Below are 57,671 nucleotides of genomic sequence, written 5' to 3' on the forward strand. Positions count from 1 at the left end.
GGCAGGTTGCCCACGTGTTACTCACCCGTCCGCCGCTGACCTTTCAAAAGCAAGCTTTTGAAAGGTCCGCTCGACTTGCATGTATTAGGCACGCCGCCAGCGTTCGTCCTGAGCCAGGATCAAACTCTCCAATAAAGAGTCTGAGCTTTTGCTCAAAATTTGCTAGCTTGTCTTACTTAAAATCATTTGTCGTGTTCCGAAGAACCGACGTTATGACGCTGTTGTTTTGTTTAGTTTTCAAAGATCATTTTCCGTCGCTCCGTGGCGACTTAATTACTATACCATGTTGTGTGTTTTTCGTCAACATGTTTTTTTAAGTTTTTGTTGCGAGCATTACAGCGACTTAACAAATCGTGTTTTGCAGCAACGAATAATAATATACCATGTTAACATAAACACGGTCAACTACTTTTTTAATATAATTTTAAATTCCTATTTTAAGAGGGGTTTCTTCTATATAGAAGTTATAAGAGCAACCTCTTACATATACGGTACCACCTGTACATTTCCTCAAACATTCTTAACAGAAAAAATCCCTGCCATATTATAGCAGGGATTTCAAACACTCTTTCTATTAATCTATTCAATCAAGAAAACAAAATACAGGATGAAGATGACAAACAACGCATACATGATCGGGTGAATCTCTTTTGCTCTACCTTTCATAATCATCGTAATTGGGTAGAAGATGAATCCTACTGCAATCCCTGTTGCGATGCTGTATGTCAGTGGCATTGCGATAACTGTCAAGAATGCAGGAACTGCAATCTCAAACTTGTTCCAATCAATTTTTCCAAGTGCCGATACCATTAACACACCGACAATGATTAGCGCTGGTGCTGTTACCGGTTCAGTGATCACGGATAGCAGTGGGAAGAACACTAATGATAATAAGAACAATCCTGCTGTTACGACAGATGCAAATCCTGTTCTACCTCCTGCTGCTACACCGGAAGATGATTCAATGTAGGAAGTAGTAGTGGAAGTTCCAAGTACCGCTCCGGCTACTGTTGCTGCAGAATCTGCGAATAACGCTTTTCCTGCTCGTGGAAGCTTGTTGTCTTTCATGAAACCTGCTTGATTTGCAACAGCAACGAGTGTTCCCGCTGTGTCAAAGAAGTCTACGAATAAGAAAGTAAGGATAACAACTAGCATTTGTATAGTGAAGATATCTCCTAAACTAGCGAATGCCGCACCGAATGTAGAATCGATGCTTGGAACGGCTCCGACAACTGAAGAAGGTGTATCAATCAGGCCGAATAACATACCAACTACTGCTGTAATGACAATTCCGAAGAAGATGCCGCCTTTAATGCCTCTTACCATAAGGATAACTGTGATTACTAGACCGAAGATTGCTAGTAATGTATTACCGTTTGTTAAATCTCCCAGTGCTACAAGTACTACTTCGTCTCCAACGATGACACCGGCATTTTGAAAACCGATGAAAGTAATGAAAAGACCGATACCTGCTCCGACCGCATATTTCAATTCCGCTGGAATAGCATTGATGATTTTTTCACGGATCCCGAATAGTGTTAAAAAGATAAAGATAATACCAGAAACCAATACTCCTGCTAGTGCTGTTTGCCAAGGAATGCCCATGCCAAGTACTACGGAGTAAGCGAAGAATGCGTTAAGACCCATTCCCGGCGCAAGTGCAATTGGGTATTTTGCATAGAGCCCCATGATCAAGCAACCAATTGCTGCGGATAGTGCAGTTGCCGTAAAGATCGCACCTTGGTCCATGCGAAGTGCATCTGGATAATCTCCTACACTTGCCAAGGAAAGCATAAGTGGATTTACCACCAATATATAGGCCATTGCCAGGAATGTCGTTAGACCTGCAATGGATTCTGTTTTGTAGCTTGTACCGTGTTTTTGAAACTCAAAATAATTCTTCATGCATAAATCCTCCTCAAGGTAATTCGTACAAATAAGAAAACGCCCCTGGCATAAACCAGGGACGTGAACAATTAACTGACGAGGATAGGAAAATGAGAGCTTATCTATCTGAAAAAGATAGATGTCCTACACAAGATCCTAATACCTCGTAGTCAAGCCGTTTACGGTAGCCTGGTAGAAACTTTTGGGCCATATTCCCAAATTTATACGAGATTTGAACTATAAATGTATGATAATTTCTGTTTTTATATTACCAAGCTCACAAAGATTCGTCAACATAAAAAACGAACATTCGACAAATAATTTTTACCATTGTTCGTTTTTAACCCAAAACAAAAGCCGACCAGGAGATCCCGGTCGGCTTTTTATTTACTATTCCCACTCAATCGTTGCCGGTGGCTTAGATGTAATGTCATACACGACGCGGTTGATGTGATCCACTTCGTTTACGATACGCGTGGAGATTATTTCTAGTACATCCCAAGGGATACGCGCCCAGTCAGAAGTCATTCCATCGATGGAAGTTACCGCGCGGATACCTATGGTGTAATCATACGTACGTTGATCTCCCATGACCCCTACACTGCGGATGTCAGGAAGTACCGTGAAGTATTGCCAGATATCACGGTCAAGACCCGCCTTTTTGATTTCTTCACGAAGGATATGATCGGATTCGCGAACAATTTCTAGTTTCTCATCTGAGATTTCACCAAGAACACGGATTCCAAGACCCGGGCCTGGGAACGGCTGGCGCCAAACGATTTCGTCCGGAATACCTAGTTCTGTTCCTAATGCACGAACCTCATCTTTGAACAATGTGTTCAACGGCTCGATCAATTGGAACTGCATGTCCTCAGGAAGTCCGCCCACATTGTGGTGGGATTTGATCGTTTGTGCAGTAGCTGTACCGCTCTCGATGATATCTGTGTAAAGCGTTCCTTGTGCAAGATAGTCGATACCTTCTAATTTAGAAGCTTCATCATCAAACACATAGATGAACTCGTTGCCGATGATTTTACGTTTTTGCTCAGGGTCAGAAACACCTTTTAGCTTGTTAAGGAAACGGTCTTTCGCATCTACTTTAATAACATTCATGTTGAAGCCTTCAGAGAATGTTTTCATAACAGCATCTGCTTCATCTTTACGAAGCAAGCCGTGATCAACGAAAATACATGTTAACTGGTCACCAATTGCTTTGTGAATCAACACAGCAACAACCGAAGAGTCTACTCCGCCACTTAGTGCGCAAAGAACTTTCTTGTCGCCAACAACGTCACGGATCTTCTGCATTTCGATTTCAAGGAAGTTTTCGATTGTCCAGCTGTCTGTGCAACCACAAACGTTATAGACAAAGTTTCTTAAAAGGTCATTACCATATACAGAGTGACGTACCTCTGGGTGGAATTGAACACCGTACATTTTCTTTTCTTCATTACTGATTCCAGCGATTGGACATGCAGGGCTTGTCAAATCAACTGCAAAGTCTTCCGGCTCTTTCACAACTAAATCGCCATGGCTCATCCATACGACTTGTTGTTCCGGGATGTCTTGATATACAGAAGATTGGTTGGATACTGTTGCAAGTGCTTTTCCGTATTCACGGTGACTTGCTTTTTCTACTATTCCGCCAAAGTGCATCGTCATCAACTGCATGCCGTAGCAAATTCCTAGAACAGGGATGCCAAGTTCAAAGATTTCTTCGTCACAACGGAAGGAGTTTTCTCCGTAGACACTGTTTGGTCCGCCAGAAAGGATGATTCCCTTTGGATTCATTTTTTTGATTTCTTCTGCTGTAATCGTATGTGGGTGTAGCTCGCTGTAGACACCGAACTCACGGATACGACGTGTAATTAGTTGGTTATATTGACTGCCGAAGTCAAGGACGACGACCATTTCTTGGATACCTTCCACCCGAATTCACCTCATAAGTTTATTATTTTTCGGAGCATATCTTTTCGTTTATTTTGACCTATAAAAGGAAAGATATGCCTTTCGTTTTAAAAAGGCTAATCTCTTGACTCCTGTAGATTTCCGTTCCAGGTGTTCGCTTTCCTAGGGGCGGTGCTTGAGCCTCCTCGGCTTCGCCTGCGGGGTCTCAACCTACCGCTATCTCCCTCAGGACAAGGAAAGCTTCGACAGCGATTCATCGCACGAAGAAAATGCGTTAGCATTTTCGAGGAGTCTCACACCTTGCACTCCAATCTACAGGTGGATAAACTATCACATTTAAAGTCGGAATACCCTTTAAAACACAAAAAAACTAGAATCTTCCCCTCATATATACATAAGAAGGCAGAATTCTAGTTTGCTAGTGGGGGCTTATATGGGTATAATGCGCCCTACCAGTATTAGAACTGCCTTCATAGTCGGGTAGTTGACGGCAACCCGGTAGAGACTCTCGAACCTTATTATCGAGGATATATGAAGCCAATAAATTATAGTTGTATTAATTTGACCTTATTCTATCAGTGTGTTTCTACTAGGTCAAGATGATGTCTTTTTAATTAAATTTTCCCATAATTCCACCGATTTCTCCCATTCTTGCTCTGACGAATCGCCACGGTATAGCACACGTTCGTATCGAGCGGTGAGCGACTGCATATCACCTGTGCTGTAATGATCGTCGATATACTTGGCATAGTCCCGAAGCGTCTGACCATCTTTACGGGTGAGACCGACGGCGTGCAATTGTCTCAACAGCGCTGGATACGCTTTGTTGAACGTTCCTTCATCCCTTTTTCCTTTATAGCGCAAGATATAGAAGTATGGAATCCACTTATTGCGACCGAAAAATAACAAGGCACCAGCAGCAAGTATCGACGACAAGAAAAGTGCTACTGGCTTCCAAGAGATATCCGCAAAATTCCACGTTCCATCATTAGAACCAGTTGCTCCAGCAGTCTCTTCATCTTCCCCAGGATCTAGCTCAGGAATATTACTTTCATCTGTTTCCGGCTGTTCCGGTTGTTCGATGGAATCGTCTTCTTCCGTTGATTCCCCTGTATTTTCTTCTACAGATTGATACACAAAGCTATAAGGATTAGAAAAACCGCTTGTTGGTTCGTATGTTACCCAACCAACTTCTGGATAATAAACTTCCACCCAAGAATGGGCGTTATTGTTTGTTACTTCAAAGAGGCGGGTGTTACTATCAGTCACATCGACAAATTCACCTTGCGTGTATCCCTTTACCCATCTTGCCGGTATATCAACAGCACGCAAAAGGGCAACCATCGAAGTCGAGAAGTTATCGCAATATCCTTGCATCGTTTCAAACAGGAATTGATCCACATAATCCTCATCCCCTGTTGGAACAGCAACTTCTGTTGTTTCATAGACAAAGTCGTTGTTTCGGAAATACCTTTCCACTGCGTTAACCTTATCAAAGCGGGAAGTGAACGACCCGGTTATTTCTTCCGCAAGCCCAACCACCCTGTCTGGCAAAGAGTCAGGCAATTGGGTGTAACGTTCCACAAACTCCTCGTTGCTTTCCTCTCCCGTTCCAGGCTGCGCTCCCTTTAATGCTTCTATATAATACCTTGGAAAATCATAGTTCATTTGGTATTCTTCTAGTTCTATCGTATCTCCATCTTCGTCCAGTGTTCGAATTTTCTCCGTACTCTCATCAAGGCTAAAATTGACACCCTCTTCTTCCACTTGGATTTCATTTAATCCCAGCGGATAATTAATATGAGGATAGGTTTTCTCCATTGTCAACGTAGCGGAATAAGCGTCTGTCGGAACTTCGTCACTCATCCAAGAGACCTGATCATTCTGTCCCCCGTCAAGTTCCGCACCTTCTCCCTCCGTTGAGTCCCAGCCTTTTCCGGTATAAATATCCTTCGTTTCCACACGCCAATAATGGGTGCGCGTCAGCTCTGCCTGGAACACGACACTATCATCAGGGACAAAAGGACCACCAAGGCGGGAGTCATTTTCGCCATACCCTATCTTACGCACACCATTGCCTGTTCCCGGACCATCTCCATTACCTATAGCCTTCAAGAAAGGCACAGGATCCGGCCAAACAGGTGCTGCTTTAGGCGAGAAGTAGCCAGCTGTAGCGGAAAGAAGAATGAAGATAATCAACGGAATCCCCCAGCCGATCAGGAGCTTTCCGCTTCTATATACCCCTTCCCGCTCTTTCAATCTTTCTAAATGGACAAATCCAACAATGGAAAGTCCGACAACAATCAACCGCATAATCGCTTCATTTCCTTGATACGGTGTGAAGGTATCTAGAATAGCAACGTAGGTGATTGTGAATATAACAAATAGCAACATTTGTTTGCGGTACAAGATCCAGTAGATTACTAGATAACTCACAAGCCATAGAAGAACAAATAGCAAGATACTTCTAAACAACCCTGTCATCGCAATCCAATCTTGCGCCCAAATGACATTTACATTATATTTCAAATCATTCCAAAGGTAGGCAAACCAGTCTTTACTCAGAAACCTGCCCTCCATATAGAGGATATGAATAAAATAAAACATAAACCCAAAATGGACGAAAAAGCTAAGTAATGGGAGTATTTGCAGAAAGGAAAGCGAAAAAGAGATAAGAAGGAAAACAACGAACACATACAAATTCGCGGTATCCGTTACATCCTTCAATGGCAGGATCCATTCAAGTAACAAAATAAACCCGAACACATGCATGAGTAAGGCATAACCGTTCCGCTGATATGGATTAGATTTCGCCATCGTTAACTCACCTCACTTATGACGTTACTTTTCGGCTTAGTCGGATAGACGGTCTTAATCAAAATATTTCTCCGCTTTAATAGATCCATATAAGCAAGTTCTTCACTCGTTAAACGTACTCCGTCATCCTTTGTAAGATGCACTTCTAGATGCAGGTGCCTAGAAGAGAGTTTCTCCAGGCTTTCCACCATGCCTCTGCCAAGCTTCCCTGTGATAAAAAGAAATGTAACGGTTGGCTGAAATTTGCCGATTTCCATTTCAATCACTTTGGAAAAGTCCCTTTTACTGTTCGGTTGGATTTTTGCAAGATGATAGTAAATTCCTGCAAACTGCTCTTCCCCGCTCCGCAACGTGTAGACAGATCGGTCTTCTCCAACGGACACTAGACCAACTTGCGACCCATACTTAAGAATAGCTTTGGTCATGGCAGCGCTATAACTTACCGCACTTTCAAATGAGGCGGGTTGGGAACGATCGATAAACAACATAACGTCATGTGATTGCTGCTGTTCAAATTCCTTGGTCATAATATCATTTCGACGGGCAGTTGCCTTCCAATCAATCCAGGAGAATCGGTCCCCAGGTTGATATTCCCTAACCCCAACGGTCATGGACGTATCACGAACCATCTTCATTTTGGAGGATGTGGACCCTTGATCAAACTTATTTTCGTGTTGTCTATATGTCATTTCTGTAAAACTCGGATACACCAAAAAGTGTTGATCCAATTCTACGATTCTCTCTTTTTCAATCAAGCCGAGGAAATCACCCGTCACTAACCGAATGCCTGTCAAAGTATGCTCCCCGCGCGGTACACGATCTAGCGCATATTGAATCGTAATCGTACTTTTAAACCACGGAAAAAGAATCCGTTTCGCCTGTTTGGTCTGCTGGCAAAATAACAGGTCGTTTGGAAGCACTTCTTCTATTAAAAGAAAGGCAAGTGGAACCGGCACCGTTCTCCTTAAAGTGATGGTTCCTACCAACCTATCCCCCGCTCGATATTTTTCCTGATTGATGGTTCTTGAGACGTCAAAATCCTTAAGTGGATATACTAAAATCAAAAAAGCATACAAGGCAAAAGGCAGGAAGCTGATGAATAAAAACCAGCTGACAAACCCGCCTTGGAACATGGCATAAACAAAAGTAGTGGCTACCAACAGCAGAAAAGAAACCAGTTTCCAGACTTTTTTAGCTTTCTGAAAAAATGCCTTCATTATCTTGTCATCGACCTTTGAACCGGAATCGGTGTGCGGTCAATCACCTTTTTCACTACTTGCTCCGCTGTCATTCCCTCAAACTTCGCCTCTGATTTCAAGATAATCCTGTGCGGCAACACGTAAGGAGCCAAATATTGAATATCATCCGGCACCACATAATCCCTGCCATGAATAAAGGCATATGCTTGTGCCGCTTTCATCAATGCCACGGAACCACGTGGACTTGCTCCCAAGTAAACGGATTGATGGGTACGCGTTCGATTAACCAAGTCCACGATGTACTCTTTTACCGTCACATCCACATGCACTTCTTTTACCTGCTTTTGCATTTCTTGAAGCTCTTCCAACGTAATAACCGATTGCAATTCATTGATCGGCTGTTTTTTTTCGGTTGTATGTAAAATATTCACTTCTTCTTGAGGCGTTGGGTAACCCATGTTCATTTTGAATAAAAAGCGGTCAAGCTGCGCCTCTGGCAATGGATACGTCCCCTCATATTCAATCGGGTTCTGAGTGGCCATAACAAAGAACGGACTGCCAAGTGATAGCGTGTTGCCATCCACTGTTACACTGCCCTCTTCCATTCCCTCTAATAATGCGGCCTGTGTTTTCGGTGATGTACGGTTAATTTCATCCGCAAGGACAATATTCCCCATAATCGGGCCCGGTCTGAATTCGAACTTTAATTCTTTTGGGTTGTAAATGGAGCTTCCTGTTACATCTGAAGGCAAAAGATCAGGAGTGAACTGAATCCGTTTGAAATTTGCCCCGACAGACTTGGCAAGGGAACGCACCATCAATGTCTTTCCTACTCCTGGTACATCCTCTAGCAATACATGCCCTCCAGCAAGCAAGGCAACAATACTCAATTCTGCCACATGTTCTTTCCCAATCATAACATTGCCAATATTATCTAATATTCGTTTTACTTGTAATGGTGAAGTTTCCAAAATCCGTACCCCCTAGAATCTATATTTATCTATAAATCGACAGAAAAATGATACCTAACCTACACTATATTCGCTTTTCTGGCAATAAAACCCTTTATTACCTATGCAAATAGTTTCAATTTTCCCTATATATAGAATAACAAAAAAAGGAGAAAGAATGGTACTAATCGCTCTCAGGGAAAAAATAGCAAACAATATCTAATAATAAAGAAGGAATTTCGTATTTTGTGTAGAATTTTCTACATATAAGAGGGTGTGACCAACTTAAACATTTACCCCTATATCAAAAGGGTTAAACTTTTAACCCGTGCATCCCTTAAAATCTTCACAGAGCATAGGGCAAACCTCTTGTTCTTAAAGGGATGAGACAATGGAAGTAAAACTGCAGCAGTCCGAGTTATCGAGCGAAATTGGAAGATTACTAAGAAAGCACTTTGGAAAAGGACCCGAGGCTGTCTTTGTAACTATCGCATCACCATATGTCATCATCTACTTACGCCACTTCCTATCTCCCATAGAAAATATGCTTCTCGAAGACAATCATACGATGACGGTCGAAGAGATACGAGATAAAATGATGCGTAAATTGAACGACAAAATAAAAGAAATGATTCATTCCGTTACAGGATTACCGATAAAAGAGTTCTATTATGACTGGACTTTCCAGAACGGATCTGGCCTCTTGGTCGGAGTCGAGGAAAAAACTGAGAGATTCTTTGAATACAATTATCCTAATCGACGAGAAATTGAAACCATCATCGCCAAAATCAGCGCCGAGGCAGAGAAACATCCGGACATTACATATTCGCATATGTTAAACGACCGTACGTTGATCATAATTAGAGAAGGCATCCTCGTTCGAATTGAGGAGCAACTTATTGAACTTGGATTTGAAGAAGCGCTGACTCTCGCAAAACGGAAACTGGAGAAAAATCTCCTATTCCAAGCGAAACCATCTTTTCAACAACTGTTACAAAAAGAAATCCAAGAAATATTTGTCAACTGGGACTTCACCCTAGACAAAAGCGTCATCGTATTTATATTGGCGCCACAAAAAAATAACGGGCAGTAATGATCTAGGCATGGAACTGGACATAAGCCAAAGAGAAGGCGGTACCCCATCCGCCCTCTCTTTGGCTTTTTTCGTTAATAGCTTACCTCTCCGCTTATGGCAAACTGCTTTACCCTAGGAGGGATGATTGAATGGATATTAAACACCAACTCACCATCAAAGACGACAAAGATATCATCATGGCCAGAAGACTTGGAAGAGAGATAGCCACCAATATGGGTTTTAGCTATATCGATCAAGTCCGCATTACTACCGCCATTTCAGAACTGGCACGAAACGTGATTAAATATGCCGGATCCGGAACTGTATGCATTGAAGTGATACATAAATACGCACCAGGATTAAGTGTAATAGTAGTCGATAACGGACCCGGAATAACCAGCATCGGCAAAGCATTGGAAGACGGCTACTCCACCTCCGATAGCCTCGGAGCAGGACTACCCGGAGTAAAAAGAATGATGGATGAATTTATGATAGACTCCGCGATGGAGAAGGGTACCAGAATTGAAGTGGTCAAATGGTTGAGGGGGTAGCGGGCTGTGGGGACAGGTTCCTCAACCCACCACCCTTCTACTAACCTACAAATCTTACGTATTAATGTAGAAATAAATGGATTGTCGTCGATTTAACATGATTTATTGAATAATTCACAGGGTTTATTGAATACTTCAGCGCATTTATTGAATAATTCAACGCATTTATTGAATACTTCTTGTTTTCCCCCACATTTTTACCCAACTGCCTTCCTTAAAATTCACTTCGAACTCACACCCACTCCAAAAACTCAAGCCTGTTTCCAAAAGGATCACTTACATAAATTCTATTTGCCCCAGGAAGATTGTCGTCCACCGTGTACTCCACCGCCCGCGAGCTCAAGTAGCTTTTATATTCTTCTATTTGATGTACCTCAAATGCCGGATGTGCCTTTTTGGCAGGAACAAAAGGCTCCTCCACCCCTAAATGAAGATGAACAGCCCCTCTAGCAAACCAAACCCCGCCTCTTTTTCTAAGCGTTTCCGGCTTTTCCACTTCTTCCAATACTAAAATCTCACCATAAAATCTTCGTGCTTCATCCTCCAGCCCCTTCGGCATAGCAAGCTGTACATGGTCGATTTTGTTGATAGTAAATGACATAAAAAACCCTCCTTTTGTAAGATGGTAGATTCTACTTCCATCTTACTCATGGAGGGTGATAATAGAAATGACGGTTATTTTATGAATAGCTATAAGCTTTCCTTATATATTCTCTTGTTTCAAACCATCAATGATATTTTCTTTCTTTATTTTTGATATAGAATATAGCATGGCCGAGCTGACGATAACGAAAATGGCAGCTATCACAAACAGGATATCGAGCCACGGCAAGCTAAAACCATATTCAAAGGTTGCGTTTACTGAGCGATATAATAAATACATAACACCTATACTGATCGGCAAACCAATTAGGAGGGAATTGACTCCATAAAAAATGCTTTCGTAGTTGATCATTTTGTTAAAACCTTTTGGGGTCATTCCGACAGACTTTAGCATCGCAAATTCCCTTTTCCGCAAAGAGATACCAGTAGAAATGGTATTAAAGATATTGGCAATGGAAATCAAGGAAATCAAGGCGATGAATCCATAGGTGAATACCGACAGGAACATGATCATTTGTTGGTCACGCTCTCTGCTTTCTACCGCGTTATAAATATACATCGAGGAAGGGACGACTTCCTCCAACGTTTCTTGCATCTCCGTTGGATCACTAGTATTCAAATACAAAGAGGATTGGACTTGGCTTGCCGCCCCCTCATTTAGAATACTATTGAACGTTTCCATGGGGACTATGACATCCAACCCACCAAGACTTGCCGTTCTGGTACCCATTAGAAGTTCGTCTGTAAGTGCGCCGATTTCCACATCCGAAAGAGTAGTGGTTTCGTTTGTATCATAGTCGGTAAATAGCAGCTCTATCCTATCACCTGGCTTTGTTTGGATCGATTCCGTTTCAACAAACTTAGATGCTTCGTAATCTTGATAGGAGATCGTATCGATAATGATAGCCTTCGGGTTATTAGGGTCCTGATAAATCGCAGGGTCTGTGCCGACTTTATCTGCATACTCCTGAAAACTGCTTTCACTTAAGCCATAAAAATTAATGTAAAATGGGTATTTTCCATCTTGGAGTGCCCCACCTTCCTTCTCTATATGTTCGAGTAATAATGGAGGAAACATCTCTTCATCTATTAAGGACGTTAACTGGATGGACTTGTGGAGGCTATGTTTCGTTATGCCTTCTAGTTGTACCAACGATTCCAAAGTGGAAATGTCCCCGCTTCCTTCTGAAACTGCAATATCAAAGTTGATGCCATCCTGCGACATTTCCACCGATCTGCTCAAATTCTGCGTAAAGAATGAAACGGATAGAAAAAGGACGATGCTGATAACGAGTGAGAACAATGTGGCATAGTACCTTTTCTTATTTCTTTTTACATTTTTTAGTCCGATTTCCGCTTCCAAGCCGAATATTTTTCTAACCAACTTGGATGTCTTGACCGCTTTGCCCGTTAGCTTAATATCCTGTGTCTGGCGGATTGCATCAATAGCTGAGACTTTGGATGCTTTACGAGCAGGCATGTAAGTGGAAACAAAAATGGTGGCACTCGAAATCAAGCAGGCAATCAGGACGGAAGCCGGCGTGACCACCACTTTAAGCTCTTCAGTTGCCCCCAATGCACCCGAAATAAAGGTGTTAATGAACATAAAGGTAATCGCTATCCCAACAAGACCGGCTAAGACACCGATCGGGATACTGATCAACCCAACGATCGCCCCTTCAAAGAAGACCGAATTACGTTTTTGCTTCTTGGTTGCCCCAACACTTGAAAGCATACCCAAATGCCTTGCCCGTTCGGAAACGCTGATGGCAAAAGCATTATATATCAGAGATACCGAACCAATCACGATGACAGCAATAATGATTCCCGCTAATGAATACATAGTCGTATGGAGATTATCGTTATCAGTGATACCATAATATCGGAGCAGTTCATCATTGAAACCTACCCCTACTATATCGTTTTGTTGTGCTAGTTGTTCCGCTTGTTTGAAAATGGAACGGTTTAGATCTTTAACCACCACAACGGCGTCAACATTCACCTTTTGATTCAGATTTTCCTGATCGATATAGTTGATCACCGTATATCCGGGTGCCCACGGATCCTCCCATGATGGTCTTTCCATTGTTCCTACCACCGTGAAAGTTTCTGTTGAATGGACCTCTAAGTTTTCAAGAAGTCCCTCTTCATCCCTTTGAACCGAATAGTTCTGCAATAATGGGTCGGGTTCACCTTCCATCATGCGATTCCCGATTGCAACGGTTATTTCAGTGCCGATTTCATAGTTAATGCCGGTGTCTTTCCCAATATGATCAGACACGACTACTTCATTTGCTGCTTTAGGCAGGCGTCCACTGCTTAACTCAATTGGAAATTGTTCAAATCCCTTTTCATTGTATCCTTTAAAAAAGAGATAGGGCTTATCCGTCACCTCATCACCTTCCAACATTGCATAACCCATATCGCTGGAAAGAATCAGGTCTTTCGTATCCCCATCTTCTTCAATTGCTATTATTTGCTCACTGGTGACATTTTTATATTGAACATGCCACTCTCCATTGTCTGCAATAGTTTGCCTTTTCAAAAGGTCTAGAAAGGAGACTCCTAGCGTCGCGACAGCCATCACCATCGCAACCGAGATGATGACACCAATGATGGTCACCATTGTCCTTCTCTTATTTTTCTTCAGATGCCTTAATGTCAGCTTATTGATGATGTTCATGGACGGATCACCTCGTCCTTGGCAACTTTTCCATCATTGATTTCAATGACACGGTCAGCCTGCAGGGCAATCCTTTCATCATGGGTAATGACAATAAGCGTCTGATTAAAGGTTTTATTGAACATCTTCAGAAGCTCCATGATTTCGCCGCTATTTTTGCTATCTAAATTACCCGTCGGCTCATCCGCCAGAATGATCGCAGGATTGCTAATAAGCGCCCTGCCGATGGATACACGCTGCTGCTGTCCGCCGGAAAGTTGATTTGGCAAGTGATTTAGACGATGATCCAATCCAAGTGTGGACGCTATATCACTAAATTGCTTCTGGTCCACTTTGTGTTCATCCAACAATAATGGCAGTGTCATATTTTCTTCTACTGTCAAAATCGGGATCAGATTATAAAACTGGTAGATCAACCCGATCTGCCTGCGTCTAAAAATCGCCAACTGCGTTTCATTCAATTGATAGATATCGGTGTTATCAACAAGCACCTTACCACTTGAAGGTCTATCCACTCCACCAAGTAAATGAAGAAGCGTTGATTTACCGGATCCAGATGGACCGATAATTGCAACAAACTCCCCTTTTTTTACTGAAAATGATACATCATCCAATGCCTTTACCGCTGTATCTCCCTTACCATAAACCTTAGACAGATTTTCTATTTGTAAAATGCTCATCGCATTCGCCTCCATATGTTAAATGTATCCTCAGTATATCTGCCTAAGATGACTATAAGGTGACTTTCATTGTGACAGTTTAGTCACTTAAGGGGACAGATTCATGTCCCACTGGACGAACCTATCCCCTACTTATCAGGTACGAGCCTTGTTATAAAACTTGATATGAAACTCGGTCCCCTTGCCTTGTTCACTTCTGACCTCGATATCCCCCTGTTGGCTGGTGATGATACTGTATGCCATCGCAAGCCCGATTCCAACGCTATCTTCTCCCGCATTTTTCCCTTTATAAAAACGTCTGAAGATATAGGGGAGATCTTCCTTTGGGATGCCATGCCCATTATTCCTTTACCTTTATCTCTGTGTAGGAGGGGGTTTTCTGAAAACGAAATGGATACCTGGCCGCCAACCGAAGTATGTTCCACACAATTTTTTAAAATATTTATCATCGCCTCTGCCGTCCAATGATTATCTCCTGTAAACGTGACAGTGTTGTCCCCTTCCACTAATAAGGTCTGTTCCTTAATGTCCATTGGAATTAACACAGACTGCACAGCCCTTTCAATAAGGCCCTTGACTGAAACATTGTTCTTTTTTAAAACTTGACAGTCCCGGCATCAATTTTGGATAATTTTAAAAGGGAAGACACAAGCCACTCGATTCTTTCTAATTGCACACGAATGTTCTGGGTGAATTCAGCACGCTTTGTTTCATGGAGTTTAATATCGCTGAGCAAATCCGCCATGACCATCATGGAGGTAAGCGGAGTTTTCAATTGATGCGAGATATCTGATATCGCATTCGTTAATTTGACTTTATCCTGTTCCAAATAGGAACGCTGCTCTGAAAGCATCAGAGTGACTTTATAGATATCACTTTTTAAAATACTCAGTTCACCCTCATAGTTGTCACGGACATCCAATTCATAATCTCCATTGCTGATACGGCGTAAGTACCCAGATAGTTTTTCGATTTCCCGGTACCTCCACTTGGTGAAGACCAAACTGCATGTAATAAGCAGCACGGAAGTAACCAAAACAAGTATTGCTGCAGAGGTGGACAAGAAAGCCGTTGCCCCGCTTAATACAGCGCCGATCAAGATCATGATGCTTACATATAGTTGAACTTCTCTGTTACGCCACATCTCATTGACCTGCCTTATAGCCCATACCGCGGACGGTCCGGATGATCACTGGGCTTTGAGGGTTGTCCTCCAGCTTTTCCCGCAAACGTTTGATATACACAGTGAGCGTATTGTCATTGACAAAATCCCCTGCCACATCCCATATTCGGTCAAGCAGCTGAGCTCTCGTCAGCACTTGCCCGATATGGTTGGCGAAAATCATCAACAGTCGGTATTCCAATGCGGTCAGCAGAACCTCTTCCCCATTTTTGAATACTTTTCCTTCCAAAGTGTTGATACGGATATTCTCGATATCTATGTAGCTTTTGACCTGCTCAGGCTGCTTATGGTAGCGCCGTAAGACCGATTTAATCCGGGAAAGCAGCTCACGGACTCTGAATGGCTTCGTAATATAATCATCCGCTCCCATATCAAGCCCCATCACCACATTGACCTCATCATCAAAGGCCGTAAGAAAAATTACCGGTTTGTCCTCACGCTTCTTAACCTGTTCACAAAGGTCATACCCGCTTCCATCAGGTAAAGACAAATCAAATAAACATAAATCTATCTCATTAAGCTTCTCACCGATCGCCGACTCTGCTGATCGAACATCAGGACAAAGAATAGTCTCATACCCCTCCTGCCGAAGAGAATACTCCAAACCAACAGCAATCGTCCTATCGTCCTCCACTATCAACACTCTCATCTTTCAACACCCTAACCAAAAGCCTTTTCTTTTATCATATTTTATCTCTTCCTTCGCGTCAAAAACGTCCTTCACACAAGAACTAAAATTATTCCGGCGGCATGGCAACGGGATACAAATTTAAAGGTGATGCACATTTGCACCACCTTGTTTATAACTTTTCATCCAATCCATCGAGGTTTTTGGGGAGCAGGGCGGTCCTTCGATCTACTTCTCCCTAGCTGGCCCATTAAACATTTTTCTACTATATTATGCAAAAATAGTCGATATTACTCGATACAATTTCAAGACCGCCATCACAACAAAAAAAATCAGCTTATTCGAACGTTTGTTTAAAAATTATTATTCCGTTTAAAGAGTTATTCAACATTAAGTTTTACTGCATAATGAACATTACTTTGATCCCAGATAGCAATGATTTCGCAAAAAAATGAATTGGTTGTAGAAATAACAAAAGAGGATAATGCTTCAAAAGTGAGTTTGCGAAGTAGAATGTCTTTGAAATATTTAACTTAAAATACTAATCATATTCCCGAAATACTCAGAATATTTTCGGGAGATGTCAGCAATATCTTTTAGTTTACCTTAACAAAAGCTTTTAATTTGATTTTCCGTGATCCCTTTGATTAATCTTAGTTCACTAATCAAAAATTCATTTGCGTTGTTCAGCATTCTTTTTTTCGCTTGAATTAAGTGCTTTCTCTTTCTTCATACGCAACAGATCACGCACAACTTCAGCACCTTCTAATATTTTGCCCGTTTTAATTTTTTCCGTGTTCAATTTAAATCTTTGTTTCCACGGCAGTAATCTATCTGATTCTCCATGCTGAAAAATGTGCATGATGTGTTTCAATGCAATGATGTCAGTAACGGGGCGTATACTTGAACTCAATATTTTACCCGTAGGAATCATGATTTGCATATTACTGATTAACATGCTTATCACATAATATTGTTGTTTTTCCCCTGAGATTTCCTTTTCTTCTATGTCTTTAATTATACCTACTCCGTGCATTGGATAAACAACGTTATCGCCAATTTTAAACAAATAATCCACCTCCATATTTTGTATCTCTCTTAACCTTAACACACAAATCATTTTTAACAAAATATTTTATAATATCATAAATTTATTTTTAGCGTCAACTACTTTACCTAAAAAAATAGAAATAGTAGTTGAAATTAAGTGAAATTACCAATAAAAAGGAAAAATTAGAATGAGATCCTTCCATTCCATCTTTAGTTAAATAACAATAATTTGCAATCTCTGCCGCTTCCTGTTATGATTAAGTTAATTATTTTTGTTCGGTGTAAAGGATAGTATGAATATCAATTTTTCAACTTGATCCTACTTTGGCCAAGGATAGTAATACAATGTGTGGCAACGCACTAGGAGGCAACAAAAATGGAACAAGGTACAGTAAAATGGTTTAATGCAGAAAAAGGTTTTGGATTTATCGAACGCGAAAACGGAGACGACGTATTCGTACATTTCTCCGCAATCCAAAGCGAAGGCTTCAAATCTTTAGACGAAGGTCAAAAAGTAACATTTGACGTTGAGCAAGGTGCTCGCGGAGCTCAAGCTTCTAACGTTCAAAAAGCTTCTTAATCTTATATCGTTTATACAAACAGGTCCTATTAATAGGGCCTGTTTTTTTATGTTTTCTGAGTAACACTCAATAAATCATCCATAATAAAAGACACACGAAAAATTCCATGTGCCTTGTTTGTATGTTTCTTAACCTAGTTGTTGTTCTATTCTACTTCCTCTATTTCCACTTCCAAATTATATTCTTTCGCTAATTCCGTGAACAAAGTTTCGTGCTCATCATAAATTTCACCATATTCTTCGTAGAGAAGGTCTCCCTTTTCCAACAAGCTTTCGTCGCCGTCATAATACCCATCTGCATAAGTGGAATAGGCTTCCAACAATTTTTTATGCGCTTCAATCAACTTATCGTGCGATGGTTGCAAATCCTCCATTGTAATGACAATTGCCTCTGTATCTTCTACCACTTTTTCAAGGGTAGGAATAGTTGTCTCGACTAAATATGTATACGCACTCTCAAGATCCTCTTCCATAAACACAAATTCATCTGCCGCAATCTCCGCATCTACAGCAGCTTCAATAACTGGATTGCTATCATCAATATAGGCAATCAGTTCATCCTGTGCATCAACCTGCTCTTTTATCGAACCCACAATTTCGCTACAAGCAGTCAACACACTTCCTAGAGCGAATAAACTTACAACCAGCAGCATTCTTCTTAATATTTTCATATTTTCCATCTCCTTCCTTAAATATATTAGCAGGGATTAAGGGGAAGATATAGACTTTTTTCTACTTTTTAATACTAGAAGAGAAGGGGCAATGGATGAAGACCCTACTGCCTCCTTTTTTGCTGTAGAGACGTCCTCATTACCCCGATGAAGACCCCACTACCTCCTTTTACACCGCAGAGACGTCTTCATAACCCCGATGAAGACCCCACTGCCTCCTTTTTCACCGTAGAGACGTCCTCATTACCCCGATGAAGACATCACCGCCTCTTTTTTCACCGTAGAGACGTCTTCATCCCCACAAAAAAAATCCCTTAAGCGCACCTCACCTTCTACAACTCTACAAAACCAAAAACCTTTCTAACTTCCTGCTCTAATTCACCAATCAACCTAAACCCATCTTTCCTAGGAGCCAATGCCTTCACAATGTTTGCATAGTACCAATGTTGCTTCTCTTTCCCACGATTAAACCGTTCCCAAACCATATCCCCATTCTCTTCAAGATCCGCTCGAATGGAGCGTAAATTGTGCAACTTATCCGCAACGATCACTTGCAACTCTTCCATGGATGCATCTTTTAACCCATTAATGGTGTGCTGTTTTCTTTCTTCCCATGAAAGACTTTTGTCATTTTCAGAAGCTGCCACAACTAAATTTGCTACACGACCACCAAACTCTTTCACCAAGCTATCATACGTGGCTTCCGTATCTTCAAGTGTGTCGTGTATAATTCCCGCAGCAATCACTTCCTCAGAACAGCCCACCCCTTGCAACATCATCCCAACCGCAAAAGGATGTGTGATATAAGGTATCTCTGTCCCTTTTCTTGTTTGATGCTTATGCGCTTCAGCTGCGAAAACAATGGCTTTCTCTACTAAATTCATATGTAACACTCCCCTTTTGTTATTATTTGAATATACCTTTCGAAAATAGTCGATATTTCCCGAACCGATTTTAAGCCCTTTCTTACAATAAAAAAATTCCATTTGATCAAACGTTTGTTTAAAAATTACTATTCAAAATAAAACAAAATCAGATGTCTCTTCTTCTAAGTTTATACTGATTTTTCAAAAAAAGACACATGAAACCCTAAAGATTCCATGTGTCCACCTATTACCCTATAACACTCTTTTTCTCTTCCTCACCATCACCAAACACCCTACTCCCATCACCAGCAATATTAACCCGATGACATAAAAGTCATATAGATTCGTAGCCGTGTTCGGAAGCTTCTCTCCACTCTGTTTCTTCCCTTGGTCATTTTTCTTCCCATCACCACTACCTGGCATTCCAGGATTATTGACTTTAACCGGATCTGCAGGTTTTCCTGGTTGCCCAGGGTTTGGATTCACAGGCCCAGGCGCACCCGGATTACTCGGCCCTCCAGGATTACCACCTGGCGTCCCCGGATTACCCGGTTCCCCAGGTTCTCCCGGCTCGGAAGGATCCGGCTCAACCGGCCCATCTTCCACCTTACCTTTGGTAAACGTCCAAATATCCGAAGTAGTCATCCCCGTGTGCTCATCCTGCACCACAACATACCACCAGTATCGCTCATTTTCCTCAAGACCTTCCCAAACCATCTCCGCCACACTTCCGCTAGAAACAGCCTCTTGCTTGCCAATTTCCACTTCCGTATAAACGTTCACTGCAAAGTAGTCAGTTGCCACTCGCTTTTCTTTTGGCTGAAGGTCAAGGTCCAGCACAAACTCGTCCTTGCCTGGATAGGTTTCGGTATCATAATAGTTGTACTGATCCAAGTACGGTGAATACGTGTTCACGACAATCCGGTTATTGTCCGTATCAAAATGCAGCAGTCGCATGAAGCCTTGTCCGCCTTCTGGTCCTGCCTGATAGTCGGCAAGCATTTGATAGACTTTACGGTCTGCTACGCCATCTCCATCATCGTCCACTTCATCAATTAGTGTTTGCGCCTCATGATAATGGCCGCTCAACACAGCAACAACATTCTCATTTGGCAGTACGACTTCTTCATACAGCTTGTCACCAAGCGGATGACGCACTCCCGTTGCCTGCAAATATTCGTGGAAACTCAAGATTGCGATGCGGTCTGGATGGGCAGCAAGCACCTCATTCACCCAGGCGATTCCTTCGTCTTCCACACCCCAGCCGAGATACACCATGATATAGTCATTTCCGTTCGAGGAAATAAGGTCATAATGTCCGCGGTTATTTTTATAGGTCCCGCCGTAGTAAGGTTTGTCCTCAAAACGGTCTGCGCCAAAGTATTTATAATACTCGGTGTAGTCATTTGTTTTGTGATCCACGTCATGGTTTCCTGCAAGCACGCCATATGGAATTTCACGCTCGTCCAATACACCCATATATTGATCCGCATAATTCCATTGGACCTCCTGGTCAGCCGTATTCACGAGATCTCCCGTGTGGAACACATACTCAATTTTCATTTCCTCTTCCATTTCCGCTATCCATTCGGTTTGCCTTTCATAGATGTACGGGAAGCTTTCCGAATAATATTGCGTATCGGTCATCCAGACAAATGTGTAATCGTACTCTTCAGGTGAGGCTGGAATTTCATCCTGCACCAGTACGTTGATGTTGCCCTCTTTTACAAAATCAGCGACTGCGACTTCCCCTTGCAGCCCAAAGTCTTCCGTTCCAGCAATCTTATAATCAATAATCTCCCACTTGTTGGACGTGTGGTTCCAGGCATACATGGTCACCTTCCTACCTTCAAGGGAGTTCCCTTTCCAAACAAGCTCTACCGTATCCCCTTCCTGAACAGAATCGTCCACTGTCACATCAAAGCGGTGATACGGGAATTCTGTGGAAGAATCCGTGATCAGATATTCTCCGTCCTCTTTAGAAACAAGGGAAATATCCTCTTCCGTAAAAGCTTCCTCGCCCTCTGGAACCATCGTTTGCGGCGGTTCCACTTCATTGGCGTTTTTAAAGCCCTTCATGCGATCACCTTGAGTGACGTCGTACTTATAGCCACCATAAAAAGTAACATCCAAGTTATCGTCAGTCGGATCGGATACCTTTACCTTCAAGGTCGGGTCGCCGTCCACTGGTGTTTCTGCATCATCTGAAGGAGATACCAATTCCGGTTTCAAAGGATTTTCATTCACTACCGTAAAGTGCACCACTTTTACCGCTTCGTTTCCTACCTCATCGATCGCCACGACTTTCAACGTATGTTCGCCGGCCGAAAGCTTAGAAGATGCCGTTTCGTAAGGTGTCGCGATTTCCGTGTCATCAAGGAGCACCCTTGTTTCTTTTACACCGGCAATCTCATCGGTTGCTGTCACATCAATCGTAAAAGCACCCTTGTATTCCTTGCCTTCTTCTAGGGAAGTCGTGATGCTTGGCGCGGTGTTATCCACCATCACCTTTGTTGAGATCTCCTCATCTGCATCAATCGCAGAAATCACATGCTCCCCATCCGATACAGAAGCTGTGTCCCACTTATAAGATTTGGACGGAGCCTGTTCCCCTGCCACCGTAAAAGTGAAATCTTCAAAAATGCGATCTGTTCCGTCATCGCCCATGTCAAACACTTGCGCCGGGTCATTTTTCACCGCATCACGCAGAATGGTTCCATCTGCTAAAACGAGGCGAACATTTCTTAAGTTATAGTCGTCACGATTGTCCTCGGACTCCAGGTCAAATGGAGATGCCTTGTTACCCGCACGAATCGTAATCGTATTGTCGCCAAGCTCCAGTTTGTCTGGATTGATTGGAACCGTGATCGTCTGCCATTCATTGATCCAATCATCAAAAATATGCAGGACCTCATCCCCCATGGTTACCCCGTTCTGGAAGAAGGTATTGATGCCACTCACCTCAAAAGCAAAATAGGAGGTATGCTCGACCGCTTGGAATGTTTCTCCTTCCACTTCCTCACCGTCTATCATAAGCTTCACATCTTCCGGAGCATCGGTGCTGGAAGTCCCCTTCAAAATCTTCTCCCCAGCAAGTATCTCGGCTTCTTTTACATTCAAACGAAGACTGGAGAAATCCAATTCCGTCGTGACATTCACCTTATAAGCCTCTGTTGTCACTTCATTCATGCCATCTGAAATCTCGAAATAATATTCCACATACTCTTTCGCGATAATTTCAGGCGAGTAAACAGTATAGTGGTAAAGCAAATCATTATAATCTTTTGTCAGGATGGCCTGTTTGAAGTCGGTCTGGTCGTTCGTTCGGTAAAATAAACGGACCGTCTTCACTTCCTTGTCATCCTGCGCATCCAAAACGAGTTCAATATTTTCCGTCTGATCAACCTCGGTGACCTTCGTTAAATTTTCATAAGTCGGCGCCACCGTATCTGCTTCGATTTGCACCGTTTCCGCAGGCACCTGTGAAGCATCCACCATACCAGGCGTTGCCGCTTTCACGGCTGCACTTGTCTTGATCATTTGCGTCGAGCCATCTAACGGGTATTGATAGAAGACACCCATATTGGCGGCCGTGTCCTTCACATTCGGAACATCATTGTAGTAAGCGACCGCAAGCTCCTTTTTCGAGTTCGTTGCCACCACAAGTCCACGCATCGCACCATTGGCCATGCCGTCACTGTAAATACGAACGATATTCTGATCCTCCACCAAATTGGAACCATAATTGGCGTTGAAATCCGCCACGGTCTGCTCACGATTTTGTGCATTGATGATCCAGAACACAAGCGTTTCCTTTGATGGAATCACCACATCATCGGGAATCGAAGGCCACACCACATCTGTCGCACTCTCCGCTCCGTAACGATAATAAAGCTTGTAATCTTTAAAACTCAGATCCTGATTCGTATTGTTATAGATTTCAATGAACTCATAGCCGTCCGCCGACCCAACATTCGTCGAATCCGGAACCACTTCCGTCACCAAAAATGGCGGCAGAGATTGATAATCCACTTCAATTTGTTCTACTTCAATCGTGAACTCTTCCGTCTTGGAAACATTCCAACCATCGGAAGCTTCCACATAATAAACGATATCCCCGGCAACATCCGCCCCAAGTATTTCCGCCGTATAGACAGAAGACCCTTCAGACGTTGGGTTCATGGACAACGAAGTAAATGTCTCGTCCCCTTGCTTTTTATAAAATAAAGTCGCAAAAGGTTTTGCCATGTCATCTGTAATCGTTGCTTCGATGCGAATCGGCGAGTACGCAGTACCACTTGTGACAGGCGTATGTTCCACCACAGGCGCAACTGTATCTTCCGGAATTTCCTCCAGCTCCACCGGCTTGGTCGGCACCTGGCTTTCTTTTGCCGTACCAGGTGTCGGCGCAGCCAATCCTTCCAGCTTCAGCATCGCCGTTCCGCTAGTCGGGAATAGATAATCAATGCCTGCTCCGTTGTTGTCATTGTCACTGCCAAGATAGCTTGCGGACACAACCTCTGCTCCGTCTGCATCCTTGATCACGAGAGCACGATTGCCGCCGTTTGCAAAACCAGGGAAGACATCCTTGAACTCCACAACCTGACTTTCTGTGAGCGAGAGCCCAAAGTTTTCATTAAAATCAGCAAGCGTCCTGTTTCCGTTGTTATACCAAAATACGATTTCCTCCTGCGGCTCCAAGATCACAGCAGGCACCTGGAATGGCAGCTCACTTCCCGTGTCCGTATATTTATAGACAAAAGAGTAGTTTGCAAGATTCATAGGCTGATTCGTATTGTTATACACCTCAAAAAACTCGTAGTAATCCGTTCCTCCCCCTTTGGAGTTCGGAGACAGTTCGGTAATAAGGACCGGCACTTCACTGTATGTTTCTGCTGGTACCTCAACCTCAATCGTCGACGGCTCCGTCGCTGCAGTGTTAGTTCCATCTGTTGCTTCGATATAGTAGGTGATTGGTGCATCCACCTTGGAAGCTGGAATTTCGACAGTGTAGGCAGACGTCGTCTCTTGTTGTTGCATGCTTATACTCGTATAATTTACCTCTGATTCTTTTTTATAAAATAATGTTGCAGCAGTGACACCAACATCATCCGTTATCTTGGCTTGCACGGGGATGGCAGTGAACCTTTCTGCTTCTGTAATAGAGGTATGCTCAATAACTGGCGCGATTTCGTCAGGAGCAGGCGCTTCCTCTTCCTCCACAGTCACCGGCTGCTCAGGAACTTGAACCGCTTCAATGGATCCAGGTGTCGGCAATGCTAGAACCGCATGCTTGTCCATTTCCGTTCCGCTCGCAGGAAACTTATACTCAATTCCCGCTCCATCGTTATCATTTTCAGTTCCAAGATAACTGGCAGAAACCAATTCCTTCCCTTGCTTATCGTGGATCACCAACGCTCGGTTACCACCATTCGAAAACCCTGGAAAGACATCTTTAAAAGAAACTACCTGATCTTCCGTTAACGCCAACCCAAAGTTCTCGTTAAAATCGGCTATACTACGGTCTCCGATGTTAAACCAGAACACAAGTGTTTCCTGTGATTTAATGGTTGTTTCCGGAACGGCAAATGATCTTTCACTTCCTGTATCCGTGTATGTATAGATAAAATTTAGATTCGCTGTAGATATCGCCTGGTCTGTATTATTGTAAAGCTCAAAGTACTCATAGTGATCAGTACCAGCTGAGTTTGGAGAAATTTCTGTGATGAGTAAATGTGGGAGCAGGTTGTAATCCGGCTCTTCTGTGATGGTTTCTTCTTCTGGTTGTTGCACTTCAGTAAGTTCTTCTGGTTGTTCCGTTGATTCATCCACTTCTTCCTCTTCAGATGGTGGGGCAAATTCTGGTTGTGGTTCTTCTTCTACTGGCTCTTCCACTTGTGGTTCTTCTTTTACAGGTTCTTCTTTTACAGGTTCTTCCGTTACCTCTTCTTCTTCCACCACTTCCACTTCTGGCGGTTGCGGTTCTATCGTTTCCTCAGCAGGCGACTCTGTATTTTCAACCGGCTCGCTATTTTCTTCCTGGTTTGTTACCTCATGGTCTTCTACAGGTGGAGACTCCGTTTCTGTAACTTCTTCTTCCGCATGCACTAAGCCACGTGGCACAACTGGCTGAAAACTCGTTCCCACAATAGTAACAATCATCAATGACGACAGCAGCTTCCTACCAAACTTTCGCTTCTCTTTCCTCATCACTAACCTCCACCAAACTTTTTTGAACATTTAAAATTTTACCGGTGGAATGTTAAGTGGATATGAAGGTGTTGTAAAATTTGTGGAAATCAGCAAGGTTACATACTCCATTTTCTCTGAATTTTATGTTCATTTGCCAATGGGGTGAGTCATGTGGAAAGGTTTTTTATCATGATTCAATATTTTACAAGAAACCCCTTCTTCCGCACGACTTCTTCTCTTTCAAGTAAAAACATTGTCGTAATTTTGTATCTTTTTTCCTATATCTAAGTTAGGATGGGAGTATTAAGGAAGGCAGGTGATACCGATGACGCATGGACATGGCTTGGTATATGAAACAATGGAAGAAGCGGCAGATGAAATTTTGGCGTTGATTAGTAAATTTGTAGATGTGAACACTTTTTTCATTGCAAAGAATGATAAAATAGATGTCAACATTATACATGCCTTCAATCGTAATGATGTTGTGCTTCCCTCAGGGTTTGAAACGTTATACCGTGATTCCTATTGACAGTTTATTATAAAAAGTGGTCGGGAACCACTTATCATTGAAGATTTGATCTTATCTGACCTAACCAAAGATATGGAAGTTACCAAAAGTCTTGGGGGCGGATCGCTTATCGGTGTTCCCATTTACTATAAGGATGGGGAGAATTACGGTACCTTGTGCGGAATGGATTTGCGTCCCTTCCATTTTACAGAGAATCACAAGGATTTGTTTAAAGCAATGGCCAAGTTGCTTGGAAACGTACTGGATTTACAAAAGAAAAACTTACAAGTTCAAATGCTCTCCGTGCCCCTAGTCCCAATATTTGATGATATGGCTGTCCTTCCGCTTATCGGCGAGGTTGATTCTGAACGTACATCTAGGGTCATCGAACACACTTTGACTGAAGCGGCCAAAGGAGAATTAGAGCACATCATCATCGATTTATCCGGCCTCGCTCGCATCGATTCGAGAAGCGTCGAAAATTTAATGCTTATCTCCAATTCTCTTAAACTGGTTGGAGTCCGCATTACCTATACCGGGATTCGACCAGACCTTGCAAAAAAAGTAAACCTATTACAATATACCTTCAAAGACAATACGTTTAAATCGACACTTAAACAAGCTATCCAGTCGATTAGAAAAGGCTCTTAAACGGTATTTCATAGTCATAAACAACAAGTAAAAGGCTTTATATGCTGATCATGGCATATAAAGCCTTTTCTATCGTTATAAAAATTGAACTATTCTTATATAGCATGCGGAAATAGTCGATGTTTATCGATTCAATTCTAACCGTATAGGGACAATAGTTGAAAATGACTTATGCAAACATTTGTTTAAAAATAGTTATATAAGGAAAATTTTTTTCTTACAGCACTAATTACGATGAAAGTGTATGAACTCTTCTATCTGCATAGAATGAACAGAGCTTGTTTATCCTAAAAGTTAAGGAGGTGTTTATATGGCACAGGATGTATTATGTGAAGTAAGCAGTTGCGTTCACAACATTAATGCCCAAAACAAATGTGGCGCTGCTCAAATTTATGTAGTAAACAACAAAGAACGTAACGCTTCAAACAGCGAAGAAACAGATTGCAAAACATTTGAACCAGCTGGACACTAACTTAATGACAAAGCGGCAATCATGACGGTGATTGTCGCTTTTCTATCTTTATTATTGATAATAATTCTCATTATTATGCATCCTCTACAAGATCTTTCCATATCGATTTATTTTAACTGAAGAGGATAAAAAGCTAGAAAAGCTATATACTGAGGAATAATAGCGTAAATAGCTTAAATTCACCCTTAAAATACGAACATTTATCATTTACATAAACATAAAGTTCGTTTATAATCAAAATTGTGTTTGATTAATATAGTTATTTTCATTCGTATATTCTTAGAGATATGGTCTAAGAGTTTCTACTAGGAGCCGTGAAATCCTAACTACGAATGGGTGGATTCACTCTGCCCATTTATAGTCTGGATTTTTTGTTGCGTAGATATTAAACCGAACATTACTATGAAAATTATTCTTTTAGGAGTGTGTCTCATGGAAAATGTATTTGATTATGAAGATATTCAGTTAGTCCCAAATAAATGTGTGGTTAACAGCCGTTCTGAATGTGATACAACGGTAACACTTGGTGGCCGTCAATTTAAACTTCCTGTAGTGCCAGCCAATATGCAAACAATCATTGATGAAAAGATTGCCCTTTATCTTGCGGAAAATAATTACTTTTACATCATGCACCGCTTTGAGCCACAAAAACGTCAGGCATTCATTGAGAACATGCATGCAAAAGGTCTTTACGCTTCCATCAGTGTTGGGGTGAAAGAAGAAGAATATTCCTTCGTTGAAGAGCTTGCAGCAGCAAATCTTACTCCTGAATACATCACGATCGACATTGCCCATGGGCATTCCAATGCTGTTATCAACATGATTCAGCATATCAAAAAACACTTGCCAGAGAGCTTCGTCATTGCAGGAAACGTTGGTACGCCTGAAGCAGTGCGTGAACTGGAACATGCCGGCGCAGATGCAACAAAAGTCGGAATCGGCCCTGGTAAAGTATGTATCACAAAAATAAAAACAGGCTTTGGAACTGGTGGCTGGCAGTTGGCTGCACTTCGTTTATGTGCAAAGGCAGCAAGCAAACCAATCATCGCTGATGGCGGAATCCGTACACACGGAGATATCGCGAAATCCGTACGTTTCGGTGCAACGATGGTCATGATCGGCTCCCTTTTTGCCGGCCATGAAGAATCACCAGGAGAAACGAGCGAAGTAAACGGAAAGCTAGTGAAAGAGTACTTCGGATCCGCTTCCGAATTCCAAAAAGGCGAAAAGAAAAACGTAGAAGGCAAAAAAATGTTCGTTGAGCATAAAGGTGCCTTACAAGATACATTAACGGAAATGGAGCAAGATCTTCAATCATCCATTTCTTACGCTGGAGGAACGACTTTAGACTCCATCCGTCACGTAGATTATGTGATCGTGAAAAACTCCATTTTTAATGGGGATAAGGTGTACTAAGGTTTAGGGGAACAACAAACAAGGCAGCATACTTAATCCGGTGGGGTTAGGTATGCTGTTTTATTATGTTAATACGGAAAATCATTATCGTAGCAGATATCGTGCTCTATATTGAGAGAAAGAGCCTGCCAAAAAATAAAGCATATTGACAACATTTATTGAAATGTATTAATCTTATAGCACAAGGAGTTAACCGGTTAACCTGGAGGCAAAGATGAAAAAAACAACGATCAAAGATGTAGCTAAATATGCAGAAGTATCGCCTGCAACCGTATCCTATGTATTAAACGGTGTAAAAAAAGTATCGGATGATACAAAGGGGCGAGTACTTGAAGCGGTTGAAGTTTTAAATTACTACCCTGATTTTACCGCCATTAGCTTGTCAAAGAAGAAATCCAATCTGATTGGAATAATGCTCCCGTTAGTGGAAGATTCACCGGCTTCGGTGTTTAAAAACAACTTATATTATAATGAGTTTGTAAGCGGAGTGGAGTCAGTCGCTCGAAACCGTAAGTTTGATACGATGATCGCAGGTGTTGGTAATCCTGAAGAATGTAGAAATTGGGTAAAGAAAAGAAATTTAGATGGATTGATATTCTTGGGAATGTTTTCCCAAAAACTTATACAACGAGTTGAAAGCGCTTAACATTCCAACCGTCCTTATTGATACTTATGAGGAATATACAAATCTATTTGATAATGTGAAAGTAAATGATCAACATGGTGGATATATAGCAACTAAACATTTAATTGATTTAGGACACAAAGACATCGGTTTTGTCGCTACGAATCTTACATCAAGCCCTGTCGACACAAAGCGTTTTGAGGGATATAAAAAAGCATTACGTGAAGCTGGTCTGAGCTTAGATAAAAAGTTAATTTTCGAAACGAAAGATATTACATTTGATAATGGATTAAAGCTAGGAAAGAAGATTGTAAACTATAATCGAAAATTAACAGGAATTGTAACGGTGTCAGATGTGTTAGCAATTGGAATCATTAAAGCACTACAAAAACAAGGTAAACAAGTTCCTGGTGATTATTCAATCGTCGGTTTTGATGATTTAACTATCAGTAACTATACGACGCCTAGTTTAACGACAGTCCGACAAGACATTATTGAAAAAGGAAAAACAGCCGGAAACCTACTCTTAAATTCTATTGAATCAACAGATACCGAACATCAAACTGTTGAAATGCCGGTAGAACTTATCATTAGAGAATCAACTCAGAAGCGCAACTAAAAAAATTCACAAGTGCTATTCATTAATATATAGCACTTTAAATTTTAAAAACTTGGTTAAACGGTTAACCTAATCTACTTAAAGTCGATTAAATTGTAAGCGCTTTTAATCAGAATACTTTTTAATCACTTAACCGATTAACCATCATGGGGGGTGGTGATAACACTTATTCAACTCGAAAATTAACATACTTATCGTATTAATTAAAAGGGGGAGAAAGTTATGATGAAAAATAAATTGGCTATTCTATCTTCAATTTTAGTATTGTTGTTCTTAGTTGCTTGTGGTCCAGACAGAGCACAGAATAGTAATTCAGATACAAGTAAAGCAGGCGCTCCAGAGGAATTATTAGTTTGGACACCAACAGATCAAGCTCCAGCGGTTGAGAAAATTGTAAAAGGATTTACTGATGAAACAGGTATTGCCGTAAAAGTTCTTCCATTTGAGATGGATAAACAAGAAGAAGCATTGTCACTTGATGGTCCTGCTGGAAAAGGTCCTGACTTGTTCTTCCAACCAGGAATCGGAAGCTTGGCAGTGAAAGGGTTAGTTCGACCAATGGAAGTGGATCAAGCAGTTCTTGATACATATTCAGAAGGTTCCGTAGAAGCTTTAAGTTTCGAGGGAGAAGTTTATGGACTTCCTGCAGTCGTAGAATCACTTGCACTTTACTATAATAAAGATCTTATTCCAGAAGCACCAGAAACAATGGCTGAATTTGAAGAAATCGCAGAGTCATTAACCGATATGTCAAATAATAAATTTGGATTCCTATATCCTGCAACAGATTTTTACTTCTCCTTTCCCTTTATGGCTGGGTATGGAGCAGAGATTTTTGGTCAAGAAAACAATGTCTATAATACGAAAGATATAGGCTTAGCAAGCGAAGGAGCTCAACAAGGTGGAGAATTAATTCAAAGTTGGTTTGAAAACGAATACCTTCCACAAGGAATAACCATGGATGTTGTAGGCGGTTTATTTACTCAAGGGGATGTAGGTGCAATCATTAATGGTCCTTGGGCACTTAAAGAGTTACAAGAAGCACTAGGAGATAAATTAGGAACGGCGCCACTGCCAAAGCTTGATAATGGCGAACATCCAATAACGTTTTTAGGAACAAAAGGCTGGATGCTTTCTGAATTCACGGAATACCCAAAAGAGGCAACAGAACTAGCAATTTATTTAACAAATGAAGAATCTTTGAACTATTATTTTGCTTAAACAGGAGAAATGCCAGCAAAATCTTCCATCCTTAGCAGCGAAGAATTTCAAAATGATCCTTTATTAACTGGTTTTGCAATACAACTTGAGCATGCGAATCCGTTCCCTCCAGTCCCTGCCCTTTCTGCAGTTTGGGATCCAATGGCTAATGCATTGACATTTATTTCAGAGGGCGATGATGTCAATGAAACATTAGAAGATGCCAAAGAAGCAATTAGTCAAGAAATAGAAATGAATTACGAGTAAAACAAAATGCCTAGAAGTTATCTTGCATCTAACAGGATAACTTCTAGGCAACTTTTGCATTAAAGCCCTTACTTAAACCATCCCTTCCACTTAAACCAAATAAACAAGCTAACCCCCATGACGGCCATGACTCCAAGCGCAACAAAGTATCCGTATTTCCAGGTCAACTCCGGCATATATTGAAAGTTCATCCCGTAAATCCCCGCGATAAAAGTCAGTGGCGCGAAGATGGAGGTGATAATGGTCAGGACCTTCATCACATTGTTGGCTTGATGGGAGTTCAAGGAAAGGTAATTATCCCGAATGTCCGCCGTCAATTCTCGGTTGGAGGTAACTAGGTCAGAAAGCTTCAGCAGATGGTCATAAATATCCGCGAAGTACTCTTTTCTTTTCATCACCCCATCCAGACGATGCGTATTTAGCATGCGGTACAGCAGATCCCGCATCGGGTTGATCGTATGTCTTAGATCCAATAAGGAATACCTCGTATCGAACAGCTCGTCCATCAACTGATTCATCGATTTGTCTTGCGTGTTTTCCTCAATCTTGTCCAACTGATCCTCCAGCTTATATAGCAACGGAAAATAATCATCCACAATGTCGTCTAGGATTTCATAAAACACATAATACTCATCCCAGTTTTCCACGTCTTTTGGTGGCTTGTCCAGACTCTTCCACACCGTATCCACCTCTCTAGAAGGTGCATGGTGAAAACTCACAATAAAATTCTCCCCTAAAAAGAAATTCACTTCCTCTTTATGAAGCTCGTCTTCCCTTTGTTGAATACTGTGCGTCACGAAAAACGTATGATCCTCATAATGATCAAGCTTCGGCCGCTGCAATCTATGTATGCAATCCTCTATCGCCAATGGGTGGAAGTGAAAAGTACTGTCCAAATGCTTTATTTCCTCTTCCGACGGTTGGTCAAAGTCAACCCAAATCCATTTATAGGCGCTTCTATCGAGGTTATCGATGGTAATGTTTTTGGTAATTTGATGATCCCATGTCATTCCGGCTATTCTTATCATTTGGCTTCCCCTCACAATCGTATAGGGTTTTTATACCCGAATTTGTTGGGTTCTAAAAGTGGGGGGTGAATCATTCTACATGCTCTAATTCCTCTAACCTTTTGTTTGTTGAAAAACTAATCTGATAGATATCATCCTTACTCTCAACCCAATATTCATAAGTAACCTCTGGTTCATTTTCAAAAACAACACTAATATAGTATGGATTTAGATGTTTAAAGCCTTCTTCACGGTGAGGAACAGTGGAAATCGTCCATTCTTCATCTGGATAATGCTCTTCTAAGTAAGGCCTTAGTAATTGCACCTTCTTATCAATTTGCGCATCGATCCAAAAAGGACGAAAGACCAAAAATATGCAGTAGGCTACCAATATAACCAAAGCTAATAACCAACCAGCTTTTCGCCATCTACTTTTAAAAAAGAATGAGATAAATAGGATTGAGACAATTATGAGCCCGACAATCATTGATTCTATTATTTCTGTTGGATGCATTAAAGCTGTCCTCCTTTATTTACGCCTGCCAGAAAGCAGAGGGACGGTTTTGCTTCATTAGTAGATTTAGAAAGTCTAAAACCATTCCTCTGACATCTAAGAGAAAATAAAAAAATCCCTTTTCACTATTTGAAAAGAGATTTTTGATTATAAAAGTGGTACTACCTTTCACATGCATAATTATCTTTATCTCTATCCATTTTAGGTTGATAGGCTGGATGATCAGAAGCTACGCCATTTGGATATTTCGTTCTAAGTTCAGTACAATTTGCAAAGACCTCAACACCTGCACTTGAAGGTGCTTCTGCCTTCGCTTTGGCTGCTGCTTCTGCCTCCGCTTTGGCTGCTGCTTCTGCCTTCGCTTTGGCTGCTGCTTCTGCCTCCGCTTTGGCTGCTGCTTCTGCCTCCGCTTTGGCTGCTGCTTCTGCCTCCACTTTGGCTGCTGCTTCTGCCTCTGCTTTAGCTACCGCTTCCATCTCTGCTTTGGCTGCTGCTTCTGCCTCTGCTTTAGCTGCCGCTTCCGCCTCTGCTTTCGCTGCTGCTTCCGCCTTTGTTTTAGCTGCTGCTTCTGCCTCTACTTTAGCTGCTGCTTCTGCCTCTGCTTTAGCTGCTGCTTCTGCCTCTGCCTCTGCTTTAGCTGCCGCTTCCGCCTCTGCTTTGTCCTCAGAACTCTTTTCCTCAATCTTATCCTCTGCTTGTGAGGTATTCGAACTTTCAGATGAACAAGCTACTAAACTAAAAATCAAAAATAAAAATGATAAAGCTACTAAATACTTTTTCAATTCCATATCCCCCAAAATAATTTTCCTATTATTTTATAACAATATCATATATTGGTATATATTTACTTAATTTAGAAAAATTTTATACAAACTTGAAAAGGGGCCTACGTGAGCTTGGATCTCGTCTGGAGAACATGGGAACCGTCCCGTTGCTTTCCAAAACTGAACTACTTATAAATAAAGCGATCTACCTCATAATAAAAAGGCGCAGCGTTTTTTTATTTGCAATTAACATCATTATAGCTTATAGTTAACCACATGGTTAACTATAATGATGAAAATCTAGATGATATTTTTTACGTACTATCAGATCCAACTAGAAGAGCAATCATACAAGAATTATCAAAAGGAGAAAAAACGACGAAAAAGTTGGCTGAACCATTTGATATGTCCTTACCCGCCATTTCAAAGCACATGAAGGTTCTAGAAACTGCTGGTCTCGTCTCCTACAACAAGGTTGGAAGATATAAGTATTATTCTCTTCAATCAAAAGCAATTGAAGATGCTTCTAATTGGTTAAGTGACCTAAAGTCATTCTGGGAAGCGCAATTTACAAGTTTAGAAAAATTTTTATTAAACGAAAAAGGAGAGAGTAAAGAATGATTACAAAAAATAGTGCACAAGAATTCACGTTACAATTAAGCAACACATATCCAGTAAAGAAGGAAAAGGTTTTTCATGCATGGACAAAGCCTGAGCAATTAGAACAATGGTGGGGTCCAGAAGGCTTTAAAACTACGATTGATGAAATGAATGTTGAAGTAAATGGAAGTTATAAATTTAATATGCATGCTCCTGATGGAAGTGTACATGTCGTAGGAGGACAATATCTTGAGATTACGCCAAATGATCAATTAGTCTTTACATGGAAATGGGATAATCATGAAGCTGATTTCCCAATAACCAAAGTAACTGTGGATTTCTTAGAAACAGAGGAAGGGACTAAAGTTACTATTCATCATACTGGACTACCAAGCGAAGAGTCAGCTCAACATCATACACACGGCTGGACAAGCTTCTTAGAAGTTACATTAGAAACATATTTACAAAAATAAAAAAACGACAAATGGAGGGATTCGTATGAACAATGCTAAAAAGGTTGAATTTGATGGTCATTGTGCTTTTGCTGTAAGTGTAGGAAAAAAAGATGTTCCTAGTAAAAGTAAGTATTTTATTATTGATAATGAGAAGAAATTTCATTTTTCAAATCCTGTAGCTAAATTTTTATGGAAGGTTCTTCCTGGTAGAAAGCAAAAAGCTGAATCAAATTGGTTATCCCGATAAAATGTGAATAGAGATTCGCTGCATCCAATCGTGAAAGACCTACCGACTAAGACAAAAATGGTAAATAGATTAGCCATTACAATGAGAAGCCTCTTTTATATACCCAATTTTGTTAGCAATTTGCACATGAACCAAATGGGGATTGCGTTAGCAAAAATGTTAGCAAGTTAAATTTAACAATTTTAGGAAACACTTCTTGCTAAGGAATTACTTATAATTAACGGGATAAATATTGTATTGGCATTAACATCAACATAGAAACCGACCTTTCTAATAATAAGGTCGGTTTAAACTAAGTCGATTTTTCTCTTTAAGAGATACCATTAACAATTTGATTGAGTCCGTCACTAATAGGTGTAGCTGAGCGCCCAAGTAGTTTTTCGAAGTCATTGCTTTCTACTTCAAGCGTACCTTCTCTAATGCCTGTTTGGATTTCCACAAGAAAAGGAAGAAGAAAATCTGGTACACCTGCACCTTTCATAATGTCTGCATAAGTATTGTCATCAACTTGTTGTAAAGGTACTTCTTTCCCCAATACATTACCAAGAGCTGATACAAACTCTTCCTGAGTTAATAGTTTTCCAGAAAGCTCGTAGATAGTGTTTTCGTGGCCATTACCAGTCAATACCGCAACCGCAGCATCTGCATAATCTTGTTGTAATGCCCATCCTACCTTACCATTTCCTGCTGATGTCACCCAAGGAGCACCTGCTAGAACACCTTGAACACTTGAAATTTCATTTTCCAAGTACCAATTATTTCTTAAAAATGAATAAGGAATACCTGTTTTCATGATAGCTTCTTCTGTTGCTTTATGCGTTGGAGCAAGGAAGTTTTCACTTTCCTTTGCATTCGCTATGCTCGTATAAGCAATGAATTTCACTCCAGCACGCTCAGCAGCAGCTATTGCATTCGCGTGTTGTCGAATTCTTGTTTCATTTTCCCCATCCGCAGAGATAATTAGCAAGCGATCAACGCCAGCAAAAGCCGCATCAAGTGTTTCTGGATAATCAAAATCACCTTTTCGGACATCTACTCCTCGAGCCCGCAATCCTTCAGCTTTCTCTGGATTACGAACACTAACAGCTAATTGGTTTCCTGGTACTTTTTTTAATAAAGTCTCTACAATTTTAGAACCTAATTTTCCTGTTGCTCCTGTAACTAACATTTTCATGTTTTATTCCCCCAATATACTTTTCATTTTAATAGTGTAGTAATAATTGAACTTTCACGGATTTAGGCATTTTCCCATTTTTTAATAACACGGTCTATTGTTCCCCCACCAATACAAATATCACCATCATACAGAACAACAGCTTGTCCGGGGGTAATAGCCCTTTGTCTTTTGTGAAAATAAATCTTTGCTGTTCCATCTTCTTGCGGATACACTGTTACCTCTTGATCCTCTTGACGGTATCTCATTTTGGCGGTACAACTAAATTCTTGCTTAAAAGTTAGATCTCTTTTAATCCAATTCATACCAATAGCCTCTAAACCTTCTGAATAAAGTCCTTCGTTATGAAACCCTTGTCCAACAATCAGAACATTACGCTTTAAGTCTTTACCAATGACAAACCAAGGCTCACCCGATCCGCCAATGCCAAGACCTTGACGTTGACCAATAGTATAATACATAAGACCATCATGGTGACCTTTCATTTCACCATCCACGGTTTGCATTTCACCAGGTTGAGCTGGCAAAAAGCCACTTAAAAACTCCTTGAAATTTCGTTCACCGATAAAACAAATACCCGTACTATCTTTTTTCTTTGCTGTTGCAAGCCCTGCCTCTATCGCAATCTCACGCACTTCCTTTTTGGATAAATGCCCAAGCGGAAACATAGTTTTCGATAATTGCTTTTGAGAGAGAGCATTAAGGAAGTATGATTGGTCTTTATTATGATCAGCACCTCGCAACAATCGGTATTGTCCATCTTTTTCTTCGACTCGTGCATAGTGACCTGTTGCAATATAGTCAGCCCCAATTGACATCGCATGATTTAAAAACGCCTTAAATTTGATCTCTTTATTACACATGACGTCAGGATTAGGTGTCCGACCTGATTTGTACTCCTCTAGGAAGTATGTGAAGACTTTATCCCAATACTGTTTTTCAAAATTTACAGCATAATACGGAATGCCGATTTGATTACTAACCTTAATCACATCTTCGTAATCTTCAGTTGCTGTACAGAAACCACTTTCATCAGTGTCATCCCAATTTTTCATAAAAATACCAATTACATCATATCCTTGCTCTTTAAGAAGCAAAGCTGTAACCGATGAATCAACACCTCCAGACATACCGACTACTACTCTTGTATCTTCTGGTCTTTTCTTCATACCTCTCACCACCTTTCAATCTCTTATTCAATTAAATGTTACTTAAATGCAGGAAACTGAGGTGCTACCTTTTCTCCTAATTCATTAATTACATCCTCTGCCGGACGTTGACCATATTTTAAATTCAAAATAACATGATTAACTCCAATTTCTTGTAAGCGATTCAGAAATTCAATTAAAAATTTGTATCCGCTCCTAAACCCAAGGTGAATAGGAGTAGGACCTTCATCCGGATCTTTTGCTAAATCAATATAAAGTGATTGAGAAAATGGCTGGAAATCATACGTTAAAGAACGCCAATCATTAATGAGTTTAGCTTGTAAATCAATATTTCGCGGGTAACTAATCCAACCGTCACTGTTTTTTGCTATCCACTCTAGTGACTGTCCTGAACGACCTGTCACGAAAACTGGAATATCTGATAAAACTGGTTTTGGCAAGAGGTCACCTTGTTCTAATCCAACTCTTTGTGAGTTGATCAGTGGGAATGACTGTTTCCATGCCTCTTTCATAACAAAAAATGACTCTTGAAATAATTCGGTTCGTTCTTCTTGGTTAACTTTATATGCAGAAAATTCAATAGGTCGGTCTCCAGTTGCAATACCCAAAAGAAGCCTTTGATTGGATATTTGATCTACAGATGCAGCGGCTTTCGCTAGATCAAGTGGATGATGTAGTGTCGTCACAATGCTCCCTGTCCCTAATGCAATCTCTTTTGTTTGAGCTGCTAAGTAACCTAGAAATACCCAAGGATCATATATTTGACCAACATCACCAAAGGACGGGTCATTCAACGGAACATCTCTAACAAATAAAGAAGCGAAATTAGCCTGCTCAGCTATTCGAGCAAGATCTATCTGATGCTTTAAATCCATGACCGGCATACTTCCCTTATATGCTTCTAAAGGAAAGAATAACCCAAGTGAAAGTTTGTTTTCTTGAAATGTGCGTGAATAACCTTTGTGCTTTTCAAATTTATTCATACTTTTTAAACTCTCCCCTTTTATAACTAACCTATCAGTCTTCCTATGTTTAATAAGTGAACTTCCCTGTTAATTATGCAGTTTCTTGCTTCACTGATTTTTGATTTGCGACATGATATTTGCCCCCACTCTGTAAAAAAAACATGAATGGTCGTAATTCGGAATGGCCACATTTAGGACAATGACCAATTTCTTTAGTTATCGTTAGGCATCTGTCGCAAACGTGTCTATGTTTTGCATTTGACATAACCATACATTTATCATACCTTTCTTTATTTTATTGAATGAAACCTCATAAGATTTATCGATGTTAACTGAACTTAAAATAGTTACAGTTTACACAAAAAGAAACCTAAAACATCTAACTAAAATAGCATTTACCATCTGTAACAAAAAAGATTACATTTAAATCAAAAATAAAACAACTTATTAATATTGTTTTATTTTCTTTAAGATGGATGCAATGGAAATACGATCGAGGTATGCTGAAAAATATTGATCGGTTTCCTCAAAGACCTCATCCATCACAAGCTGAATATTAGAAGCAACCACACATTCCTCTTCAGGATCTCCAGAGCACCAATTTGGTTTAATCGTTGCACCTGACACTGAGCGATAGATTTGCCCCAATGTAATTTCATCAGGATCTCTTTGAAGAATGTAGCCTCCTCCTATTCCTTCCTTTGTTCGCACAAATCCATGGTTACGCAAACAACTCATTATTTTACGAATTCTTGCTGGATTTGTGGAAACATTGTCTGCAATCTTTTGACTACTTGCCATATGATCAGGCAAATGCGCTAAAAGAACTAAGCTATGAACCGCTATCGTAAATTCACTATTCACTGGATTTCACTTCCTCTTGGCACCTGTACTGTAATATTAATTAATACAGTTTAAAAAGTCAATGAAATGATTAATTACATTTATACTAATTTTTAGCAGTAATTAAAAAAGAGGTTGACTACCTCGACCGGAGTCAACCATAAATCACCAGTAAGATTCCACCTAAAAGACTTTTATCTTACTAAAGGATTCAACCCAACAGTTTCCATATAATCTTTTCCCCAGTTATACATAGCATCGAGAATCGGCATCAAGCTTCTTCCTTGTTCAGTAAGGGAGTATTCTACTTTTGGAGGAACCACGGGATAGACTACGCGTTTTACAATCAAGTCTTCTTCCAGTTCTCGCAATTGATTGACTAGCATTCTCTGCGTAATCCCTGGCATTAGAGCTTTCAATTCACCAAATCGCTTCGTTCCCTCTTTCCCTAGATGCCATAGTATAAGCATCTTCCATTTACCACCGATAACGGAAAGTGTTAATTCTTTTTCACAATTAAACATCTTTTCCTGCATTCGCGACATTTATCATCACCTCCATATTTATTATAGCCCATAGTATACTTTTTTCACTAAATAAAATATAAGTCTGTACTTGTTATATCCTTCCATACTAATTATATTAGCAGTGAACATATTATTCTCTATTCTGATGTTCAATAGGAAGATGCGTTACGGAAACTAGTGAGAGCTTTCAACACGAGCACTTAAAATATCTTCTGTTGTGATTTCAAGTAGTTTCTCCAGGAACCTAATTGTTCCTATTGTTCCTATTATATTTTCCTCCGTTTTAACGTTTTCCATTTTCTTATCATCTATCAAATCACTAAGAACTTTTCTGAAAGCACTGCTTTTTATTAGCCACTCTCCAATCAGTTCTTTTGTTGCAGATCTTTCAAATTCATTTTTCACAGCAAATAAACTTTCTCTTTTTGTTTCTATTATAGTAATAGCATTTAAATCAGAATTCATCCGTATCTTAAAATATCTCTTTTCACTATTATAATAATTTTCATTCCTCAACCGAAAATACTCTACACCTATAGTGATTTCGTAAAAAGAAGCTGTCTCTGTAACATATTGAACGTCTTTCACTTCAACATTTTCCAATAGATCTAGATAAGTTTCTATTCCATACTGAGTATTTATCATTTTTGCATCCAATACATTCATGAACTACACATCCTTTCCTACCATCATATTTATTGTTTCATTACCATCTCACAAATAACAGATGTAATTCTTTTAGTTTTTTTCAACACCATGTCCACCAAATTCGTTTCTTAATGCAGCTACCACTTTACCTGTAAAGGTATCGTTGTCTAATGAACGGTAACGCATCAAAAGCGACATTGCGATAACAGGAGTTGCTGCTTGTAAATCTAGAGCTGTTTCAACTGTCCATTTCCCTTCACCAGAAGAGTGCATAATCCCTTTAATTTCATCTAGCTTTGCATCTTTTGAAAATGCACGTTCAGTCAACTCCATGAGCCATGAACGAATAACGGAGCCGTTATTCCACACTCTAGCTACTTTTTCGTAGTCAAAATCGAATTCGCTTTTTTCTAGCACCTCGAATCCTTCACCAATCGCTGCCATCATTCCGTATTCAATTCCATTGTGAACCATTTTTAAGAAATGGCCGCTCCCTGCTTTACCAGCATAGATAAATCCATTTTCGACAGCTGTATCCTTGAAAATAGGTTCCACGATGCTCCAGGCTTTAGGGTCTCCACCAATCATATAACATGCTCCATTACGAGCACCTTCCATTCCACCAGAAGTACCGGCATCCATGAAGTGAATTCCTACCTCCTTTAGCTGGTTATATCTGCGGATGGATTCCTTATAGTGAGAATTCCCTGCTTCAATTACGATATCTCCAACGCTTAATAATGGTGTCATTTCATCAATCACTGAATCCACTACAGCATGCGGAACCATAATCCACACAACTCTTGGTTTTTCTAATGATGCAACAAGTTCTTTTAAATCAGATGTACCTTGAGCACCGTATTTCTTCATTTCTTCAACGGAACTTCTATTTACATCGAAAGCTACTACTTCATGCTTGTTATCAATTAAATTATGACCTAAGTTTAATCCCATTTTTCCTAAACCAATTAATCCAATTTTCATATCCATTTCCTCCTTAATATTGTTCATCTTTTATTACTACCACCATTTATATCCTTGCTCTGCCAATAATCGATGGGAAGCATCTGGTCCCGTTGACCCGGATGGATATAATGGAAGGGGAATTGTATTTTCCTCAAAAGCCTCTAAGATAGGCTGTATCCATTTCCAAGACAACTCCACTTCTTTCCAATGCGCAAAGAAAGTTGAGTCGCCACGCATTGCATCGTAAATTAAACGCTCATACGCTTCAGGAACATCTGCTTGCTTAGAAGAAAAATTAACACTGACTGGTTCGATTTTCCCATTGTTTAATGGGTTTTTACTATTTAATTGTAATGAAACACTTTCGTTTGGATTGATTTCAATCACTAAGAGATTCGGGGCAGTTTCTTCTTCTTGAGCCCTATACAAATCCTTTAAAGTATTTTTGAATTCAATCACAATTCGGGTGGATTTCTCTGTCATTCTTTTTCCTGTACGGATATAGAAAGGAACCCCTCTCCAAAAATCATCATCCACATATAGACGGGCAGCTACAAATGTGTCATTTAATGAAGAAGGTGCAACTTCAGATTCTCCTGTATAGCCAACAACTGGTTTGCCTTGGATTTCACCAGGACCATATTGACCTCGAATCACATGATTCACTACATCTTCTTTCTTTAACGGACGTAGTGATTCTATTATTTTTCTCTTTTCATTGCGGATCTCTTCTGCATTAATTTGTTTTGGCAACTGCATTGCTGTCATCATCAACATTTGCAGCATATGATTTTGAAACATGTCGCGAATAGCCCCGGCTTTATCATAATAATCAGCTCTTTCTTCAACCCCAACTGTTTCGGTTGCAGTAATTTGCACATTTGCAATGTATTGGTTGTTCCTTAATGCTTGAAGCACTGGATTTGCAAACCCTAACGCTTCCAGGTTTTGTACCATCGGCTTTCCAAGATAGTGGTCGATGCGAAAAATTTCTTCTTCATCAAAAGCTTTGCTTAGTTTATCGTTTAATACTTGAGCTGATTTTAGGTCATGCCCAAACGGTTTTTCGATAATAAGACGTTTCCAACCTTTAGTAGAACCTAGACCACTCTCTTTAATGTTGGAAGCAATCACATTAAATAACTCTGGAGCAACAGATAGGTAGAACATACGATTTTCTGGAATATTCAATTCTTCTTCACGTTGTTTAACGAGTTCAAGTAATCCTTTATAACCTTCAGCCTTGATAGCATCTACATGGCAATAACGAAAGGCACGGATAAACACTTCAAGATTTGAATCGTCATGTAGTGATCGTCTAGAAAATGCTTTTAAAGAATCTTTCACATGTTTTTGGAAATCACTATCTGATAATTCTCCTCTGCCCACCCCAATAATGGAGATGGGCAGAGGTAATTTTTTATCCAAAAATAAATTATATAGAGCAGGGAAGATTTTTCTTTTTGCTAAGTCCCCTGTCGCCCCAAATAAGACAAATGTCATTGCCTCCATTTTACATACCTCCAAAATCAGAAATGAATTTCAGTATTTCGTGAAACATTGTTGCAACAAGATGTAAGTATAATACCTACATTTTTCAAATGGAAGTACGCACTTTTTATTTAAATAGTGATAAAAAAATAACTTAATAACAAAATGTATACCATAGGAAATAAACTCTTCTATTTATGTGCAAAAAAATTAAAAGCCAGGGCGAGCATCCTCTCCCCGGCCACAAACATATATGATATTAATTTTTTGAGAACAGTATTTTTTATGTGTGTTGAAGCTTTGGGCATAATAAGCGGGCTATTTAAACGGGAGGTGTCACAAACAGCGGTCTGTCTTACAGTATACTTTTTAGCACTATGTAAAATAAAAGTGCGTACTTTTAATATTTAATCATACGTTATATACTTGCAATTGTTCAGTGAGAGGCCATGGTGGAAAAGCTATCACTGTACAACAATAAAAAAAATTATAGGAGTGAATATAGATGGAATTACAATTAGCATTAGATTTAGTAAATATTCCGGAAGCAATTGAGTTAGTTAAAGAAGTGGAGGATCACATTGATATCGTCGAAATCGGTACACCGGTTGTAATCAATGAAGGACTTCATGCAGTTAAAGCAGTAAAAGAAGCATTCCCTAATTTAAAGGTATTAGCAGACCTAAAAATCATGGATGCAGCTGGTTATGAAGTAATGAAAGCTTCTGAAGCTGGTGCAGATATCGTGACAATTCTTGGAACTGCTGAAGATATGTCCATTAAAGGTGCTGTTGAAGAAGCGAAAAAACAAGGTAAAAAAATCCTTGTTGATATGATTGCTGTTAAAGACCTTGCTGGACGTGCAAAAGAAGTGGACGCTATGGGCGTTGATTATATTTGTGTTCATACTGGCTACGATCTTCAAGCAGTTGGAAAGAACTCTTTTGAAGATTTACAAACCATCAAAAGTGTTGTGAAAAATGCTAAAACTGCAATCGCAGGTGGTATTAAGTTAGACACACTTCCAGAAGTTATCAAAGTACAACCAGACCTTGTCATTGTAGGTGGCGGGATTACTGGACAAGCTGATAAAAAAGCTGCTGCTGCAAAAATGCAACAAATGATTAATCAAGGGTAATTCAGATCATGAATACAACTCAATACCTAGCTAAAATCATAAAAGAGTTAATTCGCTCGGGAGATTTAATTTCCAATGATGAAGCTGAAAAATTAGTTAATGGGATTCTTGAATCCAAAAAAATCTTTGTTGCTGGCGCAGGTAGATCTGGATTTATGGCCAAATCATTTGCCATGAGAATGATGCACATGGGGATAGATGCCTATGTGATTGGCGAAACAGTAACCCCTACCTTTGAAAAAGATGACATCTTAATCATTGGATCAGGTTCAGGAGAAACAAAAGGTTTAGTTTCCATGGCTGAGAAAGCAAAAAGCATCGGTGGGACTATTGCAGCTGTAACGATTTTCCCTGAGTCCACTATTGGACAATTAGCGGATATCACTATTAAGATGCCTGGATCACCTAAAGATCAGTCGGAGAGTAATTTTAAGACGATTCAACCAATGGGCTCTTTATTTGAGCAAACACTTTTACTATTTTACGACGCTGTGATTCTTCGGTTCATGGAGAAAAAAGGCTTGGATACCAATAAAATGTACGGTAAACACGCCAACTTAGAATAAATATATTAATCCTCGAGTTCTAAATAGGAAAGACCGCAAGCTGTTTATAAGCAAGTTTGCGGTCTTTCTGCTAAAATGAACTACTATTTATAATAATTTTAGGAGTGATAAAATGATTTCTTTGAATGGAAAAACAGCAATTGTTACAGGCGCAGGAAGAGGCATTGGACGTGCTACTGCTATCGCCTTAGCAAAAGAGGGCGTTCATTTAGGCCTAATCGGCTTAAATATGTCTAATTTAGAAAAGGTAGCTGCAGAACTACAACAATTTGATGTGAAGGTGTCTGCAGCAACAGCAGATGTAACCGATCTTGAATCCGTTACCCATGCTGTAGAACATATCAAATCAGACTTAGGCCCAATTGATATCCTAATTAACAATGCTGGTGTTGCTAAATTTGGCGGGTTCCTTGATCTAACACCAGAAGAATGGGAAAAAATCATCCAAGTCAATTTAATGGGTGTTTATAATGTAACAAGAGCAGTATTACCAGGAATGATCGAAAGAAAATCAGGAGATATCATCAATATCTCTTCATCTGCCGGCCAAAAAGGTGCTCCTGTTACAAGCGCCTACAGTGCTTCTAAATTCGCTGTTTTAGGACTAACAGAATCACTTATGCTAGAAGTAAGAAAACATAATGTCCGTGTCACTGCTTTAACACCAAGTACGGTCGTTACCGATTTAGCGATTGATACAAATCTTGTTAAAGGCAATGAAGAAAACGTGATGCACCCAGAAGACCTTGCAGAATTAGTCGTGGCTAGTTTGAAATTTAATCCAAGAGTATTTATTAAAACAGCTGGATTATGGTCCACAAATCCATCATAAACAAAAGCAGATCCGTTTGGGTCTGCTTTTTTAGTTCGTACAAAAAACTCTTATATGTATCCATGATACAAGGAAAGTATGAACACCTTGTTCTAATTCTTCGTCAGGTTTTCATGGTCAGTGGCAGTAGGGGGTTGTTCCATCCAACCGTTTTCAATTAATAGATTCATACCATCTTCAGCGATTAAAGCAATTTCCATATTCATTCGAGCGTAATCAGCGGATAAATCTCTTCTTTGACACATTGATAAAGCCTCCCCATAATAACCAAGTGCAGCAGATAGTAGTGTGGCTATATGGAAAAGCATAAGCTTATCAGAAAAGGGAGGTACGGTTGAATCGGTTACTTCTGATTCAAATATCCTTGGTTTATGGAGATTCTCCTCTTCTAACATTACACCCAGTATATGAAAGTGCCTTTTACAAAGTTTTCGAGCACGTTCAAAATACTCTCGCACTTCTTTAGATTGGCATACTTGACCGAATCCTAATTCTAATACCATTTTGACCATGTTTTTTTGCATATTTAGATGTGCACCACTGATTTCGATAGCATTTATCGGTCTTCGCTTTCCGAACCATCCAGTTAAATAGTTTTGTTTCTTAATAAAATCAATCTTTTGTTTGTTATTTAATGTAGGAGGCTTACTAAGAATTCCCTCTGATAAAGCGACGCTAGTGACCCTATCATATAATTCCAACGTTTGAGAAGTACATTCAATAAGATATTTTCTGACATCTTCTCGAATACAAACACTTGTTGCACCAGCATATCTAGTCAAGCCGTGTATCGCCATAATTTGCAGATAAATAACCTTAAATGTATCCGTAAATAAACTAGGAGCGGTTACCGTTACATCATCATCTGTGAACCCTATTGGAATGGGATAGTTTTCTTGTATTAAAAATTGTTTTGTTCTTTCTATATGGGTTTCTGATAATTCTAAGGCAAATTGAAGTAAAGCACGAGTATGTTCATCCTTAGCATCATTTAAGAAATAACGAAAAACACAACGTGACATACTATCATTTACATATTGTGACCAGATGATGCCATATTCTGAGGCATTAATTTTCTCTTGGTGATTAACCTGATCCATTTTCTAAACCCTCCTTACTTTTACAGAAATAGGTTAACCAATAACAATATATTATATTTATTATAAACTTTTCTGATGGTATAAATTGGCTGATTTTGAACACAATATCAATGGTGCAAATACATTATTATCTTATCTGGAGATTGATGTTCATGTTTTGGAAGGGGACGAGTACAAGCGTGAGAATTAGCACAGAGCAAGCCCAACATACACCAATCACACTAGAGGTTATCCGTGAACGCTTAGGCAATATGGAAGACGCTGAAATAATAGAACATCAAACACCTAATGTTTCGACCATTATACTGGTATACATAAGAACATTGATTGATAACGAAAGGTTGAATGAATCTGTCATTCAACCTTTACGGAACTGTAGCAATGAAAATCAATTGGAATGTATTTCCGCCACAAACATTCCAGGAACTTTAACGGTGGAAGAGGCCGAAAAACAATTGATGCTGGGATCCATCCTTATTTTTGACACCGATGAAAATCAATGGTGTTCAGTCAATCTTAAAGATTCGTCAGGAAGAGCGATAGAAACCTCTGAAACAGAAACAATCCTTTATGGAGCCAAGGACAGTTTCACTGAAAACATAGAACAGAATATAGCATTGATTCGCAGAAGGCTGCCAATAACAACCTTGAAAACAGAAAAATTCACGGTTGGATCACTAACTGAAACAAATGTTGTCTTAATGTATATCGAAGGTATAACCAATACTAAATTCATAACGATTGCCAGGGAAAAAATCAAAAATGTCAATTTTGACCAAATCCTTGACTCCTCCCAACTAGCAGCTTTTATGGAAGATCACACACATACTGTCTTTCCACAATTTCAACAAACTGACCGTCCTGATGTGTGTGCCTTCGCACTTGGCGTTGGTAAACTTGTCATACTGGTCGATAATACACCGTTTGCTCTGAATGCTCCAATCACCTTTTTCCATTTATTCCAATCACCTGAGGATTATATTAATCGTTGGATTGTTGCAAGCTTCTTGCGGATCATAAGATATTTAAGTTTCATGTTCTCCTTACTGATGATTCCACTATATGTTGCGTTAACGACACATCATTATCAGATGATTCCCTTGCAAATTTTATTCGTCCTTGTGGATACGAGAAGTCAATTGCCACTAAGCCCGTTTTGGGAATCGCTCATTATGTTGGTAACAATTGAAATCATTAAAGAAGCAAGTCTAAGAATGCCTACAAAATCTGGTCAAACATTAGGCGTCATCGGTGGGATTGTCGTTGGACAGGCAGCTGTAGAAGCAGGGTTCGCTAGTCAAGTTCTGATCGTTTTGGTTGGTATTTCTGCTATCGCTTCGTTTCTAGTGCCGAATTATTTGATGTCCAAAGCCAACACTTTGATACAGTTCATACTATTGATCCTTGCTTCTTATCTTGGAGTAATGGGCATTTTTATGGGAATCCTTTTACTTTTTGTCCATATGAACGCACTTACTTCCTTGAAGCAGCCATATTTAGTGCCTGTTACACCTTTTTATGGAAAAGATTGGCTTGATCTATTTATTCGCGGACCATTGCAATGGATGAAAACAAGGCCAGAGGCTCTTCATCCTTTACAGAAATGGCGTTATAGCCGAAGGAGATAATCCCATTGACTGAACTTTCATTGTTCGAGAAAACCTCATCATATGACGGTGTTTATATGACTTTGATGGTCAACAGGATACAGATGCTATATTTTGCAATCATCATGCCAGTTTTTCTCATATACCCCTATATGATTTGGATGATTATCATCGTAGGCGGACTATCACAGGTCAGTATATTCATGTTATCGAAATGGTTTACTTCCAAGTATGCATCCAAAGGCTACGAAGGTTTTGTAGACCTTTTCGGTGAGCGTATGGTACGGTTACTTTCTTTCATCGGAATCGGTTTCATTTTATTAAAAGTAACAGTAATCACACTTGGATATGTAGAAGTAGTACAACATTTTATCTTCCCTGCAGTGAATACGAATTGGATGATCCTTTTCATTTTGCTTATTTGCTGGTATGTTGCTTCACTAGGGATGAACAGTACGATCCGTTTTATCGTCATCGCTTTTTTGTTTACAGCTCCAATGCTTTTGTTATTATTGAAATTCCCTTTTCAGCCTTTTGCTACTATACATGATCTATTTCCGTTAATACCATATGAATGGACGATGAAATCATGGAAAAGTGTGTTGTTTATATGGTCCGCCTTATCTGGGCCAGAATATTTGGTTTTACTTGCACCTTGGTTCAATACGAGAGAAAAAATCCTCAAATACATGACAATCGGAAATACATTTACCGTTTTTGAATATCTGTTTATATTCATTGCATCTTTGTTTTTTTTCGGATCCCATTATCTTGGAGAAAACAAATTGCCGGTCGTGGAAATGATACGCTACCTTAATTTTCCGGTATTTGAGCGAATTGATATAATTTTTATCTCTGTATACTTATTTCACTTTGTATTCGCCATATCAATATTCCTCTTACTTTTTTATGGTGCCATTCGCATCACTCTAAAGAAATCAAAAGTTCAAACGACTCGATTAGGTTTTGCATTATGTTGTTCTACAATTATCCTTTGTTTAATGATACTTAATGAAATGTTGTGGAAAAAGGCAACTAATCAAAATATTTTGTTAGAACTAGCGATATGGGCAGGAGCACTCACTTATTTATTCGTACCATTATTTCTTTTCCTCTCTTTAAAGCGAAAGGTCCGTGACTAGTATGAAACATAAACATATCAAAATACATTTTGTCATTTTTGTTAATATAATCTTTTTATCAAGTTGTTCACCTATTCCAGAAAAAAATCTGATTGAAGAAATCGCGCCTGTGACTTTTTGGTCGATTCAGAAAGGAGAAGGGGAGAACTACAGAATGAGCACGTTGATACCTCCCCTTGTAAAAGAAAAGAAACGCCTTTTGACTGTTCAAGTCGACATGTTAAAAGAAGGCATGAAGGGTTTCAATCTAAAGTATTATAGGGAATTGAAAGTTGGACAACTCCGGATGCTGTTGATCAGTGATGAAATTGCAAAAGAAGGGATCAGTCCATTGATTGATACGATTTTGACAGATCCTGATATTTCTAAACGTTTGTATGTAGCCATTGTCAAAGGGGATTTTGATGAGTACATCAACAGTCAACTTGCAGCACAAAAAGACCTGGACTATTATCTCTATCGGATGTTCAAACATTACGAAGGTCAGGGGAAATTGACCGTTGTGAATTTGCATCAATTCATGAAAATGCTTCATTCACCAGCTAATTCTCCTGTAGCACCTGTATTTGAAGCTAGTAGTGGTAATTTCCAATATCAAGGTACTGGTATTTTTAAAAATGACAAATTGATCGAAACCACCAACAACATGGAAGAGCAAATCTACCAGCTTATCGGCAACGATCACTTTTTAAAGTATTTTCCTATCCGTGACTTATCTTTTGTTCTAGGCCATGTGACAGCCAATGTCAATTGGTATATGGATAAGACATATTCTGAACTGAAGCTCACCGTTCAGTTGAACGGACGACTTGACGAAATAGCCCGGGAACAAAACGTGCTCACCCAGGATGGACTTTCAACATTCGAGACGGAAATTGAATTGTATTTAGAAGAACAGACTACCAATTTTTTAAAAAAGCTTCAAGAGAATAAGGTTGATCCTTTTCAATTAAGAACGTATACCTTGAGACCTTTCTCAAAACCCCTTAATAAGGAAGAATGGTCAAACAGATGGGAGCAGATGGAGGTCACAGTCGATTATGACCTTAATATCCAACCTCTAACAGATATCAAAACTGATGAATCAAATTATGAAGAAAGTGTGGGACGTCTCCCGTGGAACTGTTGTCGCAGTTTCACATATAGGGGGCGTCCTCTTCCTTTCCGACTTGGTCATACGGACGATCAAACAATGAAAAATGGGTATCTTCACGACAGCGAAGATATAAAAAAGAAGCCTCTCCTGCCTAAATATTCATCTTCCAACTTGACTGCGCCAACCAACTTTCCTGCTCTTTATAATCAGGCGATATTTTTCCTACAAGTCGCCAGAAGGATCGGTCGTGATTGAGATGAATCATATGGCACATTTCGTGTACTACTACATAATCAATTACTTTCATTGGAGCCATCGCCAACTTCCAATTGAAAGTTAACTGTAATTGGGAATCACACGTTCCCCATGTAGTCTTACTATCAGATATACGGATCGACCGTGGTTTTACTTTAAAGTTACTTTGATAGGATCTTACACTCTTCTCCACTATAGCTTTGCATTGCTGGTAATAAAATCTCTTTAAAGCTTGTTTTACCCTTCCGTCCTCCACCTGTTTCACATATACATTTATATGTTGCTCATCAAACACGACATAATCTTGTTTAATAGTAGTATCTTGATAAACCTTTACAGGATAGGTGTTCCCTAAATAAAGAACCCTCTCCTCCTGGCTGTATTCCTTCTCCTGCTGGCCACGCAGCCTGTCCTTCATTTCCTTTGATTTTTCTTGAATCAATTCCCACCTTTCCTCCAGCAATTGAATCACTATTTCATCCTCTGTACCTTTAGGAGCCTGGACTTCCACATTCCCATAGACGTCCATACGAATGGCAATAGATTTGCGATTTTTGTATTTTATCTCAAAATGGATGGTTTCTCCTGAATATGTATGTATCATTTTATCACCTTACTTCGATGTACTTTTTCAAGTAATTATATTTGATTTTGGTTGGAAAAAGTAGGGGGGATTAACTCCTTACTCCAAGGTCCTAATAACAAAAGGAAGCAGCGGAACGGTACTCACGCTCTCTGCTGAGCGCTAGAATGGTCCCAATGCACCCTCGTAACATTGTCTCAACTATTATCAGCCCCATAGATAGCCAAATCCTGATAGTCCAACACAAACATATAACCATTCCACTTAAGTCTATTCTGCATCGTACCGACCGTATCTGCATGGTAGCTTCCAGCAATCTGTTGATAGGCAAGTAAATCATATACACCATCAAACCCAAAATCAATTGGGTATATTCCACTTATGGGATCCACCCACCCACTAATAGGCGCCTTCAATTTGCCATTGGCATCATATATTTCATTTAAGTATTCAGGGTCCCTTAAAAATAGATCGATTAGAAACCTCGCATTATTTCTTTCACTAACTACCTCAACCTTATAATTGTCCTTGTACGTTACCTCATATTGATACGCTTGGTTAAATGCAGCCGAGTCAAACAACAAACGTGGTTCGTTGTTAACAAAAGAATAAATATAGGTGTTTGTCGTTCCACCACTGCCACCTGTAGGGATAGTGATTAAAATATCATTGATCCCGTCTCCCGTAAAATCCCCCAAAAACAGCATCGGATCATACCCCATATTATCCTTCAGAGGAATACTAATCGAGACACCTGTGGCTCCATCCCGAATCCCGAGCGCCATGTTATGTATGATGGAACCCTCTGATTCTCTGTAACCTGTCACATACACACTATCAGGAATCAAATCAGCATTTACATCCCCAGTTGCCGAAGCCACCACACCAGTAATCCTCCAGTTGGAATTGAAATAATACCTATTCATATTAGCCTCCCCTGCTCACATTTAATTGTTACAACTAACCTATGCACCGTGCGGTACACATGTTCAGCCCACAACATTCATACAGGCACTTTACGGCTATATTGGTTATACACTAGAGGGAGAGGAGTGTCAGCTATGCCTTGGCAACAAAAAATACCGTACTTAATTAATCAGCCTATTGGGGTCTCATTTGTGGATGGGACTGGGACTTCGGGGGTTTTATGTGGGATCTCTAATGGAAAGCTCCTAGTAATGCAATACCTATACCAAGCACAATTCGCCTTGATGCAATATGATATTTATACGATACAGGATATACATGGATATCCTGCTTGTCCTGATCAACGTTTTTAGGGATGAGGGGGGGATAATTGGAATTAAAGTTCAAATAATTATTGTTTCAACTATAAAATAAAGAGACTTCCATTATTCCGATAACTAATGGAAATCCTCTATTAATTTTGCAATATGACTTAGTTTCAAGGACTAAGTAACTATAATTACAGAGGGACGGGTCTCTATCTTATTTCTAAGTTCGAAGAAAGCGTCAGAACCGTCCCTCTGCTTTCCCGTGTATAATTCAATTTTTACGTAAATTTGAATAGAAAAATCTAATAAAATAATATTAGCAGAAAGAGTATTACTTAATATGAAAAATACTCTTCTTCTATTGTTAATCCGTACTCCTTGGGATTTTTAATAATTCCTCCTTCAGAGATTATGTTTAAAGAGCAATTAAAACATCTTATTTCATCATAAAATATTACAGCAAGAGTCTCCATTCCACAAATAGGACAAAAACAAATTCTTCCAACTTCAGAATCAGCATTTAATTCTGTCTGCGCAGTTCTTTTAACACGCTCTTGTTTATTACTGTCAACTACTGCTGTATCATTATTGTTATGTTCATATGCAGCTCTACCTAGTTCTTTAAGGAATGCCACTTTTGTTAGGTCGTAATCGAAACCTTTTTTAGCTTCGGTCTCAATTTCTTTTAGAATATTAATACTGGTATGTATCTCTCCATAATGCCATATGCTATTAGCAATTCTTAACTCATTTGAAAGTTCTAGCACATCGTTTATAAATGGAATAACATACATACCAATAAAAACATCTAATGCTCGATAATTTAATATATAAGTACCTCTATGCCATATTCTATTTCTCAAATAGTTAAGCTTCTGTATGGTATTTTTGTGGTTTAAAATGAATTTATATTTTTCATCAATTAACCCGGCATTAATTAATGCGACTAATCTTTCGAGTGTTGCTCCTGCTTCAATAGTATTTAAACCACCAATTTCACTTTCATCCAACCTGTTATCATTTAATAGCTTATAAAGGATGACGTGTTTTTTTCTTCCTGGCTCTAGCACCAATAATTCATGTTGTTGACGTAATATTTCTTTACAAACTAGTTCTGCAAAGTGTTGAAAATGGACAATAGTTTCTCCATAAAATTCAAAGTATTTAAAGTGATGAAATTCGTCTTTTCTTTCGCCATCTAATATATATGGTATTATCATTTTCATAGACTGGTAGGTCTTAAAGTATGAATTAAATGCAATCTTGAGTGCAGACACAGCAAGTCCATTTTGTCTGTGATCTCCATCCATTAAATTAAAACCTTCTTTAACTAAATCATCTAATCTCATAAACACTCTCCTAAGTTTTATTTTATTATACTATAATATTTTCATTTTTCTAATAATTTAAATTATACACAAGTTTTACAAATTTTTACTTATGAATTATTATACGTCTATTAGACGTATGAAGCAAATAAAAAACAACAAAATAGATTTTACTCTTTAGCTGAATGATATTAACTAATGAAATTTCATTATCTTCGTATAATTTTTTCGCTCCCCCCTATTATTACACTTAATATCCCCTATCCATTCACTGCCTCATAAACCTTATTCATCATATCATCCATAATAAAATTTTTAAATTCCTCGTTCTCTAAAATCTTCATAAAGATATAACACTGTGACCCTATTTTCACGTATTTTGGACTGTAGATACTGATCTTTTGTTTAATGTTTTCAATACATTTATACTATTAATAATAAGCCTCTGGATCAACGCCAATATGGAAGAAAAAGGCCTCCCAACAGTTTAGCAAACTGATGAAAGACCTTCTCCTATAGTAAGCTTTTTTGCCATAGGTTGCCATGTTTTTATAAAACGAGGACAAGAAAAGCATATTATCATTTTAGACCTAGATATAACAAGGTTATATAATCCTAATAGGAGCAAAGGGACGGTTCTCATGCTTCCTGCTGAGCGCTAGACTGGTACCGATGCATTCTGGTGACATATTAAATTTCACTTAATTCTACTCTGCATAGTACCTCTTCCGGCAATCTGTTCATAGGCAAGTAAAAAACAAATCAAATCCAAAATCTATCTGATATATGCCACTTATCGAATCAATCTCCACCCACTGATAGGCGCCTTCAATTTTGCCCTTGCCATCATAAATTTCATTTTAATATTCATGGCCTCTTAAGGATAAATCTATTACACACAATCTGGGATCAAATCCCCATCTACCTCCGCAGTTGTCGAAGCCATCACCCAAGTAATTCTCTAATTGGAATTTTAATAATATCTATTCATAATAGATTGTTAAAACTAACCTATGCTCGGCGCTGTACACATGTTTAGCCCAACATACATACGGGTATTTTACGGCTCTATGGGTTATACACTAGAGGGAGAGGAGTGTTTTAGCTATGCTTTAGCAACAGAAAATACCGTGCCTAATTATTCAGCCTATTGGGGTTTTCTTATGTAAATGCGACATGGTCTTCGGGAGGGGGGATATGTGGGAAACCTGGTGGGAAGCTTTTGGTTATGAAATATCTAATTCAAGCACGATTTGCGTTGAAGCTATATGTCGTGTTTAAGATAGCGGATAAACATAGGTATCCGGGTTAGAGGTTTTGGGGATGTAGGTGATTATTAATATAGATAAAGCATTAATTCTAATGATTCAACCAAATAAAGAGGCTTTCCGTTGTTCTGAAACTAATGGAAAGTCTCTTTATTTAGTTCTTTATCATTCTAAAAACTTTAACATAAATGGTAGTATGAGTAACTATGGCATCATATCTTCATATTTTTATGTGTTTTGAAGGAGATATGTAAGCACAATAAATTACATAGAGGAATTAATGGGACAGCCCGGCAACATATTTAATCGAATATGATTAGGGATGCTGTATTTTTTGATAGTTGGAATAATATAATCTATAGTTTATGAAGTTCTTAGGGAGCTCTATTATCTTACCTCTACTTTTCTATTTCCCTATGTTTTTATAATTTAACTCCTAGTTCTCTTAACATATCAAAAGTATTAACGTATGGAACATTAAAGTTTTCACATGCTACAGGGATAAGAATTCGATTTCTTTTAGCCGGGTTATTCGCTTCATGAGTAACTAAAGTTCCTCCACGAGCTTTAGCATATGCAATTAACCAAGCATCAGCATTAGAAGCAAATTCGCTTTTTGCCTCAGGTAAAAAATGATCACTTGAGTTTGCCCAAACTTGTAGCTCTGCATAAGCATCTAAAACATCATCACTATCTGTATCTTCGAAATATTCTCTAAATGAATTGCCGGACCACTCGTGTAATTCATCAGGTTCTTTTGCACACATTAATTCTTCTTTAATCTTGTCAATACTACAAATAACCGATCGCTGAGCTGATTTCTCTAATGCTTCCCAAAAACTCGGTGCAAAATCGAATGAATAATATTGTCTATGAGCAGAAATAAACACGTTTGCATCTAATATATACATTTTCATCTACCACCTCTCGTAAAGTGGGTGACGTATTTATTGAAGGTATCTCCTCTTAATCCTGTTAACCTATATGCATCTCGGTACATTAAATTTCCCGCCTTCACCTCTGATATAATTGTTCTAGTAAACAGATTTCCTAATCTAACTCCTAGGTTGTTATAAAAATTCCCACCACTAGAATTCGGTATTTCTATATTGTTTTCTTTATAATCTTCATAAAAGGTAAAAAAATCATCCTTATTAATTATATTTAGATCTAGGGCCCTTCTCGCAACAACTATGGTACTCACCTTAAAGTATCTAGCCAATTGTTGATAGACGTTTGTTCCAAAATTCATACTCCATAATTCTTTAAATTCTTTGCTAGGACATAATAATTCCGCTGCAGCCCTATTGCAAAGCACTTCAATCTCATTCAATTCAGTATTAATCGGTGAGGCCTCTACTATAGCACTTTGTCCAATCCATATATGTGCTAATTCATGAATTAATGTGAATATTTGTGCTGATTTTGCGTCAGAACCATTAATGAAAATTAGGGGGGAAATCTTGTTAACTAATACAAAACCGCGAAATTCCTCAACTTTCAATTTACGATGAGTATTATTACCCACAACTCCGTTAATCATCACCATAATACGATGTTCTTCTAATTTAGTAATTAAAAATCTTAGTGCATCATGCCATGAAGGTATTGTAGCTGCCCAATCACTTGGTAGGTCTATTTTGTTTCTTATAATACTTGCTAACTCTAAAGGATTTTTGCCCTTATATGAACCTACAAACTCTATATTGTGCCATCCGTTTTCTATGTAAAAATCACTAATAAACTGTTGCCTTCGTTGCATTGTATGTATGGTATCAATCAATTCTGTACTAGCATTTGGTGGATCTTCATCACCTAAAGTCCGATAATGTGGTACTGGTATATTTTCAACCGGGGGTTCTTTCAGAAAGAAATACCCTAAAGGTGTTGAAGTTGATTTTGCAAATTTCTCTAATTGTTTTAAAGTTGGTTTAGATTCCCCCTTTAACCATTGTTCTAGCTTAGGGAAAGTTCTTTTTAGTTCTTCTCCTTTTTGAGACCTTTTAAGAGCCCATGATAGGAGACTGGGTTTTATCTCTACATAAGCCATAATGTCACCTCCTCAGGTTTATATATATTTTCTATCTAGAATTATAAAAAAACATTTGAACATTATTATTTTTCAAAGCATGAATTTAATCAGTTACATTTTATTTTTTATCAAAAAAAATGACTATTCTCTCAAATTAGAATATAACAGACTAATACATAAAAGTAAATTTAGACCAATGTATTCAATAACCTTATTATTGCATATTTTAAAATAAGAGGTTTCAATACTAGAAGAGGTCTATCACATCAGATCAGCTAAAACGTTGTCGAGTACTCTCCAAAATAACAACCAGAAAGTATAACCATCGGAGCACACTTAAATCACGTTTTTTCATGTTGCCGAATATAGAATGGCATGATTACTAAAACCGAGTAAATTGGACCCAGGACTTTCTTTCCGTTTTCTACGCCATACTATGCATACTGCGTATAACAAAAACAATATTGAAGAAGTTAGAGGAGATTATTGAGTGGCTTTGCAGACGAACGGTTCTCATGCTTCCTGTTATGCGTTAGAAAGTCTCGCTCCTCTCTGGTAGCATACTTAATCATGGTTTTCAACTGTTATTAGATCTGTAGATAGCTTGCCTTCACAACAGAAAATACCATACTTAGTTAATAAGCCTAGGGTCTCGTTTTTAGATGGGATTGGGACTCTCGGGACGTTATGAGGGACTTTTGGTGGGAAGCTTTTGATGATGGAACACCTATACCATGCGCAATATGCTTTGAACCAGTATAATTCGTTTACTGTACAGGATATTCATGAGTATCTCGGATGTCCTGGTTAGGTCTTTTAGGGATGAGGGAGTTTTTTT

General features: G+C 39.4%; 49 protein-coding genes, 1 rRNA gene, 3 pseudogenes and 3 riboswitches. Of the genes and pseudogenes, 21 read left to right on the top strand and 32 right to left on the bottom strand.

Annotation, left to right across the window (positions count from 1 at the left end):
• The 6 genes from M313_RS0101260 to M313_RS0101285 all read right to left on the bottom strand — a co-directional run.
• Positions 1 to 135, bottom strand: a 16S ribosomal RNA gene (locus M313_RS0101260); the annotation flags it as partial.
• 444 nt (positions 136 to 579) lie between these two features.
• Positions 580 to 1,905 carry an NCS2 family permease gene (locus M313_RS0101265; protein ID WP_010191681.1) on the bottom strand — a complete coding sequence of 442 codons (1,326 nt, stop codon included), beginning with the start codon at positions 1,903 to 1,905 and terminating at the stop codon, positions 580 to 582.
• Positions 1,906 to 2,034: 129 nt separating this feature from the next.
• A riboswitch (purine riboswitch) is annotated at positions 2,035 to 2,136 on the bottom strand.
• 141 nt (positions 2,137 to 2,277) lie between these two features.
• On the bottom strand, positions 2,278 to 3,798 hold the full coding sequence (gene guaA / locus M313_RS0101270; RefSeq protein WP_034774042.1) for a glutamine-hydrolyzing GMP synthase: 1,521 nt from the start codon (positions 3,796 to 3,798) through the stop codon (positions 2,278 to 2,280).
• A gap of 450 nt (positions 3,799 to 4,248) precedes the next feature.
• Positions 4,249 to 4,350: riboswitch (purine riboswitch) on the bottom strand.
• Between the two features lie 39 nt (positions 4,351 to 4,389).
• Entirely contained in the window at positions 4,390 to 6,612 is a 2,223-nt protein-coding gene (locus M313_RS0101275; RefSeq protein WP_010191684.1) for a transglutaminase TgpA family protein, read from the bottom strand.
• Between the two features lie 2 nt (positions 6,613 to 6,614).
• A complete protein-coding gene (locus M313_RS0101280) occupies positions 6,615 to 7,829 on the bottom strand; it encodes a DUF58 domain-containing protein (protein WP_010191687.1) in 1,215 nt (404 codons plus the stop codon).
• The gene (locus tag M313_RS0101285; protein ID WP_010191688.1) at positions 7,829 to 8,782 is read right to left on the bottom strand and encodes an AAA family ATPase; all 954 of its coding nucleotides are present in this window, start codon (positions 8,780 to 8,782) and stop codon (positions 7,829 to 7,831) included. The genes M313_RS0101280 and M313_RS0101285 overlap by 1 nt, the downstream gene beginning before the upstream one ends.
• A gap of 370 nt (positions 8,783 to 9,152) precedes the next feature.
• Here M313_RS0101285 and M313_RS0101290 point away from each other — a divergent pair, with 370 nt between their 5' ends.
• Both M313_RS0101290 and M313_RS0101295 read left to right on the top strand, forming a co-directional pair.
• Complete coding sequence (locus M313_RS0101290; protein ID WP_010191689.1) at positions 9,153 to 9,854, top strand: Na-translocating system protein MpsC family protein; 702 nt, start codon at positions 9,153 to 9,155, stop codon at positions 9,852 to 9,854.
• 131 nt (positions 9,855 to 9,985) lie between these two features.
• Positions 9,986 to 10,387: an anti-sigma regulatory factor gene (locus M313_RS0101295; protein ID WP_010191690.1), complete on the top strand. Its 402-nt coding sequence runs from the start codon at positions 9,986 to 9,988 to the stop codon at positions 10,385 to 10,387.
• 232 nt (positions 10,388 to 10,619) lie between these two features.
• Here the strand turns inward: M313_RS0101295 and M313_RS0101300 are convergent, their stop codons facing one another.
• From M313_RS0101300 to M313_RS22350, 6 genes and pseudogenes are all read right to left on the bottom strand, one after another.
• Positions 10,620 to 10,988 (bottom strand): VOC family protein, encoded by a 369-nt coding sequence (locus M313_RS0101300; protein ID WP_010191691.1) that lies wholly within the window; start codon positions 10,986 to 10,988, stop codon positions 10,620 to 10,622.
• A gap of 102 nt (positions 10,989 to 11,090) precedes the next feature.
• Positions 11,091 to 13,673: an ABC transporter permease gene (locus M313_RS0101305; protein ID WP_010191692.1), complete on the bottom strand. Its 2,583-nt coding sequence runs from the start codon at positions 13,671 to 13,673 to the stop codon at positions 11,091 to 11,093.
• Complete coding sequence (locus M313_RS0101310; RefSeq protein ID WP_010191693.1) at positions 13,670 to 14,353, bottom strand: ABC transporter ATP-binding protein; 684 nt, start codon at positions 14,351 to 14,353, stop codon at positions 13,670 to 13,672. The genes M313_RS0101305 and M313_RS0101310 overlap by 4 nt, the downstream gene beginning before the upstream one ends.
• Positions 14,354 to 14,488: 135 nt before the next feature.
• Positions 14,489 to 15,497 (bottom strand): annotated as a pseudogene (locus M313_RS22345) (HAMP domain-containing sensor histidine kinase).
• A 1-nt stretch (position 15,498) separates the two neighbouring features.
• Entirely contained in the window at positions 15,499 to 16,185 is a 687-nt protein-coding gene (locus tag M313_RS0101320) for a response regulator transcription factor (protein WP_010191694.1), read from the bottom strand.
• A 585-nt stretch (positions 16,186 to 16,770) separates the two neighbouring features.
• Positions 16,771 to 17,233: pseudogene (locus tag M313_RS22350) on the bottom strand (CarD family transcriptional regulator).
• 357 nt (positions 17,234 to 17,590) lie between these two features.
• On the opposite strand from M313_RS22350, the gene cspC reads away from it, so the two are divergent.
• Positions 17,591 to 17,794 (top strand): cold shock protein CspC, encoded by a 204-nt coding sequence (cspC, locus tag M313_RS0101330; protein WP_010191697.1) that lies wholly within the window; start codon positions 17,591 to 17,593, stop codon positions 17,792 to 17,794.
• Between the two features lie 146 nt (positions 17,795 to 17,940).
• Here cspC and M313_RS0101335 read toward each other — a convergent pair whose 3' ends face one another.
• From M313_RS0101335 to M313_RS0101345, 3 genes are all read right to left on the bottom strand, one after another.
• Positions 17,941 to 18,465 (bottom strand): hypothetical protein, encoded by a 525-nt coding sequence (locus M313_RS0101335; protein WP_010191699.1) that lies wholly within the window; start codon positions 18,463 to 18,465, stop codon positions 17,941 to 17,943.
• 332 nt (positions 18,466 to 18,797) lie between these two features.
• Positions 18,798 to 19,349: an HD domain-containing protein gene (locus M313_RS0101340; protein WP_010191701.1), complete on the bottom strand. Its 552-nt coding sequence runs from the start codon at positions 19,347 to 19,349 to the stop codon at positions 18,798 to 18,800.
• 234 nt (positions 19,350 to 19,583) lie between these two features.
• The gene (locus tag M313_RS0101345; protein WP_010191702.1) at positions 19,584 to 25,541 is read right to left on the bottom strand and encodes a lamin tail domain-containing protein; all 5,958 of its coding nucleotides are present in this window, start codon (positions 25,539 to 25,541) and stop codon (positions 19,584 to 19,586) included.
• Between the two features lie 307 nt (positions 25,542 to 25,848).
• On the opposite strand from M313_RS0101345, the gene M313_RS0101350 reads away from it, so the two are divergent.
• The 8 genes from M313_RS0101350 (at position 25,849) to M313_RS24435 (ending at position 31,281) form a co-directional block, all read left to right on the top strand.
• Positions 25,849 to 26,052, top strand: coding sequence for a hypothetical protein (locus M313_RS0101350; RefSeq protein WP_010191703.1), 204 nt, complete (start codon positions 25,849 to 25,851; stop codon positions 26,050 to 26,052).
• 33 nt (positions 26,053 to 26,085) lie between these two features.
• On the top strand, positions 26,086 to 26,682 hold the full coding sequence (locus M313_RS0101355; protein ID WP_326929575.1) for an STAS domain-containing protein: 597 nt from the start codon (positions 26,086 to 26,088) through the stop codon (positions 26,680 to 26,682).
• Between the two features lie 310 nt (positions 26,683 to 26,992).
• Positions 26,993 to 27,154, top strand: a complete 162-nt coding sequence (locus M313_RS24870) for a DUF1540 domain-containing protein (protein WP_010191705.1) — start codon at positions 26,993 to 26,995, stop codon at positions 27,152 to 27,154.
• A gap of 249 nt (positions 27,155 to 27,403) precedes the next feature.
• Positions 27,404 to 27,503: riboswitch (purine riboswitch) on the top strand.
• 83 nt (positions 27,504 to 27,586) lie between these two features.
• Entirely contained in the window at positions 27,587 to 28,570 is a 984-nt protein-coding gene (guaC, locus tag M313_RS0101365; RefSeq protein ID WP_010191706.1) for a GMP reductase, read from the top strand.
• A gap of 214 nt (positions 28,571 to 28,784) precedes the next feature.
• Positions 28,785 to 29,216, top strand: a complete 432-nt coding sequence (locus M313_RS26230; protein ID WP_234946528.1) for a LacI family DNA-binding transcriptional regulator — start codon at positions 28,785 to 28,787, stop codon at positions 29,214 to 29,216.
• Positions 29,203 to 29,814, top strand: a complete 612-nt coding sequence (locus tag M313_RS26235) for a LacI family DNA-binding transcriptional regulator (protein WP_234946529.1) — start codon at positions 29,203 to 29,205, stop codon at positions 29,812 to 29,814. Before M313_RS26230 ends, M313_RS26235 begins: the two co-directional genes overlap by 14 nt.
• Positions 29,815 to 30,036: 222 nt before the next feature.
• A complete protein-coding gene (locus tag M313_RS22360) occupies positions 30,037 to 31,035 on the top strand; it encodes a sugar ABC transporter substrate-binding protein (protein WP_050780615.1) in 999 nt (332 codons plus the stop codon).
• Between the two features lie 9 nt (positions 31,036 to 31,044).
• Positions 31,045 to 31,281 (top strand): hypothetical protein, encoded by a 237-nt coding sequence (locus tag M313_RS24435; RefSeq protein ID WP_050780616.1) that lies wholly within the window; start codon positions 31,045 to 31,047, stop codon positions 31,279 to 31,281.
• A 68-nt stretch (positions 31,282 to 31,349) separates the two neighbouring features.
• Here M313_RS24435 and corA read toward each other — a convergent pair whose 3' ends face one another.
• The 3 genes and pseudogenes from corA to M313_RS26890 form a co-directional block, all read right to left on the bottom strand.
• Positions 31,350 to 32,309 (bottom strand): magnesium/cobalt transporter CorA, encoded by a 960-nt coding sequence (corA, locus tag M313_RS0101380; RefSeq protein WP_010191707.1) that lies wholly within the window; start codon positions 32,307 to 32,309, stop codon positions 31,350 to 31,352.
• A 70-nt stretch (positions 32,310 to 32,379) separates the two neighbouring features.
• Positions 32,380 to 32,802: a hypothetical protein gene (locus M313_RS0101385; protein WP_010191708.1), complete on the bottom strand. Its 423-nt coding sequence runs from the start codon at positions 32,800 to 32,802 to the stop codon at positions 32,380 to 32,382.
• Between the two features lie 161 nt (positions 32,803 to 32,963).
• Positions 32,964 to 33,089 (bottom strand): annotated as a pseudogene (locus M313_RS26890) (excalibur calcium-binding domain-containing protein); the annotation flags it as partial.
• 753 nt (positions 33,090 to 33,842) lie between these two features.
• Here M313_RS26890 and M313_RS0101395 point away from each other — a divergent pair.
• From M313_RS0101395 to M313_RS0101405, 3 genes are read left to right on the top strand one after another with little or no spacing between them, the layout of a single operon-like run.
• Complete coding sequence (locus tag M313_RS0101395; RefSeq protein ID WP_010191710.1) at positions 33,843 to 34,187, top strand: ArsR/SmtB family transcription factor; 345 nt, start codon at positions 33,843 to 33,845, stop codon at positions 34,185 to 34,187.
• Positions 34,184 to 34,639, top strand: a complete 456-nt coding sequence (locus tag M313_RS22370) for an SRPBCC family protein (protein WP_010191712.1) — start codon at positions 34,184 to 34,186, stop codon at positions 34,637 to 34,639. The genes M313_RS0101395 and M313_RS22370 overlap by 4 nt, the downstream gene beginning before the upstream one ends.
• A gap of 25 nt (positions 34,640 to 34,664) precedes the next feature.
• Positions 34,665 to 34,868, top strand: coding sequence for a YHS domain-containing (seleno)protein (locus M313_RS0101405; protein WP_010191715.1), 204 nt, complete (start codon positions 34,665 to 34,667; stop codon positions 34,866 to 34,868).
• Between the two features lie 310 nt (positions 34,869 to 35,178).
• Here the strand turns inward: M313_RS0101405 and M313_RS0101410 are convergent, their stop codons facing one another.
• The 8 genes from M313_RS0101410 to zwf form a co-directional block, all read right to left on the bottom strand.
• Positions 35,179 to 36,042, bottom strand: a complete 864-nt coding sequence (locus tag M313_RS0101410) for an SDR family oxidoreductase (protein WP_010191717.1) — start codon at positions 36,040 to 36,042, stop codon at positions 35,179 to 35,181.
• Positions 36,043 to 36,104: 62 nt separating this feature from the next.
• Entirely contained in the window at positions 36,105 to 37,211 is a 1,107-nt protein-coding gene (gene mnmA, locus M313_RS0101415) for a tRNA 2-thiouridine(34) synthase MnmA (RefSeq protein ID WP_010191719.1), read from the bottom strand.
• Positions 37,212 to 37,249: 38 nt separating this feature from the next.
• On the bottom strand, positions 37,250 to 38,194 hold the full coding sequence (locus M313_RS0101420; protein ID WP_010191721.1) for an LLM class oxidoreductase: 945 nt from the start codon (positions 38,192 to 38,194) through the stop codon (positions 37,250 to 37,252).
• A 429-nt stretch (positions 38,195 to 38,623) separates the two neighbouring features.
• Complete coding sequence (locus tag M313_RS0101425; protein WP_010191722.1) at positions 38,624 to 39,040, bottom strand: Rrf2 family transcriptional regulator; 417 nt, start codon at positions 39,038 to 39,040, stop codon at positions 38,624 to 38,626.
• 173 nt (positions 39,041 to 39,213) lie between these two features.
• On the bottom strand, positions 39,214 to 39,564 hold the full coding sequence (gene hxlR, locus M313_RS0101430) for a transcriptional activator HxlR (RefSeq protein WP_010191723.1): 351 nt from the start codon (positions 39,562 to 39,564) through the stop codon (positions 39,214 to 39,216).
• Positions 39,565 to 39,720: 156 nt separating this feature from the next.
• Positions 39,721 to 40,212 (bottom strand): hypothetical protein, encoded by a 492-nt coding sequence (locus M313_RS0101435; RefSeq protein ID WP_010191724.1) that lies wholly within the window; start codon positions 40,210 to 40,212, stop codon positions 39,721 to 39,723.
• Positions 40,213 to 40,284: 72 nt separating this feature from the next.
• Complete coding sequence (gene gnd, locus M313_RS0101440) at positions 40,285 to 41,178, bottom strand: phosphogluconate dehydrogenase (NAD(+)-dependent, decarboxylating) (RefSeq protein WP_010191725.1); 894 nt, start codon at positions 41,176 to 41,178, stop codon at positions 40,285 to 40,287.
• Between the two features lie 36 nt (positions 41,179 to 41,214).
• Positions 41,215 to 42,672 (bottom strand): glucose-6-phosphate dehydrogenase, encoded by a 1,458-nt coding sequence (gene zwf, locus M313_RS0101445; RefSeq protein WP_010191726.1) that lies wholly within the window; start codon positions 42,670 to 42,672, stop codon positions 41,215 to 41,217.
• Positions 42,673 to 43,156: 484 nt separating this feature from the next.
• Here zwf and hxlA point away from each other — a divergent pair, with 484 nt between their 5' ends.
• The 3 genes from hxlA (at position 43,157) to M313_RS0101460 (ending at position 45,187) form a co-directional block, all read left to right on the top strand.
• Positions 43,157 to 43,789 carry a 3-hexulose-6-phosphate synthase gene (gene hxlA, locus M313_RS0101450; RefSeq protein WP_010191728.1) on the top strand — a complete coding sequence of 211 codons (633 nt, stop codon included), beginning with the start codon at positions 43,157 to 43,159 and terminating at the stop codon, positions 43,787 to 43,789.
• A gap of 8 nt (positions 43,790 to 43,797) precedes the next feature.
• A complete protein-coding gene (hxlB, locus tag M313_RS0101455) occupies positions 43,798 to 44,355 on the top strand; it encodes a 6-phospho-3-hexuloisomerase (protein WP_010191730.1) in 558 nt (185 codons plus the stop codon).
• Positions 44,356 to 44,467: 112 nt separating this feature from the next.
• The gene (locus M313_RS0101460; protein WP_010191732.1) at positions 44,468 to 45,187 is read left to right on the top strand and encodes a 3-ketoacyl-ACP reductase; all 720 of its coding nucleotides are present in this window, start codon (positions 44,468 to 44,470) and stop codon (positions 45,185 to 45,187) included.
• 92 nt (positions 45,188 to 45,279) lie between these two features.
• Here the strand turns inward: M313_RS0101460 and M313_RS0101465 are convergent, their stop codons facing one another.
• A complete protein-coding gene (locus M313_RS0101465) occupies positions 45,280 to 46,287 on the bottom strand; it encodes a DUF3231 family protein (protein ID WP_010191733.1) in 1,008 nt (335 codons plus the stop codon).
• Between the two features lie 152 nt (positions 46,288 to 46,439).
• Here M313_RS0101465 and M313_RS0101470 point away from each other — a divergent pair, with 152 nt between their 5' ends.
• The 3 genes from M313_RS0101470 to M313_RS22375 are packed head-to-tail and all read left to right on the top strand — an operon-like array spanning position 46,440 to position 50,387.
• A complete protein-coding gene (locus tag M313_RS0101470; RefSeq protein ID WP_010191734.1) occupies positions 46,440 to 47,915 on the top strand; it encodes a spore germination protein in 1,476 nt (491 codons plus the stop codon).
• Between the two features lie 5 nt (positions 47,916 to 47,920).
• Positions 47,921 to 49,036 carry a GerAB/ArcD/ProY family transporter gene (locus M313_RS0101475; protein ID WP_010191735.1) on the top strand — a complete coding sequence of 372 codons (1,116 nt, stop codon included), beginning with the start codon at positions 47,921 to 47,923 and terminating at the stop codon, positions 49,034 to 49,036.
• A gap of 1 nt (position 49,037) precedes the next feature.
• Entirely contained in the window at positions 49,038 to 50,387 is a 1,350-nt protein-coding gene (locus M313_RS22375; protein WP_010191736.1) for a Ger(x)C family spore germination protein, read from the top strand.
• Here M313_RS22375 and M313_RS24885 read toward each other — a convergent pair.
• Together M313_RS24885 and M313_RS0101490 are read right to left on the bottom strand one after the other, a co-directional pair.
• Complete coding sequence (locus M313_RS24885; RefSeq protein ID WP_010191737.1) at positions 50,284 to 50,991, bottom strand: M48 family metallopeptidase; 708 nt, start codon at positions 50,989 to 50,991, stop codon at positions 50,284 to 50,286. The two genes, M313_RS22375 and M313_RS24885, sit on opposite strands and share 104 nt — an antisense overlap.
• A gap of 176 nt (positions 50,992 to 51,167) precedes the next feature.
• Positions 51,168 to 51,896 carry a YybI family spore inner coat protein gene (locus M313_RS0101490; RefSeq protein WP_029326277.1) on the bottom strand — a complete coding sequence of 243 codons (729 nt, stop codon included), beginning with the start codon at positions 51,894 to 51,896 and terminating at the stop codon, positions 51,168 to 51,170.
• A 135-nt stretch (positions 51,897 to 52,031) separates the two neighbouring features.
• Between M313_RS0101490 and M313_RS0101495 the strand changes: the two genes are divergently transcribed.
• Positions 52,032 to 52,250: a hypothetical protein gene (locus tag M313_RS0101495; protein ID WP_010191739.1), complete on the top strand. Its 219-nt coding sequence runs from the start codon at positions 52,032 to 52,034 to the stop codon at positions 52,248 to 52,250.
• A gap of 290 nt (positions 52,251 to 52,540) precedes the next feature.
• On the opposite strand, the gene M313_RS0101500 is transcribed toward M313_RS0101495, so the two are convergent.
• The 3 genes from M313_RS0101500 to M313_RS0101510 all read right to left on the bottom strand — a co-directional run bounded on the left by M313_RS0101500 (position 52,541) and on the right by M313_RS0101510 (position 56,851).
• On the bottom strand, positions 52,541 to 53,554 hold the full coding sequence (locus M313_RS0101500) for a hypothetical protein (protein ID WP_010191741.1): 1,014 nt from the start codon (positions 53,552 to 53,554) through the stop codon (positions 52,541 to 52,543).
• Between the two features lie 1,669 nt (positions 53,555 to 55,223).
• Positions 55,224 to 55,712 (bottom strand): DUF4411 family protein, encoded by a 489-nt coding sequence (locus tag M313_RS0101505; protein ID WP_010191743.1) that lies wholly within the window; start codon positions 55,710 to 55,712, stop codon positions 55,224 to 55,226.
• A gap of 2 nt (positions 55,713 to 55,714) precedes the next feature.
• Positions 55,715 to 56,851: an ImmA/IrrE family metallo-endopeptidase gene (locus M313_RS0101510; protein WP_010191744.1), complete on the bottom strand. Its 1,137-nt coding sequence runs from the start codon at positions 56,849 to 56,851 to the stop codon at positions 55,715 to 55,717.
• Between the last annotated feature and the right edge of the window lie 820 nt (positions 56,852 to 57,671).

Source organism: Bacillus sp. m3-13 (assembly GCF_000175075.1).
In the GTDB taxonomy this organism is placed as follows: Bacteria; Bacillota; Bacilli; order Bacillales; family Bacillaceae_I; genus Sutcliffiella_A; species Sutcliffiella_A horikoshii_C.

Coding starts and splice junctions, on each gene's coding strand:
- hxlB (WP_010191730.1), top strand. CDS start 43,798: ATGAATACAACTCAATACCTAGCTAAAATCATAAAAGAGTTAATTCGC.
- M313_RS0101385 (WP_010191708.1), bottom strand. CDS start 32,802: ATGCATCCAACAGAAATAATAGAATCAATGATTGTCGGGCTCATAATT.
- M313_RS0101405 (WP_010191715.1), top strand. CDS start 34,665: ATGAACAATGCTAAAAAGGTTGAATTTGATGGTCATTGTGCTTTTGCT.
- M313_RS0101460 (WP_010191732.1), top strand. CDS start 44,468: ATGATTTCTTTGAATGGAAAAACAGCAATTGTTACAGGCGCAGGAAGA.
- M313_RS0101340 (WP_010191701.1), bottom strand. CDS start 19,349: ATGAATTTAGTAGAGAAAGCCATTGTTTTCGCAGCTGAAGCGCATAAG.
- mnmA (WP_010191719.1), bottom strand. CDS start 37,211: ATGAAGAAAAGACCAGAAGATACAAGAGTAGTAGTCGGTATGTCTGGA.
- M313_RS24885 (WP_010191737.1), bottom strand. CDS start 50,991: ATGATACATACATATTCAGGAGAAACCATCCATTTTGAGATAAAATAC.
- M313_RS24435 (WP_050780616.1), top strand. CDS start 31,045: ATGCCAGCAAAATCTTCCATCCTTAGCAGCGAAGAATTTCAAAATGAT.
- M313_RS0101465 (WP_010191733.1), bottom strand. CDS start 46,287: ATGGATCAGGTTAATCACCAAGAGAAAATTAATGCCTCAGAATATGGC.
- corA (WP_010191707.1), bottom strand. CDS start 32,309: ATGATAAGAATAGCCGGAATGACATGGGATCATCAAATTACCAAAAAC.
- M313_RS0101470 (WP_010191734.1), top strand. CDS start 46,440: ATGTTTTGGAAGGGGACGAGTACAAGCGTGAGAATTAGCACAGAGCAA.
- M313_RS0101335 (WP_010191699.1), bottom strand. CDS start 18,465: ATGAAAATATTAAGAAGAATGCTGCTGGTTGTAAGTTTATTCGCTCTA.
- gnd (WP_010191725.1), bottom strand. CDS start 41,178: ATGAAAATTGGATTAATTGGTTTAGGAAAAATGGGATTAAACTTAGGT.
- M313_RS0101350 (WP_010191703.1), top strand. CDS start 25,849: ATGACGCATGGACATGGCTTGGTATATGAAACAATGGAAGAAGCGGCA.
- M313_RS24870 (WP_010191705.1), top strand. CDS start 26,993: ATGGCACAGGATGTATTATGTGAAGTAAGCAGTTGCGTTCACAACATT.
- M313_RS0101505 (WP_010191743.1), bottom strand. CDS start 55,712: ATGTATATATTAGATGCAAACGTGTTTATTTCTGCTCATAGACAATAT.
- M313_RS0101345 (WP_010191702.1), bottom strand. CDS start 25,541: ATGAGGAAAGAGAAGCGAAAGTTTGGTAGGAAGCTGCTGTCGTCATTG.
- M313_RS0101310 (WP_010191693.1), bottom strand. CDS start 14,353: ATGAGCATTTTACAAATAGAAAATCTGTCTAAGGTTTATGGTAAGGGA.
- M313_RS26230 (WP_234946528.1), top strand. CDS start 28,785: ATGAAAAAAACAACGATCAAAGATGTAGCTAAATATGCAGAAGTATCG.
- M313_RS0101295 (WP_010191690.1), top strand. CDS start 9,986: ATGGATATTAAACACCAACTCACCATCAAAGACGACAAAGATATCATC.
- M313_RS0101410 (WP_010191717.1), bottom strand. CDS start 36,042: ATGAAAATGTTAGTTACAGGAGCAACAGGAAAATTAGGTTCTAAAATT.
- M313_RS0101300 (WP_010191691.1), bottom strand. CDS start 10,988: ATGTCATTTACTATCAACAAAATCGACCATGTACAGCTTGCTATGCCG.
- M313_RS22360 (WP_050780615.1), top strand. CDS start 30,037: ATGATGAAAAATAAATTGGCTATTCTATCTTCAATTTTAGTATTGTTG.
- M313_RS0101265 (WP_010191681.1), bottom strand. CDS start 1,905: ATGAAGAATTATTTTGAGTTTCAAAAACACGGTACAAGCTACAAAACA.
- M313_RS0101420 (WP_010191721.1), bottom strand. CDS start 38,194: ATGAATAAATTTGAAAAGCACAAAGGTTATTCACGCACATTTCAAGAA.
- M313_RS0101320 (WP_010191694.1), bottom strand. CDS start 16,185: ATGAGAGTGTTGATAGTGGAGGACGATAGGACGATTGCTGTTGGTTTG.
- M313_RS0101510 (WP_010191744.1), bottom strand. CDS start 56,851: ATGGCTTATGTAGAGATAAAACCCAGTCTCCTATCATGGGCTCTTAAA.
- M313_RS0101495 (WP_010191739.1), top strand. CDS start 52,032: ATGCCTTGGCAACAAAAAATACCGTACTTAATTAATCAGCCTATTGGG.
- M313_RS0101490 (WP_029326277.1), bottom strand. CDS start 51,896: ATGAATAGGTATTATTTCAATTCCAACTGGAGGATTACTGGTGTGGTG.
- hxlR (WP_010191723.1), bottom strand. CDS start 39,564: ATGTCGCGAATGCAGGAAAAGATGTTTAATTGTGAAAAAGAATTAACA.
- M313_RS0101280 (WP_010191687.1), bottom strand. CDS start 7,829: ATGAAGGCATTTTTTCAGAAAGCTAAAAAAGTCTGGAAACTGGTTTCT.
- hxlA (WP_010191728.1), top strand. CDS start 43,157: ATGGAATTACAATTAGCATTAGATTTAGTAAATATTCCGGAAGCAATT.
- cspC (WP_010191697.1), top strand. CDS start 17,591: ATGGAACAAGGTACAGTAAAATGGTTTAATGCAGAAAAAGGTTTTGGA.
- M313_RS22375 (WP_010191736.1), top strand. CDS start 49,038: ATGAAACATAAACATATCAAAATACATTTTGTCATTTTTGTTAATATA.
- guaA (WP_034774042.1), bottom strand. CDS start 3,798: ATGGTCGTCGTCCTTGACTTCGGCAGTCAATATAACCAACTAATTACA.
- M313_RS22370 (WP_010191712.1), top strand. CDS start 34,184: ATGATTACAAAAAATAGTGCACAAGAATTCACGTTACAATTAAGCAAC.
- M313_RS0101290 (WP_010191689.1), top strand. CDS start 9,153: ATGGAAGTAAAACTGCAGCAGTCCGAGTTATCGAGCGAAATTGGAAGA.
- zwf (WP_010191726.1), bottom strand. CDS start 42,672: ATGGAGGCAATGACATTTGTCTTATTTGGGGCGACAGGGGACTTAGCA.
- guaC (WP_010191706.1), top strand. CDS start 27,587: ATGGAAAATGTATTTGATTATGAAGATATTCAGTTAGTCCCAAATAAA.
- M313_RS0101305 (WP_010191692.1), bottom strand. CDS start 13,673: ATGAACATCATCAATAAGCTGACATTAAGGCATCTGAAGAAAAATAAG.
- M313_RS0101395 (WP_010191710.1), top strand. CDS start 33,843: ATGGTTAACTATAATGATGAAAATCTAGATGATATTTTTTACGTACTA.
- M313_RS0101275 (WP_010191684.1), bottom strand. CDS start 6,612: ATGGCGAAATCTAATCCATATCAGCGGAACGGTTATGCCTTACTCATG.
- M313_RS0101435 (WP_010191724.1), bottom strand. CDS start 40,212: ATGAATGTATTGGATGCAAAAATGATAAATACTCAGTATGGAATAGAA.
- M313_RS0101500 (WP_010191741.1), bottom strand. CDS start 53,554: ATGAGATTAGATGATTTAGTTAAAGAAGGTTTTAATTTAATGGATGGA.